General features: G+C 66.0%; 54 protein-coding genes and 2 pseudogenes. 33 read left to right on the top strand and 23 right to left on the bottom strand.

Features of this window, described 5'->3' with window-relative positions; all coding sequences use genetic code 11:
* The 5 genes and pseudogenes from QOJ24_RS10155 to QOJ24_RS10135 form a co-directional block, all read left to right on the top strand.
* Positions 1 to 179 (top strand): annotated as a pseudogene (locus QOJ24_RS10155) (sugar ABC transporter substrate-binding protein); the annotation flags it as partial.
* Positions 179 to 1,153, top strand: a complete 975-nt coding sequence (locus QOJ24_RS10150) for a carbohydrate ABC transporter permease (RefSeq protein ID WP_526260863.1) — start codon at positions 179 to 181, stop codon at positions 1,151 to 1,153. The pseudogene QOJ24_RS10155 and the gene QOJ24_RS10150, both read left to right, overlap by 1 nt.
* The gene (locus tag QOJ24_RS10145) at positions 1,153 to 2,022 is read left to right on the top strand and encodes a carbohydrate ABC transporter permease (protein ID WP_526260862.1); all 870 of its coding nucleotides are present in this window, start codon (positions 1,153 to 1,155) and stop codon (positions 2,020 to 2,022) included. The genes QOJ24_RS10150 and QOJ24_RS10145 overlap by 1 nt, the downstream gene beginning before the upstream one ends.
* A gap of 32 nt (positions 2,023 to 2,054) precedes the next feature.
* Complete coding sequence (locus QOJ24_RS10140) at positions 2,055 to 3,134, top strand: ABC transporter ATP-binding protein (protein WP_526260861.1); 1,080 nt, start codon at positions 2,055 to 2,057, stop codon at positions 3,132 to 3,134.
* Between the two features lie 6 nt (positions 3,135 to 3,140).
* Positions 3,141 to 4,409 carry a DUF4032 domain-containing protein gene (locus QOJ24_RS10135; protein WP_526260860.1) on the top strand — a complete coding sequence of 423 codons (1,269 nt, stop codon included), beginning with the start codon at positions 3,141 to 3,143 and terminating at the stop codon, positions 4,407 to 4,409.
* A gap of 77 nt (positions 4,410 to 4,486) precedes the next feature.
* On the opposite strand, the gene QOJ24_RS10130 is transcribed toward QOJ24_RS10135, so the two are convergent.
* Positions 4,487 to 4,714 carry a hypothetical protein gene (locus QOJ24_RS10130; RefSeq protein ID WP_526260859.1) on the bottom strand — a complete coding sequence of 76 codons (228 nt, stop codon included), beginning with the start codon at positions 4,712 to 4,714 and terminating at the stop codon, positions 4,487 to 4,489.
* 31 nt (positions 4,715 to 4,745) lie between these two features.
* On the opposite strand from QOJ24_RS10130, the gene QOJ24_RS10125 reads away from it, so the two are divergent.
* From QOJ24_RS10125 to QOJ24_RS10115, 3 genes are all read left to right on the top strand, one after another.
* The gene (locus tag QOJ24_RS10125; protein WP_526260858.1) at positions 4,746 to 7,037 is read left to right on the top strand and encodes an ATP-dependent DNA ligase; all 2,292 of its coding nucleotides are present in this window, start codon (positions 4,746 to 4,748) and stop codon (positions 7,035 to 7,037) included.
* 199 nt (positions 7,038 to 7,236) lie between these two features.
* Positions 7,237 to 8,550 (top strand): diiron oxygenase, encoded by a 1,314-nt coding sequence (locus tag QOJ24_RS10120; protein ID WP_526260857.1) that lies wholly within the window; start codon positions 7,237 to 7,239, stop codon positions 8,548 to 8,550.
* Between the two features lie 95 nt (positions 8,551 to 8,645).
* Positions 8,646 to 9,479 (top strand): class I SAM-dependent methyltransferase, encoded by an 834-nt coding sequence (locus QOJ24_RS10115; RefSeq protein ID WP_526260856.1) that lies wholly within the window; start codon positions 8,646 to 8,648, stop codon positions 9,477 to 9,479.
* Positions 9,480 to 9,561: 82 nt separating this feature from the next.
* Here QOJ24_RS10115 and rnhA read toward each other — a convergent pair whose 3' ends face one another.
* The 6 genes from rnhA to QOJ24_RS10085 are packed head-to-tail and all read right to left on the bottom strand — an operon-like array spanning position 9,562 to position 14,703.
* Positions 9,562 to 10,017, bottom strand: a complete 456-nt coding sequence (gene rnhA, locus QOJ24_RS10110) for a ribonuclease HI (RefSeq protein WP_526260855.1) — start codon at positions 10,015 to 10,017, stop codon at positions 9,562 to 9,564.
* 35 nt (positions 10,018 to 10,052) lie between these two features.
* A complete protein-coding gene (locus tag QOJ24_RS10105) occupies positions 10,053 to 10,583 on the bottom strand; it encodes a glyoxalase (RefSeq protein WP_526260854.1) in 531 nt (176 codons plus the stop codon).
* 16 nt (positions 10,584 to 10,599) lie between these two features.
* Positions 10,600 to 11,682, bottom strand: a complete 1,083-nt coding sequence (locus QOJ24_RS10100; RefSeq protein WP_526260853.1) for an alcohol dehydrogenase catalytic domain-containing protein — start codon at positions 11,680 to 11,682, stop codon at positions 10,600 to 10,602.
* Positions 11,679 to 12,620: a 1-phosphofructokinase gene (gene pfkB, locus QOJ24_RS10095; protein WP_526260852.1), complete on the bottom strand. Its 942-nt coding sequence runs from the start codon at positions 12,618 to 12,620 to the stop codon at positions 11,679 to 11,681. The genes QOJ24_RS10100 and pfkB overlap by 4 nt, the downstream gene beginning before the upstream one ends.
* Positions 12,617 to 13,402 (bottom strand): DeoR/GlpR family DNA-binding transcription regulator, encoded by a 786-nt coding sequence (locus tag QOJ24_RS10090; RefSeq protein ID WP_526260851.1) that lies wholly within the window; start codon positions 13,400 to 13,402, stop codon positions 12,617 to 12,619. The genes pfkB and QOJ24_RS10090 overlap by 4 nt, the downstream gene beginning before the upstream one ends.
* Positions 13,399 to 14,703, bottom strand: coding sequence for an FGGY-family carbohydrate kinase (locus QOJ24_RS10085; protein WP_526260850.1), 1,305 nt, complete (start codon positions 14,701 to 14,703; stop codon positions 13,399 to 13,401). Before QOJ24_RS10085 ends, QOJ24_RS10090 begins: the two co-directional genes overlap by 4 nt.
* Positions 14,704 to 14,797: 94 nt before the next feature.
* On the opposite strand from QOJ24_RS10085, the gene QOJ24_RS10080 reads away from it, so the two are divergent.
* Positions 14,798 to 15,631, top strand: coding sequence for a class II fructose-bisphosphate aldolase (locus QOJ24_RS10080; RefSeq protein ID WP_526260849.1), 834 nt, complete (start codon positions 14,798 to 14,800; stop codon positions 15,629 to 15,631).
* Between the two features lie 30 nt (positions 15,632 to 15,661).
* Complete coding sequence (locus QOJ24_RS10075; protein ID WP_526260848.1) at positions 15,662 to 16,501, top strand: SDR family NAD(P)-dependent oxidoreductase; 840 nt, start codon at positions 15,662 to 15,664, stop codon at positions 16,499 to 16,501.
* Between the two features lie 3 nt (positions 16,502 to 16,504).
* Here QOJ24_RS10075 and QOJ24_RS10070 read toward each other — a convergent pair whose 3' ends face one another.
* Together QOJ24_RS10070 and QOJ24_RS10065 are read right to left on the bottom strand one after the other, a co-directional pair.
* Positions 16,505 to 16,963, bottom strand: a complete 459-nt coding sequence (locus QOJ24_RS10070) for a DUF2834 domain-containing protein (protein ID WP_526260847.1) — start codon at positions 16,961 to 16,963, stop codon at positions 16,505 to 16,507.
* Positions 16,960 to 18,195 (bottom strand): MFS transporter, encoded by a 1,236-nt coding sequence (locus tag QOJ24_RS10065; protein WP_526260846.1) that lies wholly within the window; start codon positions 18,193 to 18,195, stop codon positions 16,960 to 16,962. Before QOJ24_RS10065 ends, QOJ24_RS10070 begins: the two co-directional genes overlap by 4 nt.
* A gap of 144 nt (positions 18,196 to 18,339) precedes the next feature.
* Between QOJ24_RS10065 and QOJ24_RS10060 the strand changes: the two genes are divergently transcribed.
* Positions 18,340 to 19,554: an ROK family protein gene (locus QOJ24_RS10060; RefSeq protein WP_526260845.1), complete on the top strand. Its 1,215-nt coding sequence runs from the start codon at positions 18,340 to 18,342 to the stop codon at positions 19,552 to 19,554.
* Here the strand turns inward: QOJ24_RS10060 and QOJ24_RS10055 are convergent.
* Entirely contained in the window at positions 19,529 to 20,524 is a 996-nt protein-coding gene (locus tag QOJ24_RS10055) for a cytochrome d ubiquinol oxidase subunit II (RefSeq protein ID WP_526260844.1), read from the bottom strand. The genes QOJ24_RS10060 and QOJ24_RS10055 overlap by 26 nt on opposite strands.
* Positions 20,521 to 21,909, bottom strand: coding sequence for a cytochrome ubiquinol oxidase subunit I (locus QOJ24_RS10050; RefSeq protein ID WP_526260843.1), 1,389 nt, complete (start codon positions 21,907 to 21,909; stop codon positions 20,521 to 20,523). Before QOJ24_RS10050 ends, QOJ24_RS10055 begins: the two co-directional genes overlap by 4 nt.
* 156 nt (positions 21,910 to 22,065) lie before the next feature.
* Here QOJ24_RS10050 and QOJ24_RS10045 point away from each other — a divergent pair, with 156 nt between their 5' ends.
* Together QOJ24_RS10045 and QOJ24_RS10040 are read left to right on the top strand one after the other, a co-directional pair.
* Positions 22,066 to 23,055 carry a helix-turn-helix transcriptional regulator gene (locus tag QOJ24_RS10045; protein WP_526260842.1) on the top strand — a complete coding sequence of 330 codons (990 nt, stop codon included), beginning with the start codon at positions 22,066 to 22,068 and terminating at the stop codon, positions 23,053 to 23,055.
* A gap of 65 nt (positions 23,056 to 23,120) precedes the next feature.
* Positions 23,121 to 23,507 (top strand): hypothetical protein, encoded by a 387-nt coding sequence (locus QOJ24_RS10040; protein ID WP_526260841.1) that lies wholly within the window; start codon positions 23,121 to 23,123, stop codon positions 23,505 to 23,507.
* Here QOJ24_RS10040 and QOJ24_RS10035 read toward each other — a convergent pair.
* The 4 genes from QOJ24_RS10035 to QOJ24_RS10020 form a co-directional block, all read right to left on the bottom strand.
* The gene (locus tag QOJ24_RS10035) at positions 23,504 to 25,345 is read right to left on the bottom strand and encodes a CheR family methyltransferase (protein ID WP_526260840.1); all 1,842 of its coding nucleotides are present in this window, start codon (positions 25,343 to 25,345) and stop codon (positions 23,504 to 23,506) included. The two genes, QOJ24_RS10040 and QOJ24_RS10035, sit on opposite strands and share 4 nt — an antisense overlap.
* Positions 25,346 to 25,396: 51 nt before the next feature.
* On the bottom strand, positions 25,397 to 26,158 hold the full coding sequence (locus QOJ24_RS10030; RefSeq protein ID WP_526260839.1) for an STAS domain-containing protein: 762 nt from the start codon (positions 26,156 to 26,158) through the stop codon (positions 25,397 to 25,399).
* Positions 26,148 to 27,173: a chemotaxis protein CheB gene (locus QOJ24_RS10025; RefSeq protein WP_526260838.1), complete on the bottom strand. Its 1,026-nt coding sequence runs from the start codon at positions 27,171 to 27,173 to the stop codon at positions 26,148 to 26,150. Before QOJ24_RS10025 ends, QOJ24_RS10030 begins: the two co-directional genes overlap by 11 nt.
* 70 nt (positions 27,174 to 27,243) lie before the next feature.
* Positions 27,244 to 28,110 (bottom strand): TIGR03619 family F420-dependent LLM class oxidoreductase, encoded by an 867-nt coding sequence (locus tag QOJ24_RS10020; protein WP_526260837.1) that lies wholly within the window; start codon positions 28,108 to 28,110, stop codon positions 27,244 to 27,246.
* Positions 28,111 to 28,184: 74 nt separating this feature from the next.
* Here QOJ24_RS10020 and QOJ24_RS10015 point away from each other — a divergent pair, with 74 nt between their 5' ends.
* Together QOJ24_RS10015 and QOJ24_RS10010 are read left to right on the top strand one after the other, a co-directional pair.
* Positions 28,185 to 28,451, top strand: coding sequence for a DUF4235 domain-containing protein (locus tag QOJ24_RS10015; protein WP_526260836.1), 267 nt, complete (start codon positions 28,185 to 28,187; stop codon positions 28,449 to 28,451).
* Positions 28,452 to 28,471: 20 nt separating this feature from the next.
* Positions 28,472 to 29,659: an MFS transporter gene (locus QOJ24_RS10010; RefSeq protein WP_526260835.1), complete on the top strand. Its 1,188-nt coding sequence runs from the start codon at positions 28,472 to 28,474 to the stop codon at positions 29,657 to 29,659.
* Here the strand turns inward: QOJ24_RS10010 and QOJ24_RS10005 are convergent.
* Positions 29,617 to 30,405, bottom strand: a complete 789-nt coding sequence (locus tag QOJ24_RS10005; protein ID WP_526260834.1) for a DUF4873 domain-containing protein — start codon at positions 30,403 to 30,405, stop codon at positions 29,617 to 29,619. The two genes, QOJ24_RS10010 and QOJ24_RS10005, sit on opposite strands and share 43 nt — an antisense overlap.
* Positions 30,402 to 31,313: a diiron oxygenase gene (locus QOJ24_RS10000; RefSeq protein ID WP_526260833.1), complete on the bottom strand. Its 912-nt coding sequence runs from the start codon at positions 31,311 to 31,313 to the stop codon at positions 30,402 to 30,404. The genes QOJ24_RS10005 and QOJ24_RS10000 overlap by 4 nt, the downstream gene beginning before the upstream one ends.
* Positions 31,314 to 31,442: 129 nt before the next feature.
* Between QOJ24_RS10000 and QOJ24_RS09995 the strand changes: the two genes are divergently transcribed.
* The 6 genes and pseudogenes from QOJ24_RS09995 to QOJ24_RS09970 all read left to right on the top strand — a co-directional run bounded on the left by QOJ24_RS09995 (position 31,443) and on the right by QOJ24_RS09970 (position 36,203).
* Positions 31,443 to 32,492, top strand: a complete 1,050-nt coding sequence (locus QOJ24_RS09995) for a YhjD/YihY/BrkB family envelope integrity protein (RefSeq protein ID WP_526260832.1) — start codon at positions 31,443 to 31,445, stop codon at positions 32,490 to 32,492.
* Positions 32,493 to 32,507: 15 nt separating this feature from the next.
* A complete protein-coding gene (gene cobF / locus QOJ24_RS09990) occupies positions 32,508 to 33,248 on the top strand; it encodes a precorrin-6A synthase (deacetylating) (protein ID WP_526260831.1) in 741 nt (246 codons plus the stop codon).
* 9 nt (positions 33,249 to 33,257) lie between these two features.
* Positions 33,258 to 33,644 (top strand): phage holin family protein, encoded by a 387-nt coding sequence (locus QOJ24_RS09985; protein ID WP_526260830.1) that lies wholly within the window; start codon positions 33,258 to 33,260, stop codon positions 33,642 to 33,644.
* Between the two features lie 27 nt (positions 33,645 to 33,671).
* A pseudogene (locus tag QOJ24_RS09980) lies at positions 33,672 to 33,914 on the top strand (DNA-formamidopyrimidine glycosylase family protein); the annotation flags it as partial.
* A 162-nt stretch (positions 33,915 to 34,076) separates the two neighbouring features.
* The gene (locus tag QOJ24_RS09975) at positions 34,077 to 34,565 is read left to right on the top strand and encodes a zinc finger domain-containing protein (RefSeq protein WP_526260865.1); all 489 of its coding nucleotides are present in this window, start codon (positions 34,077 to 34,079) and stop codon (positions 34,563 to 34,565) included.
* A gap of 63 nt (positions 34,566 to 34,628) precedes the next feature.
* Entirely contained in the window at positions 34,629 to 36,203 is a 1,575-nt protein-coding gene (locus QOJ24_RS09970) for a succinic semialdehyde dehydrogenase (protein ID WP_526260829.1), read from the top strand.
* Between the two features lie 6 nt (positions 36,204 to 36,209).
* Here QOJ24_RS09970 and QOJ24_RS09965 read toward each other — a convergent pair whose 3' ends face one another.
* Entirely contained in the window at positions 36,210 to 36,779 is a 570-nt protein-coding gene (locus QOJ24_RS09965; RefSeq protein ID WP_526260828.1) for a chorismate mutase, read from the bottom strand.
* 26 nt (positions 36,780 to 36,805) lie between these two features.
* Between QOJ24_RS09965 and QOJ24_RS09960 the strand changes: the two genes are divergently transcribed.
* From QOJ24_RS09960 to QOJ24_RS09945, 4 genes are all read left to right on the top strand, one after another.
* Positions 36,806 to 37,555, top strand: a complete 750-nt coding sequence (locus QOJ24_RS09960) for an SDR family oxidoreductase (protein ID WP_526260827.1) — start codon at positions 36,806 to 36,808, stop codon at positions 37,553 to 37,555.
* Positions 37,556 to 37,601: 46 nt separating this feature from the next.
* Positions 37,602 to 38,330, top strand: a complete 729-nt coding sequence (locus QOJ24_RS09955) for a hypothetical protein (RefSeq protein ID WP_526260826.1) — start codon at positions 37,602 to 37,604, stop codon at positions 38,328 to 38,330.
* 113 nt (positions 38,331 to 38,443) lie between these two features.
* Positions 38,444 to 38,734 (top strand): helix-turn-helix transcriptional regulator, encoded by a 291-nt coding sequence (locus tag QOJ24_RS09950; protein WP_526260825.1) that lies wholly within the window; start codon positions 38,444 to 38,446, stop codon positions 38,732 to 38,734.
* Positions 38,727 to 39,314 carry a hypothetical protein gene (locus tag QOJ24_RS09945; RefSeq protein ID WP_526260824.1) on the top strand — a complete coding sequence of 196 codons (588 nt, stop codon included), beginning with the start codon at positions 38,727 to 38,729 and terminating at the stop codon, positions 39,312 to 39,314. The genes QOJ24_RS09950 and QOJ24_RS09945 overlap by 8 nt, the downstream gene beginning before the upstream one ends.
* On the opposite strand, the gene pgi is transcribed toward QOJ24_RS09945, so the two are convergent.
* The gene (pgi, locus tag QOJ24_RS09940) at positions 39,284 to 40,951 is read right to left on the bottom strand and encodes a glucose-6-phosphate isomerase (protein ID WP_526260823.1); all 1,668 of its coding nucleotides are present in this window, start codon (positions 40,949 to 40,951) and stop codon (positions 39,284 to 39,286) included. The genes QOJ24_RS09945 and pgi overlap by 31 nt on opposite strands.
* Before the next feature lie 48 nt (positions 40,952 to 40,999).
* Between pgi and QOJ24_RS09935 the strand changes: the two genes are divergently transcribed.
* Positions 41,000 to 42,448, top strand: coding sequence for an NAD-dependent succinate-semialdehyde dehydrogenase (locus tag QOJ24_RS09935; protein WP_526260822.1), 1,449 nt, complete (start codon positions 41,000 to 41,002; stop codon positions 42,446 to 42,448).
* 85 nt (positions 42,449 to 42,533) lie between these two features.
* Positions 42,534 to 44,588, top strand: a complete 2,055-nt coding sequence (locus QOJ24_RS09930) for an SGNH/GDSL hydrolase family protein (protein WP_526260864.1) — start codon at positions 42,534 to 42,536, stop codon at positions 44,586 to 44,588.
* 1 nt (position 44,589) lies between these two features.
* Here the strand turns inward: QOJ24_RS09930 and QOJ24_RS09925 are convergent, their stop codons facing one another.
* Positions 44,590 to 44,889, bottom strand: a complete 300-nt coding sequence (locus QOJ24_RS09925) for a chorismate mutase (RefSeq protein ID WP_526260821.1) — start codon at positions 44,887 to 44,889, stop codon at positions 44,590 to 44,592.
* 201 nt (positions 44,890 to 45,090) lie between these two features.
* On the opposite strand from QOJ24_RS09925, the gene pcrA reads away from it, so the two are divergent.
* Entirely contained in the window at positions 45,091 to 47,397 is a 2,307-nt protein-coding gene (pcrA, locus tag QOJ24_RS09920) for a DNA helicase PcrA (RefSeq protein WP_526260820.1), read from the top strand.
* A 127-nt stretch (positions 47,398 to 47,524) separates the two neighbouring features.
* Here pcrA and QOJ24_RS09915 read toward each other — a convergent pair whose 3' ends face one another.
* Positions 47,525 to 48,052 carry a hypothetical protein gene (locus QOJ24_RS09915; protein ID WP_526260819.1) on the bottom strand — a complete coding sequence of 176 codons (528 nt, stop codon included), beginning with the start codon at positions 48,050 to 48,052 and terminating at the stop codon, positions 47,525 to 47,527.
* Positions 48,053 to 48,114: 62 nt separating this feature from the next.
* Complete coding sequence (locus QOJ24_RS09910) at positions 48,115 to 49,212, bottom strand: M23 family metallopeptidase (protein ID WP_526260818.1); 1,098 nt, start codon at positions 49,210 to 49,212, stop codon at positions 48,115 to 48,117.
* Positions 49,213 to 49,469: 257 nt separating this feature from the next.
* On the opposite strand from QOJ24_RS09910, the gene sucC reads away from it, so the two are divergent.
* From sucC to QOJ24_RS09885, 5 genes are all read left to right on the top strand, one after another.
* The gene (gene sucC, locus QOJ24_RS09905) at positions 49,470 to 50,633 is read left to right on the top strand and encodes an ADP-forming succinate--CoA ligase subunit beta (protein ID WP_526260817.1); all 1,164 of its coding nucleotides are present in this window, start codon (positions 49,470 to 49,472) and stop codon (positions 50,631 to 50,633) included.
* A 12-nt stretch (positions 50,634 to 50,645) separates the two neighbouring features.
* On the top strand, positions 50,646 to 51,548 hold the full coding sequence (sucD, locus tag QOJ24_RS09900) for a succinate--CoA ligase subunit alpha (protein WP_526260816.1): 903 nt from the start codon (positions 50,646 to 50,648) through the stop codon (positions 51,546 to 51,548).
* A gap of 109 nt (positions 51,549 to 51,657) precedes the next feature.
* Positions 51,658 to 53,184 (top strand): acetyl-CoA acetyltransferase, encoded by a 1,527-nt coding sequence (locus QOJ24_RS09895; RefSeq protein ID WP_526260815.1) that lies wholly within the window; start codon positions 51,658 to 51,660, stop codon positions 53,182 to 53,184.
* 334 nt (positions 53,185 to 53,518) lie between these two features.
* Positions 53,519 to 53,953: an SRPBCC family protein gene (locus QOJ24_RS09890; protein ID WP_526260814.1), complete on the top strand. Its 435-nt coding sequence runs from the start codon at positions 53,519 to 53,521 to the stop codon at positions 53,951 to 53,953.
* The gene (locus tag QOJ24_RS09885; RefSeq protein WP_526260813.1) at positions 53,937 to 54,518 is read left to right on the top strand and encodes a TetR family transcriptional regulator; all 582 of its coding nucleotides are present in this window, start codon (positions 53,937 to 53,939) and stop codon (positions 54,516 to 54,518) included. The genes QOJ24_RS09890 and QOJ24_RS09885 overlap by 17 nt, the downstream gene beginning before the upstream one ends.
* Here QOJ24_RS09885 and QOJ24_RS09880 read toward each other — a convergent pair.
* A partial coding sequence (locus tag QOJ24_RS09880; RefSeq protein ID WP_526260812.1) for an LLM class flavin-dependent oxidoreductase occupies positions 54,476 to 54,963 on the bottom strand: 488 nt, incomplete at its 5' end. The genes QOJ24_RS09885 and QOJ24_RS09880 overlap by 43 nt on opposite strands.

The following is a 54,963-nucleotide window of genomic DNA, read 5'->3' as shown; positions in this document are numbered from 1 at the left end:
TTCAGCCGGTGCCGTACACCGGTGTGCAGTTCGTCGGGATTCCCGAGTTCCAGGATCTGGGGACGCGGGTGAGCCAGCAGATCAGTGCGGCGATCGCCGGGCAGAAGTCCGTCGACGCCGCGATGGAACAAGCACAGTTGTATGCCGAGGTCGTCGGCAAGAGCTACCAGGAGAAGTGATGACCTTAACCGCTGACACCACGGCCAAAGCCGATGAGAATGCCGTCGCCGAACGGGTTCGCAAAATCAAGGAGTCTCAAGACGTCGGCGTGAGTCGCGCCGAAGGGTGGCGACGGCGCGGGCCGCTGCTGCCCGCGCTGATCTTCATGATCGCGGTGACACAGGTGCCGTTCCTGTTCACCCTGTACTACTCGACGTTGTCGTGGAACCTGGTGCGTCCCGGCTCGCGGCAATTCGTCGGGCTGAACAACTACATCGCGGTGGTTCAGGACAGTCAGTTCTGGTCGGTGGCGGGCAACACCGTCATCCTGATCGTCGGGGTCGTGCTGATCTCGGCGCTGCTCGGCTTGCTCATCGCGCTGCTACTGGATCGCGCATTTCTCGGCCGGGGTGTGGTGCGAACGCTGCTGATCACACCGTTCCTCATCACACCCGTTGCGGGAGCGCTGATCTGGAAGACGACGATCCTCGACCCGAACAACGGCATCCTCAACTGGGTGCTGTCGCTCGTCGGCATCGGCCCTGTCGACTGGATCGGTCAGTTCCCATTGACCATGGTGATGGTCGAGTTGATCTGGCAGTGGACGCCGTTCATGATGCTGCTGATCCTCGCTGGCCTGACGTCCATGCCCCGTGACCAACTCGAGGCGGGGCGGGTGGACGGCGCGACCGCGTTCCAACTCTTCCGCGAGTTGACGCTGCCGCACTTGCGTCGCTTCATCGAACTGGGCGTCGTGCTCGGCGCCGTCTACCTGGTCAACACCTTCGACGCGATCTTCATGATGACGCAGGGCGGACCCGGTGTCGCCAGCGCGAACCTGCCGTTCTACATCTATCAACGCGCGTTCCTCGGGTTCGACATGGGCCAGGCCGCGGCGATGGGCGTGGTGGTCGTGATCTTCACGATGATCATCGCCAGCTTCGCGCTTCGATTGATCTTCAAATCATTCTCCGGCAAGGAAGAGGCAGCCTGATGACTACAACTGTCGAAAGAACCACGGCGACAGACGATGCCGCCCCGGTGCGCAAGAAGAAGTCCAGGAAGTTCAGCCCGTGGGGAATAGTGGCCTGGCTCGTCGGCCTCGGCTTCTTCTTCCCGGTGCTCTGGATGGTGCTGACAGCGTTCAAGCAGGAGAGCGACGCGGCGACCAACCCGCCGACGTTCTTCTTCACGCCGACGCTGGATCAGTTCGCAGCGGTGTTCGACCAGGGCATCGGGCCTGCGATGCTGAACTCGGTGTTCGCCACCGCCATGTCGACGATCCTGGTGTTGCTGCTCGGCGTGCCCGCGGCGTTCGCCCTGTCGCTGCGGCCCGTCCGCAAGACCTCGGATGCGTTGTTCTTCTTTATGAGCACCAAGATGCTGCCCGTGGTGGCTGCGATCCTGCCGCTGTACGTGATCGTGTCCAATCTGGGTCTGCTGGACAACATCTGGGCTCTGGTCGTCCTCTACACGTCGATGAACCTGCCGATCGCCGTCTGGATGATGCGGTCGTTCTTCCTCGAGGTACCGGGCGAACTGCTCGAGGCCGCCAGCCTCGACGGCGCCAGCCTGTGGCGCTCGGTGCGTGAGGTGATCCTGCCGTTGGTCTCGCCAGGCATCGCCGCCACCGCACTGATCTGCGTCATCTTCGCCTGGAACGAATTCTTCCTCGCGGTGAACCTCACCGCGGTGAACGCTCAGACCATGCCGGTTTACCTCGTCGGCTTCATCGCCGGTGAGGGTCAGTACTGGGCCGTGTTGTCGGCGGCGGCAACCATGGCGGCGCTGCCCGTGATCCTCTGCGGGTGGCTCGCTCAGAACAAGCTGGTGCGCGGGCTCTCGTTCGGCGCGATCAAGTAACTCTTCACTTTCACAAGAGAACGGAAACAACCATGGCTGCAATCACGTACAAGAACGCCACCTGCATCTACGAGGGGTCGGACAAGCTCGCGGTCGACTCTCTCAACCTCGACATCTCCGACGGTGAGTTCGTCGTGCTGGTCGGGCCGTCGGGCTCGGGCAAGAGCACCGCGCTTCGCATGCTCGCCGGGCTCGAGGACATCGACGAGGGCGCCATCGAGATCGGCGGAAAGGACATGACGGGCGTGCCGTCGAAGGACCGTGATATCGCGATGGTCTTTCAGAACTACGCGCTGTACCCCAACAAGACGGTCGCCGAGAACATGGGCTTCGCACTGAAGTTGCGTGGTGTGTCGGCCGCGGAGCGGCGCAAGAAGGTCGAGGACGCCGCCAAGATCCTCGACCTGACCGAGCACTTGGATCGAAAGCCGGCCAAGCTCTCCGGCGGTCAGCGGCAGCGCGTGGCGATGGGCCGCGCGATCGTCCGCGAGCCGCAGGTGTTCTGCATGGACGAGCCCCTGTCCAACCTCGACGCCAAGCTTCGCGTGCAGACGCGTACCCAGATCGCCGCTTTGCAAAGGCGGCTCGGCACCACCACCGTGTACGTCACGCACGATCAGGTCGAGGCCATGACGATGGGCGATCGGGTGGCCGTGCTGCGCTTCGGAAAGCTGCAGCAGTTCGCCGCGCCCAACGAGCTTTACGATCGCCCGGCGAATGCGTTCGTCGCGGGCTTCATCGGTTCGCCCGCCATGAACCTGGTGGACCTGCCCGTCAGCGACAGCGGTGTGAAGATCGGCGACTCCGTGCTGGAATTGGAGCGCGACGACGTCGCGAAGGTCAGCGAGGCGGGTCTGTCGGAGGTCACCTTCGGCATCCGGCCCGAGCAGCTCGAGATCTCCGACGATGGCGGGGTTGACGTCGTTGTCGACCTGGTCGAGGACCTCGGCAGCGAGGCGTACGTGTACACCCACGCGGGTTCGGGGGTCGAACTCGTCGCTCGGTGCAACCCGCGTACCGCGCCGAAGCTGGCCGACACGGTGCGGCTGCGCAAGAACCCCGAAGGTGCGGTACACCTGTTCAACCCGAAGACCGGCGAACGCCTGAATTGACCTGACGTGAATGCACCGGAGTTTCGGCTCCGGGCGCCGACTCCGGGGCTGCTCGCGCTGCCATGGGACCGGCCGTTGTCGCAGTGGAACGTCCCCGATGTTCCACTGCGCGACATCGCCGTCGGACCCAGCCGTCACCTGGTGAAGTTCGTCGAGGCCGACGATGCCCTCTGGGCGGTCAAGGACATGCCCGCCCGGATCGCGGCCAAGGAATACGACGTGCTGCGCAGGCTCGAGGAGATGGAGCTGCCCGCTGTGCGGCCGGCCGGTCTGGTGCTTCAGCCGGAGTTCGACACCGCGATCCTGGTCACCCGCTACCTCGAGGGGTCCTGGCAGTACCGCCGGCTGTTCATGCGGTTGCCGCCGGACCAACCCAAACACCGGGCGCGGCTGCTGGACGGGATGGCCGGCCTGCTGGTGGAACTGCACCGGCACGGCGTGTTCTGGGGGGACTGCTCGCTGGCCAATACGCTGTTCTCCCGTGATGGGCAGCTGCTGGCGGCCTGGCTCGTCGACGCCGAAACATCCGAGGTGCACCCAAGCCTGAGCAACGGGCAACGCCAGCACGATCTCGACATCACGGTGGAGAACGTGGCGATGGGCATGGTCGATCTGGCGGAGCGGCTCGGCACGCCGGAGTCGTTGCAGGACCAGCTGATCGCCGAGGCCGAGCAGGTGCGGGTTCGCTACGAGACGCTGTGGGACCTGCTGCACGCCGAACCGGTATTCGGCTTCACCGACCGTTACCGCGTCGAGGGCACCATCAGGCGCCTGAACGATTTGGGCTTCGCCGTCGACGAGATATCGCTGCAACCCGTCAGCGATGATCCGAGCCGGCTCAAAGTTCATGTCGCCGTGGGTGATCGGCGCTATCACGCGCAACGGCTGCGCGAGCTCACCGGCCTCGACGTCGGCGAGGGACAGGCGCGCATACTGCTCGGCGACCTGCGCGCCTATCAAGCGCAGCTGTGTCAGGAGGCGGGACATGACGTCGACGAGTCGACCGCCGCCCGGTTATGGGTGATCGAGGTCGTGACGCCCTACGAACGGGTGGCTCACGACGTCGTCGGGGGAAAGGGCACCGCGATCCAGGCCTACTGCGATCTGCTCGAAATCCGGTGGCTGCTCAGCGAGCAGGCCGGCCACGATGTCGGCACGAACAAAGCCCTTGCGGCGCTAGCCCGCGACGTCATCCCGACCGACTCGGCCGCCAAGATGGCGATCGCCGAGGTGCCGACAGCGCCGATGCCCGTCATAGAAATCGGCGGCGACTAGTTCTGAGCGTTGACTCTGCGCGTAGGGCGGGATTCAGCCCGATTTTCCGCCCTCACTGCAGACTCAACGAGTAGTTCCTAGGTGACGGGTTCGACGCCCGGATTGGTGCCGAGGCCCACCTGCGGGTTCGCGCCCTCGGCGTCGTGTGTGAACACCTGGTGCGCCATCTCCCGGCAGTTGTTGTCCATCGGGGTCTGATCGCCCGAGCAGTAGGGCACCAGATCGGCGGGATCGGCGGCGGCGATTGGCGCCCCGCCTACCAGAGCAGCGGCCGCCATCAGGGAGGCAGCGACAATTCGCCTCATCACCCAACGGTACAGCGGGTATTACCTTGGCGTGGTGGATCGAATCGGCCGGGTGAAGCTGACCAACCCGGACAAGGTGCTGTACCCGGCGACGGGTACGACCAAGGCCGAGGTGTTCGACTACTACGTCAGCATCGCCGAGGCGATGATCCCGCACATCGCGGGCCGAGCCGTCACCCGCAAGCGTTGGCCCAATGGCGTCGACGAGCCGGCCTTCTTCGAGAAGCAGCTCGCCAGTTCCGCACCGGACTGGCTGGACCGGGCGTCCATCACTCACAGGTCCGGCACGACGACCTATCCGGTCATCGACAGCGTCGACGGCTTGGCGTGGATCGCCCAGCAGGCGTCACTGGAAGTGCATGTGCCGCAGTGGCGGTTCATCGACTCGTGGAGTCGCGAACGAGGAGCCGAGAAGGTACCCGGGCCCGCCACCCGAATCGTGTTCGACCTGGATCCCGGCGACGACGTCACGTTCCGTCAGCTGTGCGAGGTGGCACACGAAGTACGAGATTTCATCACCGACATCGGGCTGACGACGTATCCGTTGACCAGCGGCAGCAAGGGCCTGCACCTCTACGTGCCACTGGCCGAGCCGGTGAGTTCCCGTGGCGCGTCGGTGCTGGCGAAGCGCATCGCCCAGCAGCTGGAAAAGACGATGCCCAAACAGGTGACCGCGACGATGACCAAGAGCCTGCGTGCAGGCAAGGTGTTCCTCGACTGGAGCCAGAACAGTGCGGCGAAGACGACGATCGCGCCGTATTCGATGCGCGGACGCGAGGAACCCACGGTCGCCGCGCCGCGCAGCTGGGAGGAGATCGAAGACCCCGACCTTCGCCACCTCCGCTTCGACGAGGTACTCGAACGCGTCGAGCGGGACGGCGATCTGCTCGAGGGGCTCGACGAACCCGTACCCGAGTCGGACAGGCTGACGACGTACCGCAGCATGCGCGACGCGGCGAAAACCCCTGAGCCGGTTCCGAAGAAGGCGCCCGCGACGGGTAACGACGACACCTTCGTCATCCAGGAGCATCACGCGCGACGGCTGCACTACGACTTCCGGCTCGAGCGTGACGGCGTGCTGGTGTCGTGGGCGGTGCCGAAGAACCTGCCGGAGACCCCGGCGGTCAACCACCTCGCCGTGCACACCGAGGACCACCCACTCGAATACGGGACGTTCGAAGGGTCGATTCCCAAGGGCGAGTACGGCGGCGGCAAGGTCATCATTTGGGACTCCGGCAACTATGAGACCGAGAAGTTCAACGACAACGGCCCCGACGGACCGGCGAAGGGCGGCGAGGTGATCGTCACCCTGCACGGCGACCGGATCGATGGCCGCTATGCATTGATCCAGACCGACGGCAAGAACTGGCTTGCGCATCGGATGAAGGAGCAGAAGCGGCCCACCTCAGGGGATCTCGCACCGATGCTCTCCACCGAAGGCTCCGTGCAGAAGCTCAAGAAGACGCAGTGGGCATTCGAAGGCAAGTGGGACGGCTATCGCGTTCTGGTCGACGCCGACCACGGCAAGCTCACTGTGCGTTCACGGCGCGGCCGCGATGTCACCGCCGAGTATCCGCAATTCGAGGCGCTGGCCGCCGATCTCGCCGACCACCACGTGATCCTCGACGGCGAGGCGGTGGCGCTCGATGCGGCGGGTGTGCCCAGCTTCGGCGAGATGCAGAACCGTGCCCGATCAACTCGCGTCGAGTTCTGGGCGTTCGACATCCTGCATCTGGACGGTCGATCGCTGTTGCGGGCCAAGTACTCCGACCGCAGGCAACTGCTGGAAACGCTCGGGGACGCTGGGGGAGTGATCGTGCCGCCCGCACTGCCCGGCGACGGGCCGCAAGCGCTCGAGCATGCGCGCGAACAGCGGTGGGAAGGTGTCATCGCCAAGAAGCGCGACTCCACCTACCAACCCGGTCGACGGTCGTCGTCGTGGATCAAAGACAAGATCTGGAACACCCAGGAAGTGGTCATCGGAGGCTGGCGGCAGGGCGAGGGCGGCCGGTCCAGCGGTATCGGGGCGCTGATGCTCGGGATACCCGCCGACGGTGGCCTGCAGTTCGTCGGCCGCGTCGGCACGGGCTTCACCGACAAGGCACTCAAGAGTTTGAAGTCCGCGCTCAAGCCGCTCGAGACCAACGAATCACCCTTCAATGCACGACTTTCCACCCAGGATGCCAAGGGCGTCACCTTCGTCAGGCCGGAGTTGGTCGGCGAAGTCCGTTACAGCGAACGCACGTCCGACGACCGGCTTCGCCAGCCGAGCTGGCGGGGACTGCGGCCGGACAAGACGCCCGACGAAGTCGTCTGGGAGTAGCGTTTCCGCATTCGTTTCGCCATTGCGCGGCAGGGCCCATGCCGTCGGCGATATCGAAAGGTGCCGTCTGCGTTACCAAACCGACGCGCGACACGCGCGTTGCCTGCACGCCAACAGGCCGGTGCCGGTGCGAGCATTTCATCGCCATGAAAACACCGCCACTGTTCGTTCTTGCCGTGCATAACTTGTGGATGGAGAAATGACAGCCGTCAGCGACGGGGATGACATGACAGACGACCCGTTCGTCGAAAGGGTGGAAACACTCTCTCGTGCGACGACCCGTCTGAGTTTCGATCCGTTCGTTGACATCGACTGGGACGCACCCGAGAACGCCTTTGACGGAAACGATCCTCGTTGGCAGCTGGAGCCGGATACCGCTCCGCTCGCGGCCACGGATTGGTACGCCCAACAGCCCTTGAAGCAACGCATTGAGATGGGCCGCTGGATCACCGCGAATACGTTCAAAGTCGGAATTCAATTCGAGATGATACTAATCCGCGGCGTCGCGCATCACGCTGGAAGGCTGCGAAATTCCGATCCAATGTTCCGGTATCTGCTGCATGAGGTCACCGATGAATGCAACCACATCCAAATGTTCCAGGAGTTCATCAATCGCAATGACCAAGATGTACCTGGCATGCGGCGGATATCGCGGTTTTTGGGTCCCATCGTGGGTTTCCTCAGCGGATACCTGAGCATCATGCTCTTCATAGGGGTCCTTTGTGGCGAACAGCCAGTTCACTATCAACAGACACTGATTCAACGGAGGGGGCCACAGATACCTCCATTGCTGAACAAGGTCACCTATATCCATCTGGCTGAAGAAGCCCGCCACATTACATTCGCTGACGACTACCTGACCGAGCATATACAGCATTCGGGGCGCTTTAAACGTGTGGCATATGCGATTCTGTTTCCACTTTTTCTTCGCTGGCTGATGGGCGAGATATTCACTCCACCGCGGTCATTTGCGCGACAGTTCGGTATCCCGCGCCGGACTTTCAAGTCCGCCTACTGGCGAAGTGGACATTCGCGTCGAATGATGGCGGAGTCGGCCGCCGATGCCCGGCGGGTGGCAGACCATCTTGGTCTTCGGACCGTCTGGTCGCGTTGGATCTGGCGGCTGTTGGGCATTGATGGCCGCGTCCCGCGCTACCGCGGCGAACCGAATCGGCTGTTCGAGGGCTCAACTGTGCCGCAGCTTGTTGAGATGCGGGCGACGATGTGGGCTCGCCTTGCGGCCGTAGCGATCATGGCGAGCGTCGCCCTGGCGGCGACGCCGGACGGATTGCGGATCATCGCGGTTGCCGCCGCCGGAGCGGGTGCATGGGCGATCTACCACACGTTCCGGGAATGGCGTGGCGGTGTGATGGGGAATCAGCCGTTCGAATGGCTGAGGCTGCTCGTCTGGGTGACGGTGTGCGTGATGATGATTCCCGCCGGCGGGTTGATCGGGCTCGCCTTGGTGGTGTTCATGATCCTCGCGCTCGCCGAATTCATGCCCACCCTGTGACCCCGGCCCGAGATACCTTCGCGGCCTTCAACTTTTACGCCTCTGACCGGCGCTGCTTACCTGGAAGCGAGCCCAGATCATGATAATTTCCGCAGATGACTGACCTGCCCTACTTCGACTTGCTCATCGACGAGCGCCAGGACGGCGGCGAGACCGGCCAGATGTTCGAGCACCAGGTGCACTGGGGGTATTGGGAGGATCCCAAGGCTGCCGCAGGCACGCGGGCCGACTACATCGCCGCCATGGAGCAGATGAACGCCGTCCTGTTCGAGGCCGGAAAGGTCGCTGACGGTCAGAAGCTGCTCGATGTCGGCTGTGGGTTCGGCGGAACCATCCAACAGATCAATGCCGCACATTCCGACATGGATCTGACCGGCCTGAACATCGACCCGCGCCAGCTCGCAGCAGCCGATGCTCAGACCAGGCCCACCAACGGAAACATGATCGACTGGGTCGAAGCCGACGCGTGTGCGCTGCCGTTCGAAGACAACTCCTTCGACCGCGTCCTGGCCGTCGAATGCATCTTCCACTTCCCGTCGCGTGAGAAGTTCCTCGCCGAGGCCGCCCGGGTGCTGAAGCCGGGCGGCTACCTGGCGGTGTCCGACTTCGTTCCGACCATGTCGTTCTTCGGCAAGACCCCGATCTGGACGGCGGTCCGGGCCCAGATCGCGAAGTCCTACGGAACGCTCGGCAACGTGCCTCTCCGGTCCTACAGGTCGATGGGCAAACGTGCGGGGCTGCAACTCGACGCCAATCGCAACATCCGGAAGAACACGTTGCCGACGTATCCGTTCCTGATCAAGTTCTTTCGCGAGCAGGGGTCAGCGGACGCTCAGAAGACGATGATCGTGGGCACGCGGTGGATGAAATGGCTGTCGAAGCTCGGCCTTGTCCAGTACAAGGTCTACACGTTCCACAAACCTGCCTGACCCTCGGAGCCGCGCTGGCGGCGACATCAGACTAGGAGCCGCGCTGGCGGCGACATCAGACTCGGCGGGCCGGCCTCGACGATTACCCGGAAGCGTCGATGGCTTCCAACAGACCGCGCGTCGCCAGCTCGTCGGCCAACTCGTTGTCGGCGACGCCCGAATGTCCCTTCACCCAGAACCATTCGACCTGGTGGCGCGCACAGGCCGCTTGCAGCCGCTGCCAGAGGTCGACGTTTTTCACCGGCTGCTTGGCGGCGGTCGTCCAGCCGCTGCGTTCCCAGCCGAGCACCCACTTGGTGATGCCGTTGCGGACATAGGTGCTGTCGGTGTAGAGGTGCACCACCACGGGCCTGGTGAGCGCCTCGAGTGCCATGATCGGCGCGGTCAACTCCATCCGGTTGTTGCTCGTCTCGCCGGGGTCACCTCCGCACATCTCGCGAACGTGCTCACGCAATCGCAGCACAGCGCCCCAGCCGCCGGGACCGGGGTTGGGACGGCACCCGCCGTCGGTGTGGATGACCACGACGTTTCCGGTCATGCGCCGAGGATAGGCAACAGCGTCGAGCAGTCGGCTCAGCGACGCGCCGAGATCATCGCCGACCGGACCGACATCCCGAGCTCGTGATGGCGCAGCGTGGTGATCCGGCGCCCGGGCTGCACCGCGTCCTTGACCGGTGTCGTGTTCTCTGCGAAGAACGACGCGGTCGTGTCGATGTCGGCGACGACGTAGGTGATCCCCCAGAGCGTCGACGGACCCTCGCTTGCCGCACCCGGCGAACCGACGGCCTCGATGATCACGTCCCCGAACCGGAAGAAGATCTGTCGGATCGGCCGACCGCCGAGTTCGCCTTCGCGTTCGCGGCGCGGTTCCACACCGACCGCGCTCGATCGCGTCGTCGGGATGCCGTCGAGGTCATCGAACGCGCCGCCCGACGGCAGCCCGCGCAACGACCACCCGGCTACGCCCGTTTGGGCGTCGCGGCCGACCAGTCGGATCCGTACTCCGCCGACCCGACAGACGGCGTCGGAATCGACGCTGAACCCCGCCGCTGTCCAGGCGTCCGCCGGATCAGCGACCACGAGCTCGTCGACGGTGACGGTCATTGACTCTTCCTGGTGGTCATTCTGCGCCCGGCAGCAGGCTCACCTTGACGGAGGCATCGCCGCGGCCGACGAGGTCGATTCCGGCACGGAAGTCATTCAGCGGAAGCTGGTGGCTGCAAATCCGATCCAGCGGCAGGACTTTCGCCTCGATCATCGAGATCGCCGTCGGCCAGCAGTAGGGGCCGAGGTGGGCGCCGAGTACGTCGAGTTCCTTGACGTCACTGATGATTGTCCAGTCGACGGTGACCGGCGAGCCGAACACGCCGTATTCGACATAGCGGCCCAACTTGCGCAACAGGTTCAGGCCCTGCGGGACAGCGGAGGGATGCCCCGTGGCATCGAGGTAGACGTCGGCGCCGTAGCCCTCGGTCAAGTCACGCACCACTGACTCGGCGTTGTCGGTGCCGACATTCAGGGTGATGTCGGCTCCACATTCGGCAGCCAGGTCGAGCTTCTCCGGTATGTGATCCAAGGCGATCACATGGGCCGGGCTCTTGGCTCGTGCGCCTGCGATCATGCCGAGTCCGATCGGACCGCAGCCGGCGACCACGACAACATCGCCGAAACAGATGGATGCGCGTTCGACAGCGTGCAGTGCGCAGGAGAGCGGTTCGGCGAACGCCGCATGCGCGGCCGGTATGTCGCGTGACACCTTGTGCACGATGGCGTCCGCGGGATAGATCATGTACTCCGCCATCGCCCCGTTCACGCTGCGGCGAAAGCCGAAGATGTTGTGCGGCGCGCACATCCAGTACTGGCCGCGCCGACAGAACCGGCACTTCCAGCACGGAACGATCTGTTCGGCCACGACGCGATCACCGGTGTCCACACCCCACCGCTGTCGGCCGAGGTCGTCGACGGTGACGATCTCGCCGACGAACTCGTGACCCGGCGTGACGAGCAGGTCGACGTTGGGCGGTATGGGCCCGTCGCCCCAGTACATGGGCGCGCCGTGAAAGCATTTGAGGTCGCTGGCGCAGATTCCGACGGCCTGTACCTTGACGAGTGCCTCGCCGGGACCGGGCTCCGGCACTGGAATCCGCTCGAGCCGGTAGTCCTCGCGGCCGTGAATGACCACGGCCTCCATGGTTGAGCTCATTCGACGCTCCTCGTCAGCTGTCGGTTGGGATCGATCGTGGTGCTGATCGTCACTGCGGTATTGATTGCGTTGGCCGAGAACAGAGTTCCTTCGTTCTGAACTGCAGCGGCGCCCCACTGCAAGGCGGTGGCCAACGCGTCGCTACGGTCGTGCGGGCAGCTGAGAAAGCCAGCGAGCATGGCGTCACCGGCGCCGACGGTGCTGATCACCCTGTGCACCGGTGCGCGACCCCATACGGCGCCGGTGGCGTCGACGAGGATCGCGCCATCTGCGCCGAGGCTGGCCAACACGGTGCGGGCACCGCGACGGCATACCTCCTGAGCGGATTCGACGACCTCGCCGAGAGTCCGTGGCACCCGGCCGGTCAGGTCGGCGAGTTCGTGCACGTTCGGCTTCACCAGATCGGGTTCCGCGGAGAGGGTTTCGGCCAGTGCCCGCCCCGACGTGTCAACGGCTACCCGGACGCCGCTGCGGTGTCCGAGTTCGACGAGTTCGCCGTACCAGCCTGCGGGTAGGCCTGCGGGCAGGCTGCCGCCGCAGACCAGCCACTCTGCGTCGCAGATGGTTTCGGTGACGGCGCGGAGCAGTTGGTCGGCCTCGTCCTTGCTGAGGCGGGGACCCGGCTCGTTGATCTTGGTGACGGAACCGTTCGGCTGGGTGAGGCTGATGTTGCTCCGGATCTCGGCGCCGATCGGAACGACGGCGGTATCCAGCCCTGCGGCACCGAGCATCTGCTGCAACTGCGCGCCGGCGCAACCGCCTGCTGTCACAACGGCTCGGACAGGTACCTCGCGGGCGTGCAGCGCCAGGGCGACGTTGACGCCCTTGCCGCTGGGTTCGGTCCAGCTGCGTCGGCCGCGATTGACCGAACCGAGCACGATGTCGTCGATGAGCACGGTCCGGTCCACGCTCGGGTTCGGCGTAACGGTGACGATCATGCGCGCTCCACTTCGATTCCGGCGCTGAGCAATCGCGTGTAGTGGTCGTCGGCGAGGCCGGTATCGCTGATCAGGACGTCGATGTCACTCAGGTTGCCGTGATTAGTGCCCTTCACCTCCCCGAACTTGCTGTGGTCGGCCATCAGGACTCGTTTGGCGGCACAGCCCAGCATCAGCCGCTTGACGGCCGCCTCGGCGGGGTCGGGAGTGGTCAGTCCCCGTTCGACGGAGATTCCGTTGGTGCCGAGGAATGCGACGTCGACATTGATCTCGGCCAGCGCTCGCGCAGCCCAGTCACCCACCTCGGCGAAGGTGACGCTGCGCAGCCGGCCCCCGAGGGTGAAGACGGTGAGCCGCGGCCGAGTCAGCAGCGACATCGCCAGGGGAACGGTGTTGGTGTACACCGTCAGGTCGCGGTCGCCGGGAAAGATCTCGACCAATTTGGCCGTCGTGGATCCGGCGTCGATGAGCACCGACCCCTGTGCAGGCAGATGGTTCAGCGCCGCCTCTGCGATGCGGAGCTTCTCCGACGCCAACTGCGTTCGAGTCTCGACCGACGGCTCGAAAGCCAGCGATTGGACGGGCACTGCGCCGCCGTGCACGCGGCGCAGCAGACCCTGGCGCTCCAGCGAAATGAGATCCTTGCGTATCGTCTCGCCGGTTACGCCAAGGGATTCGGCGATGTGCACCGCGTCGATGCGGCCGCTGCTGCGGAGGCGGTCGATGATGTGGTTCTTCCGCTGGTCGGCGTAGGGGGCGCGGGCGTCGAGGTTGTCGGTCACGCGGCAGCCGCCTTAGCCGCAAGTAGCGCAGCGCCGCGCGCGCCGGCCTCGTCGACGTCGGACAGTACGAAGTCGCCGAACCGGCGCCGCTTGACGGCGACGAGCCCGGCGCTGCGTGACCAGCCACCGGTGACCACCAACGTCCGGTGTGCACCGCTGACGGCACTCATTGCGTCATGGATCTCGGCAGCCTGGTCGGTGACAGCTTCGAGGGCGGCGCGCCACAGTCGAGCGGGGTTGGCGTCGTCGGTAATGCCAAGGATGTCTAGACTGCCGAATGCCGGTGCTGACAGGCGCATTTCGGGCATGGGCAACGCGATTGCATCGCAATCCAGCGCCGGAAGGTCGGTGCTGTCCTTCCCGAGCAGCGCGAGGATGCGTTGCAGCGCAAGCCCGCCCTGCGTTGCGCCGAGCAGGCACCAATGGTCGGCGACTGCGTGCCAACCGGTGGTGATGCCCGCTTCGGCGAGGTCGGCGACGACGTCGGGGTGCAGGCCCGGCGCGATGGTCCGGACCAGCGCTTCGGCGGTACCGCACGAGTCCAGCTCGTCGCCGGGTCCGTCGGCGCCTGCTCCGACGACGGCAGCCTGGTGATCGTGGCCCGCGACGGTGAGAACCGCTCCTGCCAACCTTGGTAGCCCCGCATCGGCTCCTACCCGGCCCAACGGCGTCCCCGCCGTCACCAGCGGTGGCATCAACGACCGGCCGGCTCCTGACCACTCCAACGTGTCCGGCCACCAGTCGCGTTGCGCCAGACGCAGCCATCCGGTTCGGGAAGCGAGTGACTGTTCTGTGGCCTCGTCGCCTCCGAGCCCACGCACAATCCATTCCGCGACGTTGAGTCGGCGTACCGCGGTGCGCGCGGCAGGGACGTTGTCGATCAGCCACCGGTGCTTGGTCAGCGACCACTGCTGCCGAAGCGGCAGGCCGGTGGTGGCCGAGAAGGTCTGCGCGCCAACGGTTTCAGTCAATCCCGTCAGCTCTGCATGATCGCGAGTGTCGTGCCACGCGATGACGGGAGCCACGGGGTCGCCGTGTTGGTCGAGCAGGACGCCGGACTCGGCGAGGCTTGCTACTCCGAGCCCGCCTATCGCTGCGGCAGGACAGTCGGCCAAGGCTTCTGCCACCGCGGATTTCGCCGCGTCGAGCAAGGCGTTCGCATCGAGTTCCGCGCCCGAGGTCGTCACCGTCCACGGAGTAGTGGCGCGCCCGGACGCAACCGGCTCGCCGTCAACGGTGAAGACGACGGCCTTGCTGGTGCTGGTCCCGACGTCCAGGCCGACGAACAAGTTGCCGCGCATGTCGCCGCTCGACCAACCCTTCTTGTCGTATTGGAATGTGATGGATATAGTTGCGTTTCGTTGGAGCCATGTCAAGCGATCATGAAGGACTCCCATGCCACTCGCTCGGACCGCCGACCTGGTCGCCGCCGCCTATCGCGCCGGCACGGGCGTGCTGGCCTTCAACGTCATCACGCTGGAGTACGCGGAGGCGATCGTCGCAGGCGCCGAAGAGGCCAATCGGCCGGTGATCCTGCAGTTGAGCGAGAACGCGGTGAAATTCCACCACGGTCGGCTGGCGCCGATAGCCGCCGCAACCACAGCGGTCGCCGCGGCGGCAGGCGTCCCTGCATCGGTTCACCTGGACCACGTCGAGGACGTGGCGCTGCTGCACGCCGGTGCCGAAAACGGCGTCAGCTCAGCAATGTTCGACGCCGCCAAACTCGCCTACGACGCCAATGTCGAGGCAACAAGGGCGGCCGCGGACTGGGCACACGACCGGGGCATCTTCCTCGAAGCCGAGTTGGGCGAGGTAGGCGGAAAGGACGGCGCGCACGCGCCAGGGGTGCGCACCGACCCCGCAGAGGCGGCCGCATTCGTAACCGGCACGGGAGTCGACGCGCTGGCGGTCGCGGTCGGCAGCTCCCACGCGATGTCGGAGCGGACCGCATCGTTGGAGTTTGACCTCATTGCCCAGCTGCGGTCGGCGGTGCCCGTTCCGCTTGTGCTGCATGGCTCTTCGGGGGTGGCGGACGAGGATCTTCGCAGGGCCGTGAGTGCAGGCATCACCAAGATCAATGTCGGAACCTTGCTCAATGTCCGGTTCACCGCCGCCGTGCGCGAACACCTCGCGTCCGACGAGTCGGTGACCGACCCGCGAAAGTACCTCGCTCCGGCGCGCACCGCCATCGCCGATGCGGTGGCGGGGGTGCTCGACGCGATCGACTGACCGAATCCGGCGCCCGGCTAGGCTCCCGCCATGACTTCAGTTTCGGTGATCACCGGTGGTGCGGGCGGAATGGGCCTTGCGACGGCGAAGGTCGTCGGGCGGGACCACACCCTTGTCCTCTGCGACGTCCGGCAGGACCGTCTCGACGAGGCGGCGAAAACGCTGGACGGCCTCGGCATCACCGTCACCGCCGTCAACTGCGACGTCACCGACCGCAGGGCGGTCGACGGATTGCTGGACACCGCGTCCACGCTCGGCGCGATCGCCTCGGTGATCCATGCCGCCGGTGTCAGCCCCAGCATGGGCTCGGCCGAATACGTCATGCGGACCAACGCGGTCGGCACGGTCAACGTGAACGAGGCCTTCTTCGCCGCCGCGGGCGAGGGCGGCGCGATCGTCAACGTGGCCTCGATGGCGGCACATATGTTGCCGGAGAACATGATTCCCACAGCGCGATTCCCGCAGGCGCTGCAGGACGCGGATGCCTTCATGGCCGACATGCTGGCGGCGTGCAGCGTCGTTCCCGAGGAGATGCAGTCCGGAATCGCCTATGCGGTGAGCAAGAGCTTCGTCCGGTGGTACTCCGTTGCGCAGTGCGAACGGTTCAACGGCAAGGGCCTGCGCATCCTGTCCGTCTCGCCCGGATCGGTCGACACCGAAATGGGTCTATTGGAGGCGGAAGCCGGCGCTGGCGCCATGGTCGCCGACGCGGCGGTGCCGCGTTGGGGTAAGCCGGAGGAGATGGCCGCCCTGCTGGCGTTCTGCGCGAGCGACAAGGCCGGCTACCTCACCGGTACCGACATCCTGAACGACGGCGGCGTGATCGCCTCGATGACCGAGCGTGCCAGGGTCGCCGCCCACAGCGGTTAGTGATCAGACCACGTCGACCCAGATGGTGAACGCCAGCGTGAAGCCGGCGAGCGCGGCAAGCAGGACCGAGTCGACGTTTCGAAGCTCGGTCGCATCCGACTTCTCCAAGCGCAGTTCACGGGCCAGCAGGAACAACGGGAACGTCACGCTGATCGCAATCAAGAACCCGCCGATGATGTAGGCCCACACGAATTTCACGCCGAGCCTGCGCGCCTCGATCACCATCAGGATCGCCACCGCGAGCAACAGCAGCGCGATGTCGACGGTGATCGACCGGGTCGCGTGATTGGCCTTGGTGGCTTCCCAGAAACCCAAGAAGCTCCCGCCGCCGCCGAAGAAGAGGATGTTCTGGCTCCAGGTGGCCACTAGTGCGACGAGAGCGATCGCGGCGTAGGCGGCGCATAACAGTTTCCGGGACATGAGCATTCGCTCACGGTAGAAGGCGTCGCCCGTCACGATCACCGATTCGATCCTTTTGCTGCGTCGGTCCGTCGCTGCAGCGCGAACGAGCCGGTGAGAATCAGGATCCCCGCCGCGGAGAGCAGCGCGCCCGCGGTCGCCGGGGCGGTATAGCCGTAACCCGCGGCGATGACCAGCCCGCCGACCAGGGCGCCGATCGCGTTGGCCATGTTCAGCGCCGAGTGGTTGAGGCAGGCGGCCAGCGTGCGCGCGTCGTGTCCGACGTCCATCAGCCGGATCTGCAGTGCAGGCCCCATCGCCGAGCCGGCCGTGCCGATCGCGAACAACACCAGCAACGCCGTCCACGGGTTGTGGGAAGCCACCACGAACACCGTCAGCGCGAGGCCGAGGGCCGTCATCGACAGGTACAGACCGCGAACGACCGAAACATCTGCCATTTTGCCGCCGACCAGGTTGCCCACCACCATGCCGAAGCCGAAGACCATGAGCGCCAACGGAACAAGCGCACGGGGCATGCCTGCGACATCGGTCATCGTCGTGCTGATGTAGGTGTACACGGCGAACATTCCGCCGAATCCGATCATGCCCACCAGCATCGCCAACCACACCTGCACGCGTTTGAGCGCGCCCAGCTCGGTCAGCGGGCTTGTCACGTGCATCGACCGCAGCGGAGGGAGCCAGAATGCGATCGCGGTCAGCGTCATCACGCCGACCGCCACCACCAGACCGAATGCGCTGCGCCAGCCGAGGGCCTGGCCCAGCCAGGAAGCCATCGGCACGCCGACGACGGTCGCGACGGTCAACCCGGTCATCACGTGCGCCACCGCCTTGGCCCGATTGCGCGGTCCCATCAGGAAGGAGGCCACCATCGCGGCGACACCGAAGAACGCCCCATGCGGCAGGCCGGCAACGAAACGCGCGGCGATCAGCACCTCGTACGACGGGGCGAACATGCTGGCCAGGTTGCTCAGCGTGAAGACCGCCATCAGCCCCAACAGCACCGTCTTTCGCGGCATCCGTGCGGTCAGTGCGGCGAACAGCGGCGCTCCGACCACCACACCGAGCGCATACGCGGAGATGACGTGGCCTGCGGTCGGTTCGGAGATGGCGAAGCTGGAGGCGATATCAGGAAGCAACCCCATCGCGACGAACTCGGTGGTTCCGATGCCGAAGCCGCCGATGGCGAGAGCCAGCACCGCAAGCCACCGCACCGAGGGTGCAGGAGCGACAACGGAGACCGGGGTCGTCGAGGGCCGGTCAAGGGAGATGGTCAAGAACGTGGACCTTCCTGTGGTTGGACCTTGGCCACGCTAACCAGACTTACGGCTGTCGGCAAACTGACTTACGCATTTTGACGGTAAAAGTGAGGCAGGTTACGATTGGAATCGACCGCGAATCAACCTCTGTGAATCGATGACATGGCCTTTTCCCGAAGTTCGACGGCCGCCACGGCCGGCGATATCTATGGCCTGATCCGCGCCGCGGGTGCGACGACCCGTACGGAAATCGGTGACCAGACTGGGTTGTCCCGCACCGCTGTGGCCGCACGCGTCGCGGCACTCGCAGATCAGGGTCTGATCGTTGAGCGTGAACAAGCGCCGTCCACGGGCGGCCGTCCCGCCGCGCTGCTGACGTTCAACGCCGACGCCGGAGTCGTGCTCGCCGCCGCGATCGGGCGCAGCAGAACCCGGCTCGCGGTGTGCAACCTCGCCGGCGAGATCTTGGCTGCAGGTGACATCGACCAGGAGATCGGCATCGGTCCCGACGAGCTGATGCCCGACGTGGTCAAGAGGCTCGACGTCCTCCTCGACGGGCATCGGGATGTCCGCATTCACGGCGTGGGGTTGTGCCTGCCCGGAACCGTCGATCAGCAGCGTGGCTGCAGCCTCGACTCGCCGATCATGAGCGGCTGGGACGGGGTGCCGCTGGCGCCGTATTTCGCCGAGTTGACCGATGCGCCCGTCATTCTCGACAACGACGTCAACGTCATTGCGCTGGCGGAACGACGGGGCGACCGTCAAGCCGTCGACGATGTGCTGGTCATCAAGGCCTCGACAGGTCTCGGCGCAGGCATCATCGCCGGCGGTTCGCTACAGCGCGGCGCCGTGCAGGCTGCCGGGGAGTTCGGTCACAACAAGACGCCAGCGGCCGACGGGGTGCCGTGCCGATGCGGCGACACCGGCTGCCTGGAAGCGATCGCGGGCGGTTGGGCACTGGTGCTGGCGCTGACACAGCAGGGCCGCGCGGTCGGCCATATCCGCGACGTCGTGGAGTTGGCCAACGGCGGTGACGCCGAAGCGCGCAGGTTGATCCGCGACAGCGGGCGACATGTCGGCGAGGTCCTCGCTGCTGCGGTGAATCTACTGAACCCCGCGCTGCTGGTTGTCGCGGGCGATATGGCAAGGGCGTACGACATCTTCGTGGCAGGCCTGCGGGAAACGTTGTACGGCAACGCGACCGCGCTGGCGACCCGCGTGCTGCACGTGGTGCCGACCACCTACGGGGACCGGTCCGGTGTCGTCGGCAGCGCCACCATGGTGCTCGACCACGTGCTGAGTCCGCGCCTCATCGATGCGGCGCTCGGTGCCGACGCAGGGAGGCGAAAGTTCAGGCGCGGTTCCACTGCTGGGTGAGCCGGAAGAGGTAGGTCAATGCGGGCAGCACGATCACACCCGCGAGCCCGACGACGATCAGCAGCCCGACCAGTGTGGAGTCGGCGCCCGCGGCGTCGTCGATGGTGACCTGATCGACCAGCAGCCACGGATACTGACCGACTCCCCATCCGGTGACCACCGAGCCGACGGCGACGACCGCGGAAATCCTTGCCGGAGAGTACTTTCGGCGATACAGCAGGGCGAGGGTCGCCGCACCCGCCACCGCCGCCAGTGCCAGTAACGGTGACGCGACCGTGCGCAACCCGTGGCTCAACGTGGGAGCGTCGTGAGCAACGGGATAGAGTCCCGCGAACACGACGACGCCGGTGGCAACGCCGACCGCGAGTGTGCGGATACGCAGTCGCTCGGCCAGTGCCGTGCTGCCTGCGCGGGCCGCGTCGGCGGTGAGGAACACCCCGGCGAGGAAGACACATGTGGTGGCGGCCAGACACCCGCCGACCATCGAGGTGGGGTTTATCCACGATCCGACGAGGTCGCCATATCCGTCGGCGGGTACCCGACCCGACGCGATCGCGCCTGCCGCGGCGCCGAGGAAGAACGGCGTGATCACCGACGACGCCGCGAAGATCGCGCCGAAGAGGCGGGCCTGCGCGAAGGTCTCCGAATACTTGCGGAACGCAAACGTCGCTCCGCGCAACACGATCCCCGCAAGCGCCAGAAGGAGCGGGATAAAGAGGGTGGTGGTCGCGGCGGCGAATGTGGTTGGGAAGCCCGTCCACCACATCACCAGGATGTAGATGAGCCAGACGTGGTTGGCTTCCCACACCGGCCCGATGCTGGTGTCGACGAGAGTGCGGATTTCACTGCCACGTTCGTCGAATCCGGCGGTGAGGTCGTAGAAGCCCGAGCCGAAGTCGGCCCCCGCGAACAATGCGTACACAACGACGCCGACGAACATCGCCATCGCCACCACCGACGCCAGCGTCACGACGCCGTCTCCTCCCGCGGGGGCCCGTACGGGCTCGGCAGGTCGGTCTCACCGGTACGCCACCGCTTCGCCATGGAACGCAACACGACGTACGCCCCGACCGTCATGCCCAGATAGATGACGAGGACGCCGAGGTAGCTCCACCAGAGGCCGGCGTTCGTGCTGGCGGCATCGGTGGTGCGAAGTACCTGCCACACCGTCCACGGTTGGCGGCCGACTTCGGTGGCAACCCAGCCGAGTTCGACCGCAAGAATGGCCAGTGGTCCTGCGATCACCGAAAACCGAAGGAACCAACGGTTGTTCAATAGATCGATACCGCGCCAACGGAGTAACCAGTACATGACGACGCCTGCCGCCAGCAGCGTGCCGATGACCACCATCGACTGGAAGGACAGGTGGGTGATGTTCACCGGCGGCCAGTCGGACTCGGGAGCCGTGTCCAAACCGGGCACCGGTCTGTCGAACGAGTTGCGCGCGATTATCGAGCCGAGTCGCGGTATCTCCAACGCCCAGCGCACCTCGCCGTCGATCAGCAGGCCGCCCAACCGAAACGGCGCAGGCCCCTCAGTCGTCTCGGCAAGCTCGAACGCCGCCAGCTTCGCCGGCTGTGTGTCGGCGATCCGCATGCCGAGTATGTGACCGACGATCGGCTGGGCGATGGCGGCCACCGTTCCGAACACGAACGGCACCGTGAAGCCGAGGCGATGGTGCGCGTCGGTCCGCCCGCGCAGTAGGCCGGCCGCATACACGCCCGACACGACAAGGCCGACCACCATGAACGCCGCCAGCCACATGTGCAGAAACTGAAACCAGACACCGTCGTTGAACATCGCCCGCCACGGGTTGATGTCGGTCACGACGCCGTCGCGTACCGCGAACCCCGTGGGATGGTTCATCCAGGCATTGACCGACACCACGCAGAACGTGCCCACGATGCCGGCCACACCCATCGGGATCAGCATCGCCAAATGCCGCCGCGGCGGCATGCGGTCCCAGCCGTACAGGTAGATGCCGAGGAATATCGCCTCGACGAAGAACGACAAGCCCTCGAACGCGAACGGCAGGCCGAGCACATCGCCGAAACGCCCCATCAGGCCCGGCCACAGTAGACCCATCTCGAAGCTCAGCACCGTGCCGGACACCGCGCCGATGGCGAACAGGACCGCCGACACCTTGCCCCACCGCTTGGCGAGGCCGAGTGCGACCGGATCGTCGCGCACGATGCCGCGCCGGTGCATTACGTAGATGACGGTCGGAAAGGCGACACCGAAACACGCGAGGATAATGTGCCAACCCAGGGATACCGCCATCTGCTGGCGCGCAGGAAACAGTCCGGGCGGCCCCGCCTCGGATGTCAGCGCCAGAAATGTGTCGCCGAGCCCCACCCCAGCGAGCCTAATCTGCAGCGGGCGATCGCTGACCAAACTGTGACCTCACTGACTGCGGCCTCACTGGCGGCCGACCCTGGCACCCGATGCCGCGTATCGTGTCGGCCATAGGGGGTCGAGCCTTGCGCCCTGAGGGACCTGTCACCTCAAGAGGTGATCATCATCAACATCGGCCATGCCAAGGTGCACCCGCCCGTGCGATCGCGGGCGGAGTTGTTCGACGCGGCAGAGATTGCGAAGTATTTGGACTCCGCCTACGGCGTCCGGATGCGACTCGAGGAGAGTGCGCCGCACAACGCGTCGCTCACCCACGCCCGCGTCGACATCGGGGCGGTGGCCGTCGACGACATCGAGCTGCCTGGCGAGTTGCACGCCGAGCCTGACCCGCTCAACAAAGTCGTCACCGTTTGGGCCCGCAACGGCAAGGTGTCCAGTCAATGCGGCGGGCTCTCCGGCGAAGCCGTCGAAGGCGAGGTCACGGTGCTGGCCCAGCCGGATCTGCCTTACTCCGCGCACTTCGTGGACATCAACTCCACGACGATGTTGCTGGATGCTGATCTTGTCGCCGACGTCGCGGGCGCCACGACGGACGGTCATGCGCCGGTGATCCGTTTTTCGAGTTTCCGCCCTGCCGACGAGACGGTGGCCCGACTCTGGACGGACACGGTCTCCTACGTCAAAGACTGCGTGCTGGCCGATGACAATGCGGCCACACCGCTGGTGCTCGGACACTGCAGCCGACTACTGGCAACGGTCACCTTGTCCACTTTCCCGAACACGATCATCCCCGAACCGCGTTCCTATGATCGCACTGATTCCGGTCCTGCGCTGCTCCGTCGCGCGCTCTCCTATATCGAGGCCAATGCCGCGAACGACATTGCGCTGGCCGATATCGCGCGGGCCGTTCACGTGACACCTCGCGCCGTGCAATACATGTTCCGCCGTCATCTTGACTGCACGCCGCTGCAATATCTGCGCAATGTGCGGCTGGATCTGGCCCATCGAGACCTGCTGGCCGCGCAACGCCCGGAGCAGACCGTGGCCCAGATCGCCGCGCGCTGGGGATTCATGCACACCGGACGGTTCGCGGTGCTGTACCGGCAGACCTTCGGGCAAAGCCCGCACGAGACCCTGCGAACGTGACCGCGTCGAATCGGTGGGTCAGCGTACCGTCAGCAGATAACTACCACGGCACACAAGGTGCGACCATGGCCACTGAGCCCTTGCCCGACTTCGCCGCCCGCGGCGACCGGGCCCGGGCGCGCGCCAAGGAGTTGGAGCAACGACGCGCCGAGCTGGCCGACGGTCTGCCGGTGACCGAGCAGACCGTGAAACACGCGCATCAACGGGCCGGCGAAGCGCTGAAGCGCGCCGAGGAGGCGCACCATGCCTCCGCGCAACGCCATATAGACGCCAGCCACGCTCATCGCAGAGCAGCGGCCGCTCACGAGCAGGCCGCGATGCTGGCCGGGGACGGCTCCGGCGAGGTCCACCAGGACGCCGCCGAACATCACCGCGACGAGGCGACGCGCCACGATCGAGCGGCAGTCGACGAGGCGGCCGCGGGAGAGGCCGACGCGCGTCGGCAGGACTAGCGCTGCACCTCCATCAGAAGCAACGCGCCGCCGATGGCCTCCGATGACCGGAACGGCGTGCACGTCACGCGGACACTAGCGTGTCGGCCGCGACGGGTGACCGCGTCGACGACGGTCTCTCCGACGCTGTCCGAGTCGACGAGGGCGTGGCCGATCATCGGCTTGATCTCGTCCAGGGGCAGTCCCATGTCGAGGGACGTGAGAACGGTGCCTACGGTCTCTGCCGCTCGCAGCCCCCACAGTTCTTCGCAGGCCTGGTTCCACACCATCACGCGCATTTCCCGATCGATCACCACCAGCCCCGAATGAACCGAGTTGGCAACGGAATTGAGAAAGCTTCTGGCTTCGTTCAGCTCGACGCTGCGGTCGCGCAGGGTGTCGTTGATGGTGTGCAGCTCGTCGTTCGTCGACTGCAACTCCTCGTTCAACGTCTCGAGTTCTTCGTTCGTCGACTGCAACTCCTCGTTGGTGGTCTCGAGCTCTTCCACCGTCGACTGCAGTTCCTCGTTTGTGGTTTCCAGTTCTTCGTTGGTCGACTGCAACTCCTCGTAGGCCGCCTCGAGCTGGTGGTTGGTCTGCAAGACCTTGTCCAGCAGTGCCCGGTTCGCGGTCACGTCGAAAAATACGATGGAGACGCCGAGCAGCCCGTGCTCCGGGGCGACCAATGGATTGATGTGGACCTCGAACCATGCCGTGTCGCGCCCCGGCCGCGTCAACTTGACGTCTTGAACCCGGGCCGACCTGCGCTCGACCTTCGCCTGCTCGATATAGGTACGAAGTTCGAGCGGCCGGTAGGACACTTCCAGATCGCGCAGCAGCCGTCCGATGTCGCGCGTCGACAGGCCGAACATGGCTTCGGCCTGGTGGTTGATCATCGCCACGGTGTCCTCGCCGGTGACCACGATCTCGGGGACCGGACTGACGCGAAACGCCAACTCGCGGATCGGGTCCAGGGTGGACAGGTCGCCATGGCGGACGGTCGGCGCCGACAAGTCGAAATGCGTGGCGCCTGTGTGCGTACCCAGTGCCTTGCGGAAGATGCGGTTGCCCAAGTCGACGGGGGGGAATCGGTCGCCATGACTCAACAACATCTCGGCATGGCCCAGGAACAGCAAGCCTCGCGGCGCAAGGGCGAAGTGCAACCGGTTCAACACGTTTCGCTGTGTCTCCCCGTTCATGTACATCAGCGTGTTGCGGCAGGACAGCAGATCGACCCTGGAGATCGGCGCGTCCTTCACCAGGTCGTTGCGGCCGAAGATGACGGCACGCCGAACGTCTTTGTTGACCGCGAAACTCCCGTTGCTCCGATCGAAGTAGCGTTCCCGCAGATCCTCGGGCACCGAGTCGACCTGCTTGGCGTCGTAGACCGCGGCTCGCGCTTGAGCGAGAGCATCCTCGTCGATGTCGGTGGCGTAGATCTTGACGCGCTGGCGGTACGCGTCGGGGCCGAGCGCCTCGGCGAGCAGCATCGCCAGGCTGTACGGCTCCTGACCCGACGCACAGCCGGCACTCCACAGGCGGATCGGGTCGGCGGGACCGCGTGCGGCCAGTATCGCCGGTATGACATCCGCGCGGATGTATTCCCACGCGTCCGAGTCACGGAAAAACGAGGTGACGTTGATCAGGATGGTGTTGAACAGGGCGACGAACTCGTCAGGGCTGGTCTGGAGCGTGTCGAGGTATTCGTCGAACGTCGTGTGGCCCGCTTGGTTCATCCGGTGCCGCACTCGCCGCATCAGCGAGGCGCGCTTGTAGCCGGTGAAATCGAAGCCCCGTTGATCCCTCAGGTATCGCAGCAGAGCCTCGAACTTGTCGTCTGTCTGGCCATCCTCGTCCACCCCTGGCCCCTGTCCGCGGAGGTTGTACCGCGAGGTCGAACATACTCGCGCCTACAGCCGGTTCTCGGGGCCGATGACAGCCCACACCGTCTTACCCGTCGGGGTCGGCGAATTGCCCCACATCCGGCACATTGCGTTGAGGATGTTCAGCCCCGACGGCCTACCCGTGGCTTGCGACCACTCGGAAACGTTGGCCTGCGAGTGGCTGCAGTCCTCCACTGCCACCATCACGGTTTCGCCGTCAGTCTCCAGTCGAAGCCGGGGGTCGCAGGTGGTGTGTGCAAGGACGTTCTCGACAAAGGTCGTCACGATTATCTTTGACACCGCGATCCAGTCCGGCATCGACCACGCCTGCAGCCATTCCGCGACGAACTCCCTGGACCGCCGCAGGCTGGTGGCGTGAGCAGGCAGGTCGATGCGTACACGTTGGCGGCCCAGCCGCGATCCGGCGAAAGCGCACGCACTACAAGCAGATTCGACGCTCGGATAAACGGGGACATAGCGGGTGATCCCGTTGCGGGTCAGGGCGTCGCGCCCCGAACCGCGGTCACAGGCCAACAGAATCGGTACCTCGGGCCAACGCTCGACGTGCCAACGGGCACTGGTGAAGACCGCCAGGGCGGATTCTCGCGGAACGAGTAATCCGCTGACGTCGACGACGACCGCTCGAGGATCGTCCAGAGCGGCCTTGATGATGTTGTCGCGCAGGTAAAGATAGGTCGTTGCGTCGAGCACACCATCGGGGGTCAACACGATGATTCGGCCGACGGTGTCCGACCCGACGACCAGTTTGGACGCTGAGCTACTCGTCACCGCGTTCACCCGCCGAACGGGTAATCCCCGACAGGCGGCTGCCAATGATCGACATTGCGTTCTCGGCCTCGTCGGCCGACTCCGAGTATCGCCGGTGCAACACGCCTGTGCCGACGTGGTCCGCCATCTTGCGCGCCAATCGTGCCTTCTCCTGCAGGCTGCGGAGGGCGACCCAGATCGCCTGTTCGACCTCCTGCTCGCGCGCCTGCAGAAGCGCTTCTCCGGTCCATGCGTGTCCGACTCGACATCGGAAACCGTTCTGGGCCGTGACCATCAGCGAGCCACCGCAATCCGGACAGATGTTCCCCGAGTGCGGTCCCAATGATTCGCCGTCGAACTCGAGCGAGAACTTGCTTCCCATCGCGATCCGGTTTTCCAGTTCCAGCCTGGCGTCGGGTTCCATGGCCCGCTCCTCAAATTCGCGATCGGCCAGCTGCGCGAGCAGGGGGCCGATCTCGGTGGCGGCAGCTTGATAATCGATAACGCCTGCGTTGATCGCGTTCTGCGGCATCGCCGGGAAGACGGCGTCGGCGGGCCGTTGTGCGACGGTGATGCCGCCTCTGGCTTTGATGGCCGCCGCCCCGGCGACACCATCGTCCAGCATGCCCGACAGCACGACCGCGATGGATGTGTGGCCCGAACTGAGAGCCACCGATCGGAAAAGGGCATTGATCGCGGGGCGGTGGCCGTTCTCCGCAGGCCCCTCCGTCAGCACCACCCGATGGTCATTGGTCAGAATATGCCGGTCGGGGACCGCCACGATGATTTTTCCAGCCTCCAACTTGTCACCGTCGGTGGCTGAAACGGCAGGCAACGGCCCGCTTCGGTCGATGATGCTGGCCAGCACACTCGGCGCGGTAGGCGGGATATGCAAAGCGATGAGAACCGCGTACGGCAAATCGGCAGGCAGACCGGACGCGAAGTCGGTGAGCGCCTCCACCCCGCCCGCGGAAGCGCCCACTGCCACGACCCCACGTAGTTCGTCGCCCGAAAGACCGCTATTAGGAAGCATCATTTATTCGGGTACCCATAGCTGTGCCGGGCAACCGTCTTCCCAGCGGAATGACCCGCCGCTTTCGCAACCGTCAGACGTTGGCCATCACCTTCTCGGCGAACGTTTCGAGGCTGCGGACCTTGGCGTCCAACGGCTCGATGTCGCTGCCCATCACGTAGGGGTTACGGAAGCCCACGATGGCGTCGGTGACGCCCTTGTCCTCAAGCCGCTTGATCCCGTCTGTGGTGTATGCGTCGGCGGACATGACGTGGATCTCGAACGGGCCGGTGCGGCCCTGCTCCGCACGGATCTCGTTCAGCCTGCCGATGAGTCGGTCGAGTTCCTTGCGACCGCTGCCGCCGTGCATCCATCCGTCGCAACGGACCGCACGGCGCAGAGCGGCTTCCGCGTGCCCGCCTATGAGGATCGGAATCGGTTCGGACGGAGCGGGGGTCATCTTCGTTTTCGGGATGTCGTAGAACTCGCCGTGGAACTCGAAGTACTCACCCGATGTCAGACCCCTGATGATGTCGATGCATTCGTCCATCCGCCTGCCGCGATTGGCGAAAGGAACGCCCAGCAGTTCGTAGTCTTCGGGCCACGGGCTGGTGCCGACGCCGAGCCCCAGCCGGTTGCCGAAGATCGCCGCAAGCGAACCGGCCTGCTTGGCCACCAGCGCAGGGGGCCGGATCGGCAGCTTGAGCACGAAGAAGTTGAATTTGAGCCTTGTCGTCACCGCGCACAACGCACCCGCGAGGACGAACGCTTCGACAAACGCCTTGCCATCGAGGAATTCGCGGTTGCCGTCGGGGGTGTAGGGATAGGGCGAGTTCGACTCGAAAGGGTAAGCGATGCTGTCCGCGATCGTCATCGCGTGATAGCCGGCGTCCTCGGCGGCCTTGGCCAGCGGTATGTAATAGATCGGGTCGGTCATCGCTTCCGCGTAGGTGAACCGCATGCCCGCATACTAGAACGCGTTCTAATTGACGCTGCCGTGTTTCGGCGCCTCCCTCCGGGGGAACGTCGTTGGCCATGAGCACGTCGAAAGCGTTGTACAAGCCTCTCTCGATCGGCATGAGCGTCCTCGGCGGGCTGATCGCCGGCAAGATCTTCACCGAGATCTGGCAGCGGGTGAACCCGGACGACGAGGAGCCCGATCCCAAGGACCTGAGTCGCTCGGCGCGTGAGGTGTTCATCGCCGCTGCGGTACAGGGCGTCATCGTCGGCCTCGTGCGGGCGGTGCTGGCGCGTGGCCAGGCCAAGGGCTTCGCGGCGCTGACCGACGAAGACCTCAGCTAGCCTTCGGGCATCATGTAGCAGTGCCCAGCTGGCTGACCCGCAACGTGCGGGTGCTGTCCGCCGTCTCCTTTCTGCAGGACACCGCAAGCGAACTGCTCTATCCGCTGCTGCCGATCTACCTGACCTCGGTACTCGGCGCGCCCCCGGCAGTCGTAGGCGCGGTGGAAGGCGTCGCTGAGGGCGCGGCATCGCTGACCAAGTTGGCAGCGGGACCCTTGGGTGACCGCTATGCCCGCAGGCCGTTGATCGCGACCGGGTACGGCATGGCGGCGCTGGGCAAGGTGATCGTCGCGGCGGCCACCGGATGGCCCGGTGTGCTGGCTGGCCGGGTGGTCGACCGGCTCGGCAAGGGTATTCGCGGAGCACCCCGCGACGCTCTGCTTGTCGACGGTATCGACCACGCCGCCCGGGGGCGGGTGTTCGGATTCCACCGCGCCATGGACACCTTCGGTGCGGTCGTCGGCCCGCTACTGGGGCTGGCCGGCTACCAGCTTCTCGACCATCAGATCGCGCCGCTGCTGTGGGTCGCGGTGATTCCCGGCGTATTGAGCGTCGCCCTGGTCTTTTTGGTGCGCGAGACGCGGCGGGCGGTGCCTGCACAACACAAAGCGATCTTCGCGCGGGTGGGGGAGCTGCCTCACGGGTACTGGCGGGTCACCGGGCTGTTGGTCGCCTTCGGCATCGTCAACTTCCCGGATGCGCTACTGCTGTTGCGGCTCAACGAGATCGGCTTCTCCGTCGTCGAGGTGATCCTGGCCTACGTCGGCTACAACCTGGTCTACGCCCTGTCGAGCTATCCGGCCGGTTTGCTCGCCGACCGCATCCCGCGCCCTGCGGTGTTCGGAATCGGTCTGACTTTTTTCGCCGTCGGCTACATCGGCCTCGGGCTGACCACCGACACCGTTGTGGCGTGGGTGCTGATCGCCGTCTACGGCCTCTTCACCGGATGTACCGATGGCGTTGCGAAGGCGTGGATTTCGTCGCTCGTCGGACCCGACCTGCAGGGCAGCGCGCAAGGAATTTTCCAGGGCGCCAGCGGTTTTGCGATCTTGATCGCAGGTATATGGGCGGGTCTGCTTTGGGGGACGGACGGCAGGCTGCCGCTTCTCGTCTCCGGCGTCGTCGGAGCGGTGTTCGCGGTCGTGCTTCTCGTCGTCGCGCCGCGCTACCGGCTCGGCACGACGACCTCGACATCGTCGAGGGCATAGGGCGGCGTCCCGACACCGACAACCGAGTACCTGCCCTGCGGTGTTCGTTCGGTGACCCGGCACTGCGCGCTGCGATCGCCGATCGTCAACGTCACCGGCTTCGGCCCGGTCAGCACCTCGTCGGATAGCTCATCGAAAACCGTTCCCTGCCAATGATATCGGCCATCGATGGGATCGAGGCGACCGGACAGCCGCACCCGCACCCGGCGTGGGTCATCGGCGAGGAGGAGTGTTGCTGCCCCGTCGTAGATCTCGTCGACGACGCCGACGTCTGAGCTCATGTCGAACGCGCTCGGCGCCGCCTTCGCCATCCGCCGCCAGTACGACGCGTCCGCGCGGTCGGATTTGTCGGCTCCGCGCAAGTCGAAGGTGCGTTGGGTGCTGAACAGCACCTCGATGCGGGTGCTGCCCGTGCGGTGCATCAGCCGCAGACACTCGGCGATGTAGTCCAGTCGTGCGTCGGCGACGGCGTCGACACCGGTGACCATGAAATAGTTCGGCACACCGTGCACGGCGACGCCGAGGTAGGGGGCGAGATCCTCGCGCCCCGACCGGGTTTGGTCGGTGACGACGACCCTGGCCCGGCACGTCGACAGCGTCCAGGTGTGGGTGGCCTCGTCGAAGGAGGCGCCGTCGAGCTCGTCTGCGTCGATGACCGCGCTGCCGGTGATGCCTGCCTTGGTGAGTCGTTTCTCGGCGCGGTCCACCCCGACGACGACGACGTCGTGGCAGCGACCTTCCGTCATTGCGGCAGGAAACCGGTGCGTCGCCACAACCGGCGCGCAATCGGTCCCATTAGACCGACCTCATCGAGAAACGCCGCCAGCGGAGCGAAACCCGCAACCTGAACCTCCTGGCGGTGCGGGCTGGTTCTGGCGAGCTGCCGGGCCAGGTCTGCGTCGAGCCCGACGCGCAGGTACGGGACCCTGCTGGTGAACAGGTAACGGAAGAAGTATCCGCCAAGGCCGTTGATGTTGGACACCCACATCCTGACGGGACGGCCCATGGTCGGCGTGCGCTTGCGCAGCCCGTCGCGGGCGAACTGGATGTGCCGGGCTTCCTCGGTCACGTGAATTCGCATGAGCCGCTGAACCATCGGCTGCAACTCGGGGTCGTCCATCATCCGCCGCTGGATGGAGTCGAAGATCTCCTCGCCGATCAACGCGGCGACCCACAGCACGGAACCCTTGAAACCCAGCGGCAGAGCATTGATGACGACACGGTGCCACCAGCGCGGCTGCACCGGCTTCGCGCCGACGTGCTCGATCGCCTTGCCGAACATCACCATGTGCCGGGTCTCGTCGCCGAGCTCGGTCAACTCGTAATGCGTGGATCGCGACGTCGGATCCTGGTGCATGATCTTGCGCAGCAGTGCCTGATTCAGGATGTTCTCGAACCAGATGCCGGCCGACAGGGTGTTGACGAATTCCTGGCGGGACAGCTCGATCTGCTGCTCACGGGTCATCGCGTCCCACATCGGGGTGCCGTAGAGGGAGACACTCTTCGGCGGCAGGAAGAACTTGTCTGGATCGAGTGGCGCATCCCAGTCGATGTCGACCACCGGCGCGTAAGACTTCTTCACCGAGCCCTTGAGCAGACGCTCGGCGAACTCTTGGCGGGTGGCTGCTGGCTGCTGCCTCATCGAGGCGGTCATCCGCATCTCCCTCGTTATGGGTGTTGTGGCTCAACGGTAGGGACGCCGGACAAAAGATGTCAATACCCGCGGTACCGGATACTTCGATTTGTGATCGTTTGACGCGACTGTCAGCGGGTACCGGCCCGTATGGCCCTTGACGTGAATGAAAGCAGCCGCCCACCCGAACCCGACGATCCGCGCAAACCCGAATCGCCGACAGATCTCACCAAGCCCTCGCTGTTCTACGTCCTTCGCAAGACCGCGCGGGAATTCCAGCAGGACCAGTGCACCGACCTCGCCGCGGCGCTGACGTACTACGCGGTGCTGTCACTGTTTCCAGCGCTGTTGGTGTTGGTCTCGCTGCTTGGCGTTGTCGGACAGGGCCGCCGAACCGTCGACGCGGTGCTGGAGATGGCCGCAGGCGTGGTGCCCGGCGACGCGATGAACCTGCTGCGTCCGACCATCGAGCAGCTGGTGGCTTCGCCGTCGGCGGGCGTCGCGCTGATCACCGGCGCGCTGGCGGCGCTGTGGTCGGCGTCTGGTTATGTCGGCGCATTCGGACGTGCGATGAACCGGATCTACGAGATCGACGAGGGCCGCCCCGTCTGGAAGCTGCGGCCGCTGCAGCTCGTTCTCACCTTGGCAGGCTTGCTACTGGCGACCGCTGTCGCGGTGATGCTGGTGATCAGCGGGCCGGTAGCCGAAACCGTCGGCAATGCGATCGGAGCGGGATCGGTCGCCGTGACGATATGGAACATCGCCAAGTGGCCGGTGATTCTGGTGTGCGTCGTTCTAGCCGTGGCCGTGCTGTACTACGCCACCCCGAACGTGAAGCAGCCGAAGTTCCGCTGGATGAGCATCGGGGCGGGGTTCGCAATCTTCATGTGGATCACGGCGTCGGTGTTGTTCGGCTTCTACGTTGCGAACTTCGGCAGCTACAACAAGACCTACGGCGCGCTCGCCGGGGTGATCGTCTTCCTGTTGTGGCTGTGGATCACGAACCTGGCCTTGCTGTTCGGCGCCGAACTGGACGCCGAACTCGAACGCGGCCGTCAGCTGCAGGCGGGGCTGCCCGCCGAGCGCGACATTCAGTTGCCGCCGCGCGACACCCGCGTTCTCGACAAGAACGAGAAAGCCGAAGAGAAGGACATTGAGCGTGCGGAGGAACTCCGGCGCACCAGGGGCGGAGAGCATTAGCGCATACTCACGGGCGTGACCCGTCGGATCCACGTCATCGGCATTGGGGCGGGCGACCCCGATTACGTGACGGCCGAAGCTGTCCGCGCACTCAACGACACGGCTGTCTTCTTCGCGATGGACAAAGGGGAAGCGAAGGACGATCTGGTGGCCTTGCGTCGGCAGATCTGCGAGCGGTTCATCGTGGATCCGTGCTACCGGTTCGTCGAACTCGCCGACCCGCAGCGAGCCAAGGACACCGACTACCGGCAGGCCGTCGCGCAGTGGCATTCGGCGCGGGCCGCCGTCTGGGCGGACGCGATCGAGCGTGAACTCGCACTTGAGGGCGTCGGCGCCTTTCTGGCTTGGGGCGACCCGTCGCTGTACGACAGCACGCTGCGGATCCTGGAAAAGGTCGCGGAGCGCGTGGAGATCACCTACGACGTCATTCCGGGGATTACCGCGATCCAGGCGCTGACGGCCCGACATCGCATCCCGCTCAACGACATCGGTGAACCCGTGTTGATCACCACCGGCAGGCGGCTGGCCGCCGACGGGTTGGCGGGCAGCGTCGTGGTGATGCTCGACGGCGAGTGCGCGTTCCGGTCGTGTCCGCCGCAGACCCGCATCTGGTGGGGCGCCTACCTCGGCACGCCCGACGAATTGCTGGTGTCGGGCGCCGTCGGCGAGGTCGGCGAGAAGATCGCCGAGCTGCGCGCCGAGGCACGGGCGGCCCACGGCTGGATCATGGACACGTATCTGCTGCGGCCAGCATAGGATCGGCGGATGGCATTTCTGCTGCGTGCGGCGTTGACCGGATTCGCTTTGTGGATAGTTACGCTCGTCGTTTCAGGCATCGACTTCGTCGGCGGCGACACCACTCTGCAGAGAGTCGGGATCATCCTGGTCGTCGCAGTCGTCTTCGGGCTCGTCAACGCGATCATCAAACCGATTGTGCAGCTCATCTCGATCCCGCTCTACATCCTCACGCTCGGCCTGTTCCACGTGGTGATCAACGCGTTGATGCTCTGGATCACCTCCTTGATCACCGAGAACACGACGCACTGGGGCCTTTACATCGACGACTTCTGGTGGACGGCGATCTGGGCGGCGATCGTGCTGTCGTTCGTCAGCTGGGCGCTGTCGCTGATCGTGCGAACCCCCAGCGCGTGACCCGAGCCTGACAGGCACACTGGGTTCATGCCCGAACTGCCCGAGGTCGAGGCGCTGGCTGACCACCTCCGTCGGCACGCCGTCGGCCTGACCGTCGGACGCGTCGACGTGTCCGCTCTTTCCGTGCTCAAGACGTTCGATCCGCCGACGACGGCCCTACACGGCCGCGACGTCACCGGCGCCAACCGGTGGGGCAAGTACCTCGGACTCGAGGTCGGCGACCTTCACCTGATCACCCACCTGTCCCGGGCGGGCTGGCTGCGCTGGTCCGACCAGCTGGCCGCGGCGCCGCTGAAACCGGGTAAGGGTCCGATCGCGCTGCGGGTGCATTTGGGAACACCTGGCGCGGCACCGGGGTTAAATGTCGCCGGCGGACCGGCCCCGGGATTCGATCTCACCGAGGCAGGCACGCAGAAGCGGTTGGCGGTCTGGCTGGTCGACGACCCCTCGACGGTCCCCCAGATCGCGGCGTTGGGGCCGGATGCGCTGGAGTTGTCGCGCGACGGCCTGACTGCGGTGCTGGCGGCTCAGGGCGGCCGGGTGAAGACCGTCATCACCGACCAGAAGGTGATCGCAGGCATCGGCAACGCGTACAGCGACGAGATCCTGCACGTCGCCAAGCTGTCGCCGTTCGCAACGGCGAACAAGCTGACCGATGCACAGCTTGCGGCGCTGCACGACGCGATGATCTCGGTGCTCAGCGACGCGGTGTCGCGGTCGGTCGGCCAGCAGGCGGCCACGTTGAAGGGGGAGAAGCGGTCAGGCCTGCGGGTGCACGCCCGTACCGGTCTGCCGTGCCCGGTGTGCGGTGACACGGTCCGGGAAGTGTCGTTCGCCGACAAGTCTTTTCAGTACTGCCCGACGTGCCAGACCGGCGGCAAGGTACTCGCCGACCGGCGGCTGTCGCGGCTGCTCAAGTGAGCCGCCCGTCCCTCCGTCCCGGGATGGCTGCTTAGGGCAGGGGGAATCGGGCAATCCGCAGTCATGACGACTCTGCAGGCTCGCGATGGCAACGCCCGGCTCGAACCGCTGCTCGGCGACTTGGCGCAGCGGGTGCAGGCCGCCGACCCGTCGCGGCGGCGTGAGGTCACCGACGCCATGACGGGCAGGCCGCTCGGACACGTGCCGCACTGCACCGCTGACGACGTGGTCGCGGCGGCGCACCGGGCCCGCGAAGTGCAGGCGCACTGGGCGGCCAGGCCGGTGGCCGAACGCGCCGAAGTGCTGCTGCGCCTGCACGACCTCGTGCTGGCACATCAAGACGAGGTGCTCGACTTGATCCAGCTGGAGAATGGAAAAGCGCGGAGGCACGCGTTCGAAGAAGTCATCGACGTCGCCCTGACGTCGCGGTACTACGCGCACACCGCCGAGGAGTACCTGCGGCCCAAGCGTCGGCAGGGTGTGCAGCTGATGCTCACCGAGGTGTGGGAACACCTGCACCCGAAGGGCCTCGTCGGTGTCATTTCGCCGTGGAACTATCCGCTCACCCTCGGGATCAGCGACGCGCTGCCCGCGATCGTGGCGGGCAACGCTGTGTTGGCCAAACCCGATGACCGGACGCCGTTCTCGCATCTATGGGCTGTGCACATGCTCGAGCGGGCAGGGATGCCGCCGGGGCTGGTGCAGACGGTCACCGGACCCGGATCGGAGCTTGGCACACCGATCATCGAGCAGTCCGACTATTTGATGTTCACCGGCTCGACCGGCACCGGCCGGACCGTCGCCAAGCAGGCCGCGGAGCGGTTGATCGATTACTCCATGGAGCTCGGCGGGAAGAACGCTCTGCTTGTGCTGGACGACGCCGACGTCGGCAAGGCCGCCAGGGGTGCGGTGCGGGCCGCCTTCTCCAACTCCGGGCAGCTGTGCATCTCGATCGAGCGCATCTACGTGCCGACGGCGATGTGGGACGACTTCGTCGACCGTTTCGTCGCTGCGACCAATGCCATGAAACTGACTGCCGGGCTTGATTATTCGGCCGACATGGGGTCGCTGATCAACGCGACGCAACTCGAGACCGTCACACAGCACGTCGACGATGCGGTCGGCAAGGGGGCGACGGTGCTCGCCGGCGGACGCGGCCGGCCGGACATCGGGCCGTACTTCTACGAGCCGACGATTCTGTCCGGGGTGCGCGAGGGGATGGATGCCTACGAAGACGAAACGTTCGGGCCGGTGGTGTCGCTCTATCCCGTCGATTCCGAGGAGGAGGCGATCACGAAGGCCAACGACAGCCGGTTCGGGCTGAACTTCAGTGTGTGGACCTCGGATCCAGAGCGCGGCCGACGAGTCGCCGCACGTTTGCAGGCGGGCACCGTCAACGTCAACGAGGCCTACGCCGCGGCATGGGCGTCCATCGACGCCCCGATGGGCGGCATGAAGGAATCCGGTGTGGGACGCCGCCACGGCGAGCACGGGATCGTGAAATACACCGAATTCCAGACGATCGCGACCGAGCGGGTGCTGCCCGTCGGCGTACCGCCGTGGATCCGCGCCGACCGGTACGCCCGCGTGATGACGGTGGGCTTGCGGGCGCTGCGGCGTATCCCTGGTGTCAAGTAGCGCTGCTCAAGCAGTCGGGCAGTACGACCGCGTTGCCGACGACAACGCCTGCCGGTACAGCGGGTCGAGCCCACGGTCGGTTGCGACGGCTTCGGTCGCGCCAGCCAGCTCGGCCGAGCACGCGGGAGCGTGCAGTGAATTCCATTGCAGGGCAATCTCGTCGACCATCGTCTTGTTGTAGCCGTCGATCGCGGCCCGGGAGTCGGCGAGGTCGGGAGCGGCCGTCGGCGCCGTCGACTCGTCGAACTTCCACTGGCCGAACAAGGCGTATTCGATGCCTTCGGTGGCGTTGATCTGGTCGGTGAAGACGGTCCGCACGTACTGCGGGTCCACGCCGTGAGCCGTCGCGTCGGCGGTAACGGCGTCAAGCACCTGGTTCGCGCGCTGCACATCGGTGATGGGCCCGCCGGTGATCCACTTGGATGCCGCGACGGGATCGGCGGTCGCCAGTCGCTGGGCCGCGGTGTCCACGAGCCGGTACAGCGGGTCCGCCGGTTGGGCGTCGGCGGTTGCGGGAAATGCGCCTACCAGCAGTGACCCGGCTACCAGCAGCGAAGCGGTTCGATTACGGCTCATCGCTCCATCATGCTTACGCTGTCCGGGTGACTCGCCAGAAGATCTTGATCACGGGTGCCAGCTCCGGCCTCGGCGCGGGTATGGCCAGGGCATTCGCCGCCAAGGGCCGCGACCTTGCGCTTTGCGCGCGACGCCTGGACCGGCTCGACGAGCTGAAGGCCGAGCTGACCGAGCGGCACCCGGGGATCACCGTCGCCGTAGCGGCGCTCGACGTCAACGACCACGAACAGGTGCCGAAGGTGTTCGCCGAGCTGGAAGACCAGCTGGGCGGTATCGACCGCGTCATCGTCAACGCAGGTATCGGCAAGGGCGCGCCGCTGGGATCGGGCAAGCTGTGGGCCAACAAGCAGACCATCGAAACGAACCTGGTCGCGGCGCTCGTCCAGATCGAAACGGCCATCGAGATGTTCAAGAACGCCGACGGCGGGCACCTGGTGCTCATCTCATCGGTCCTCGGCAACAAGGGTGTGCCCGGCGTCAAGGCCGCCTACGCCGCGAGCAAGGCCGGGGTGTCGTCGCTTGGCGAGTCGCTGCGCGCCGAGTATCCGAGCGGCCCGATCGCGGTGACCGTGCTGGAACCCGGCTACATCGAGTCGGAGATGACAGCCAAGTCGGGCTCGACGATGTTGATGGTCGACAACGAGTCGGGCACCAAGGCGATGGTCAACGCCATCGAGCGCGAGACTGGCCGGGCAGCCGTGCCGTTCTGGCCATGGGGGCCGTTGGTCGCGCTGCTCAAGGTGCTGCCGCCGCGGCTGACCAAGCCATTTGCTTAGTCGCGCTGCTGGTTTAAGCCTTTCGCGGCCGTGGTAGCCAAGTGCCATGAACGCGAAATTGACGAACCTGACGCCGATGTTCTTCGCGGGCGCCGCGGCAGCCGCGATCGCGCTCGCTCCAGCTGCCTTCGCTGACCCGCTGCCCTGTGTGAACGACGACGGCACGGCTTGCGTGACCACTCCCGAAGGCGGCGTGGCCGCCGCCGGACCGGAGGGCGCTTCGGGCGCTATACCAGGCGGGCCTGCTGGTTTTGCGGGTCCCGAGGGTGTGACAGCGGGTACGCCGGGCGGACCGGAAGGTGCTGCCGGACCTGAGGGTGTGACCGCGGGAACGCCTGGCGGTCCTGAGGGTGTGGCTGGGCCTGAGGGTGCGTCGGCCGAGGTCCCCGGTGGACCTGCCGGCACGGTTGGACCTGAGGGTGTGACTGCTGGAACGCCTGGCGGCCCGGAGGGTGTGGCTGGGCCTGAGGGTGCGTCGGCCGCGGTCCCCGGTGGACCCGCCGGCTCGGTTGGACCCGAGGGTGTGACCGCGGGAACGCCTGGCGGTCCTGAGGGTGTGGCTGGGCCTGAGGGTGCGTCGGCCGAGGTCCCCGGTGGACCCGCCGGCACGGTTGGACCCGAGGGTGTGACCGCGGGAACGCCTGGCGGTCCTGAGGGTGTGGCTAGCCCGGACGGAGCCACTGCCACCATTCCCGGCGCCGGCAGCGGAACTGCTGGGCCTGAGGGCGGCAACGGCTGTCTGTTCGGCTACTGCGCCGTCATTCCTGGTGCCTGACAAGTAATTACGAGGCAGTCGAGGCGCGCGGTCATCCGACCGTGCGCCTCGCGTTGTTTCCTGGTCTGCCGGTTTACTTGACAGATCGTTGGGTTTTCCAAATAATATGTTGTATGAGTCCGGTCAGACGGGAAGGTCTTCCGATTCACAACCGCATCGGCGTGTTGCGCGCCGAGCGGCGCATGAGTCGGGCCGACCTCGCCGCGTCGATCAACGTCAACCCGCAGACGGTTGGGGCACTGGAGCGAGGCGATCACTACCCGAGCCTGGATCTGGCGTTCCGGATCTGCGAGGTCTTCGGACTACCCGTCGAGGCAGTGTTCTCGCGCAGTGCATTCGAGCCGCTGTCCACCGAGCTCTATCGAAACAAGGCTCGAACGCAAGGAAGTGATGACGATGGCTGAGGCGACACACCCCGAAACGCTGCTCGATCGCTATCAGGACTACCGCACCCGGCGGTTCCTCAAACACGAACGCAAGCATGTCAATTCGCTGCCGAGATGGCGCAACCAGCGTCGCAGGCGCATGTTGGTCGTCGGCCTCAGCGTGACGTTCGCGTTCATGTTCGCCGTGTCCATCCTGTGCGCCTTCAGCTTGTGGTGGGCGCCGCTGCTGTGGCTGCCCGCATGCGCGGCGTTCTTCCCGATGTGGATAGCGCTGCAGGTTGTGTCGGGGCGGCGCGGCGATGCGCCGGAGGCTGCGCTGGACGAGTACGAGGTCCAACAGCGCAACAGCGCCCGCTCGATTGGGCTGACCATTACGCAGTACCTGATGCTGGTTCCGATCTTCTACCTGATCGTCGGATCCGCCATCACCGGTGGCGCCGACACCGACATGGCCTACGCCGGCGGCCTGATGGCGACCGCGGTGCTGGTGATCGGTGGCTGCGCGCCCACCATGATCCTCGGCTGGACCAATCGCGATCCCGATCCAGAGGACGCGCCCGCGGCGGCTCAGGCCGATCTGCCGCGCTCGGCTCGGTAGTGCCGCACCAGGGCGTCGGTTGAGCTGTCCGACTGCTTCGGCGGCGATGCGTCGCCGGTCAGCACCGGCAGCAGCGCCTTGGCCTGGGTCTTGCCCAGCTCGACACCCCACTGGTCGAACGAGTCGATACCCCAGATGACGCCCTCGGTGAACACCTGGTGTTCGTAGAGCGCGATCAGCTGGCCGATGATCGACGGCGTCAGCTGGGTGCCGAGGATCGATGTCGACGGTCGATTGCCCGGCATCACCTTGTGCGGCACCACCTCTGGAGGAGTGCCCTCCCCGGCGATCTCCTCGGCGGTCTTGCCGAACGCCAGCACCTGCGTCTGCGCGAAGAAGTTGCTCATCAGCAGGTCGTGCATGCTGCCGGTGCCGTCGGCGGTGGGCAAGTCGTCGGTCGGCTGGCTGAACCCGATGAAGTCGGCGGGAATCAGCCGGGTGCCCTGATGCAGCAGTTGGTAGAACGCGTGCTGCCCGTTGGTACCCGGCTCGCCCCAGAAGATCTCGCCGGTGTCGGTGGTGACAGGCGACCCGTCGGCGCGCACCGACTTGCCGTTGGACTCCATCGTCAGCTGCTGAAGGTAGGCGGCGAAGCGGGACATGTCGTTCGAGTAGGGCAGGACCGCGCGCGACTGGGCGCCGAAGAAGTTGTTGTACCAGAGGCCGATAAGGCCAAGCAGCGCAGGCGCATTCGCCTCCAGCGGTGCGGTCGAGAAGTGTTCGTCGACGATGTGGAAGCCTGCGAGGAACTCGGCGAACCGCTCCTTGCCGATGGCCGCCATCACCGACAGCCCGATCGCCGAGTCCACCGAGTAGCGGCCGCCGACCCAGTCCCAGAAGCCGAACATGTTGTCGGTGTTGATGCCGAAGTCGTCGACGAGCTTTTTGTTCGTCGACACCGCGACGAAGTGCTTGGACACCGCGGCGTCGCCGAGCGAATCGGTCAGCCACCGCCGCGCCGCCGTCGCATTGGTCAGCGTCTCGAGTGTCGAGAACGTCTTGGACGCGACGACGAACAGCGTTGTCGCAGGCTCGAGTCCGTCGAGCTTCGCCACCAGGTCGGCCGGGTCGACGTTCGACACGAACCGGCACGAGATGCCCGCGTCGGCGTAGTGCCGCAGGGCGTTGTAGACCATCACCGGGCCGAGGTCGGAACCGCCGATGCCGATGTTGACGACGGTGGTGATGCGCTCGCCCGTCGCGCCTGTCCACTCGCCGCTGCGCAGCCGGTCGGTGAACTCGCCCATCCGGTCGAGCACCTCGTGTACGTCGGACACGACGTCCTGGCCGTCGACGCTCAGCTGGGCGCCGCGCGGCTGCCTCAGCGCTGTATGCAGCACGGCGCGGTCCTCGGAGGTGTTGATGTGTGTACCGGAATACATGGCGTCGCGGCGCTGTTCCAGATGTGCGGCTCGCGCCAGATCGATGAGCAGCTTCAGCGTTTCCCGGGTGATCCGGTGCTTGCTGTAGTCGATGTAAAGGTCGCCGACCGTCAGCGTCAGCTCGGTACCCCGGGCCGGATCGTCGTCGAAGAGTTCGCGGATGTGTTTGTCGCGAATCTGATCATGATGTCGCGCCAGGGCCTGCCATGCTGGGGTGGCCGAGATGTCCGGGATGTGCTGCTCTTCGGCGGTCATACTTCCGACCCTAGTGCGGCTATTTGACCAAAGGTGTAAGAGGGAGTCATGGATACGAACGCTCTGCTGAAGTCAGTTCCCACCGGCCTCTGGATCGGCGGTGAGGAGCGTGAGGCGTCGTCGACGTTCGACGTGCTCGACCCCTCCGACGACTCTGTTTTGATCTCCGTCGGCAACGCCACCTCCGACGACGCGATCGCCGCGCTCGATGCCGCGGCCGCCGCGCAGGCCGAGTGGGCCGCCACCGCGCCTCGCAAACGGGGCGAGGTGCTACGCGCGGTGTTCGAGAAGATCACCGAGCGCGCCGAAGACCTCGCCACGCTGATGACCCTGGAGATGGGCAAGGTGTTGCGGGAGAGCATGGGCGAGGTCACCTACGGCGCGGAGTTCTTCCGCTGGTTCGCCGAGGAAGCCGTGCGCATCCACGGCCGGTACACCCCGAGCCCCGCAGGCAGCGGCCGCATCATCGTCACCAAGCAGCCAGTCGGGCCGTGCTACGCGATCACGCCGTGGAACTTCCCGCTGGCGATGGGCACCCGCAAGATCGGCCCAGCGGTCGCGGCAGGCTGCACGATGATCGTCAAGCCGGCGCAGGAGACGCCGCTGACGATGCTGATGCTGGCCAAGCTGATGGACGAGGCGGGCCTGCCCAAGGGCGTGCTGTCGGTGCTGCCGACCAACAACCCTCGCGAGGTCACCACCGCGCTGATCGACGACGGCCGGCTTCGCAAGCTGACCTTCACCGGCTCCACCGGAGTGGGCAAGGCGTTGGTCAAGCAGGCGTCCGATGCGCTGTTGCGGACGTCGATGGAGCTGGGCGGCAACGCCCCGTTCGTGGTGTTCGACGACGCCGACGTCGACGCCGCCGTCGAGGGCGCGGTCCTGGCCAAGATGCGCAACGGCGGGGAGGCCTGCACGGCGGCCAACCGCTTCCACGTTGCGAACTCGGTGCGCGAGGAGTTCACCGAGAAGCTGGTCAAGCGGATGAGTGAATTCCAGCTGGGTAAGGGCATCGACGACTCGTCGACGCTGGGCCCGCTGATCAACGCCAAGCAGGTGGCCACCGTCGCCGACCTGGTGTCCGACGCGGTGTCGAAGGGCGCCTCGGTGGCCGTCGGCGGCGTCGCTCCCGGCGGCCCTGGCCATTTCTACCCGGCCACCGTGCTCGCTGACGTGCCCGCGGACGCCCGCATCCTCAAGGAGGAGGTGTTCGGGCCCGTCGCGCCGATCACCGGCTTCGACACCGAGGAGGAGGGGGTGGCGGCCGCCAACGACACCGAATATGGTCTTGCCGCCTACATCTACACCCGCGACCTGGACAGGGCGCTGCGGGTGGCCGAGGGCGTCGAGTCCGGCATGGTCGGCGTCAACCGCGGGGTGATCTCCGACGCCGCTGCGCCGTTCGGCGGCGTCAAGGAGTCCGGCTTCGGCAGGGAAGGCGGCTTCGAGGGCATCGAGGAGTACCTCGACACGAAGTACATCGCCCTGACCAAGTAACTCGCTTGCCTCTTTGGCGAGTACACGCAAAAGGTCCCCGGCGCTCGGCGTGTCGGGGACTTTTGCGTCTGGTCGCGCGGGAAAGATTCCATCGGTGAGTGGCCACCGGTGGGTCGCGCCGCCCGAGCGCGCCGTCGATCGGGGCGCCCCGAGGGCGTCTCCTCGGCCTCGGCGTGGCACCGGCGGTTCGGCGGGCATCCCGGCGCTGGACGGAATCCGCGCTTTGGCGGTCGCGCTGGTGCTCGCCGATCACGGTGGAATCCCAGGTGTCGCAGGCGGATTCATCGGCGTCGACGTGTTCTTCGTGCTGAGCGGATTCCTGATCACCTCGCTGCTACTCGAGGAGCTGGGCCGAACCGGCGGGATAGACCTGCCCGGGTTCTGGGTGCGCCGGGCCAGGCGGCTGCTGCCGGCGCTGATCGTCGTGGTGATGGCGGTCGTCGTGCTGCGCGAGCTATTCCCGTCCGAGGCGGTGGCCGCCGTGCGCGACGACGCCGTCGCCGCCTTCTTCTGGGTGGCCAACTGGGTCTTCGTGTTCCGCCGCACCGACTACTTCACCCAGGGCGACCCGCCGTCGCCGCTGCAGCACACCTGGTCGCTGGCGGTCGAGGAGCAGTACTACGCGCTGTGGCCGCTGGTGCTGGTGGCCGTGGCCGTCGTGCTCGCGTTGCTCACCAGGCACCGCGACAGCAGGCCGACGCTGCGCACCGTCCGGATGGTCGTCGTCGGCGTCGCCGTCGCGGGGGCGGCGGCATCGGCGGTCGCGGCGTGCCTGATGGTCTCCGAGAACTCGCTCAACCGCGTCTACTTCGGCACCGACACCCGTGTGCAGGCGCTGCTCGTCGGCGCCGCGGCCGCCGCGCTGTTGGTGCGGGACTGGTCGGCGCTGGCGCGCTACGGCAGGCAGATCCGGTCGCGGTGGGGCCGCTGGGTCGCGCAGATACTTCCCGTCATCGGGCTGACGATGCTCGGCGTCGTCGCGCACTTCGCGACGGGCAGTGCCCCGGAATTCCGGCGTGGACTGCTGACCGTGGTGGCCGTGGCCGCGGTCTTCATCGTCGCGCCGGTAGCGCTGGAGCAGCGCGGGCTCGTCGCGCGGGCGCTCGCGCTTCCGCCGCTGGTCTGGCTCGGCATGATCTCCTACGGCGTCTACCTGTGGCACTGGCCTGTCTTCCTCGCGCTGAACGGCGAGCGCACCGGCCTGACGGGCATGGCGCTGTTCGCGATCCGGGCGCTCGCGACGGTGACGCTGTCTGCGATGTCGTGGTGGCTGATCGAGCAGCCGATCAAGCGCTGGCGCCCCGCGCACGTTCCGCAGCTGCGGCTCGCGGCGGCGACGCTGGCGACGGCGGCGGTCGCGACGATGGTCGTGGTGCCCGTCGGCATCAAGGCGCCCGGCGAAAGCCGTCAGGGCCCCGACGTGCTTGCCGCCGCCGTCCAGCCGGAAGTGCCTGTCGAGATCGGCGGAACCGCCCGGCTGGCGCCAGGTACCCGCACTGTCGCCGTCTTCGGGGACTCGATGGCATGGACGATGATGCGCTATCTGCCGCCGACGCCGGGCTTCAAGTTCATCGACTACACCACCATCGGCTGCGGCATCGCCCGCGGCGGACCGTACCGGTCAACCGGCGAGACGCTCACCCAGAAGCCCGAATGCGAGACGTGGCCTGCTCGCTGGGCACAGCGGATCGGCCACGCCAAGCCCGACGTCGTGCTGTTGATCATCGGCCGCTGGGAGACCGTCGACCGCGTCAACGAAGGGCACTGGACGCACGTCGGCGATACCGGCTTCGACGGGTACATCGCGGGCGAACTGCGCCGCGCGCTCGACATCCTGGGCTCCACCGGCGCTCACGTCGTCGTGGCGACCACGCCGTACAACCGGCGCGGCGAACAGCCGGACGGGTCGCTGTACCCGGAGGACGAGCCGGACCGCGTCGACGAATGGAACGACCTGCTGCGCCGCGTCGTCGGGCAGCGCAAGTACGCGTCCGTCCTCGACCTCAACGAGAAGCTCTGTCCCAACGGCGTTTACACAAACAAGATCGACGGCATCAAGATGCGTATGGACGGGCTGCACCCGACGCCGGAAGCGGTGAACTGGCTGACGCCGTGGCTCGAGGACGCGCTCCGCAAATAGCTCAGTGGCCGAGGCGGCCGCGGCCGAGGCGCAGCAGCAGCATCGCGAGATCCTTGCCCTCGGGCCCGAGCTCGCTGTAGCGCTCGATGACCTTCATCTCGCGGCTGTGCACCAGCCGGGTGCCGCCGGACGCCATCCTGGCCTTGCCGATGATCTGTGACACCTCGGTGCGGCGCTTGACCGCAGCGAGGATCTCGGCGTCGAGGCGGTCGATCTCCAGGCGCAGATCGTCGATTTCGGCCACGGGTTCCGTTTCGATAGTCATGTCGGGCTCCTCATTGTGTGGGGGTCGCGGTTGCATCCGATTCCGGGCCTCACACAAGAAACGAGCCCCGGGTCTGGAAAGCGGACCGCGGGGCTCTGGATAGCAGCTAGACCACGGGCACCGCTTGCCGGTACCCGTAGAAAAATCGACGCTGCTGGATGAGCACGAAATTAGTGTGCCATCTCGGCCGCCGCCCGCGCAAAGAATGTCCCATGTCGGCGGTAAGTTAGGAAAGACATGAGTGTGCACGTGACCGATTCCCCGGCTGACCAGCTTCTCGACGGACTCAACCCGCAGCAGCGCCAAGCGGTGCTGCACGAGGGCACGCCGCTGCTCATCGTCGCGGGCGCGGGATCGGGCAAGACCGCCGTGCTCACCCGCCGGATCGCCTATCTGCTGGCCGCCCGCGACGTCGGAGTCGGCCAGGTGCTGGCCATCACGTTCACCAACAAGGCGGCCGCCGAGATGCGTGAACGGGTCGTGTCGCTGGTCGGCCCGCGGGCCAGGTCGATGTGGGTGTCGACGTTCCACTCCACCTGCGTGCGCATCCTCCGCAATCAGGCATCGCTGCTGCCGGGGCTGAACTCGAACTTCTCCATCTATGACGCCGACGACTCCCGCCGCCTGCTGCTGATGATCGGCAAGGACATGGGGCTGGACACCAAGCGGTACTCGCCGCGGCTGCTGGCCAACGGGATCTCGAACCTCAAGAACGAGTTGATCGGCCCCGAGCAGGCCGCAGCCGAGGCGTCGGAGGCCGAAGAGGAGCTCGCCCGCATCATCGCCGAGGTCTTCGGCGAGTACCAGCGCCGGCTGCGCGCTGCCAACGCGCTGGACTTCGATGACCTCATCGGCGAGACAGTCGCTGTGCTGCAGGCCTTTCCGCAGATCGCCCAGTACTACCGGCGGCGCTTCCGGCACATCATGGTCGACGAGTATCAGGACACCAACCACGCGCAGTACGTGCTGGTGCGCGAACTCGTCGGTACCGAGACGACGGTCGACGGGATCACGCCCGCCGAACTGTGCGTAGTGGGTGACGCGGACCAGTCCATCTACGCGTTCCGCGGCGCGACCATCCGCAACATCGAGGACTTCGAACGGGACTACCCGAACGCGACGACCATTCTGCTGGAACAGAACTACCGCTCCACGCAGAACATTTTGAACGCAGCCAACTCCGTCATCGCGCGCAATACCGGCCGTCGCGAGAAGCGGCTGTGGACGGCCGAAGGCGACGGCGAACTCATCGTCGGCTACGTCGCCGACAACGAGCATGACGAGGCGCGGTTCGTCGCAGAGGAAATCGACTCGCTTGCCGACCGCGGCGACATCACCTACAACGACGTCGCGGTCTTCTACCGCACCAACAACTCGTCACGCGCGCTCGAAGAGGTATTCATCCGCGCCGGTATACCGTACAAAGTCGTTGGGGGCGTTCGCTTTTACGAGCGCCGGGAGATCCGCGACATTGTGGCCTACCTGAGGGTGCTTGACAATCCAGGCGACGCGGTCAGCATGCGGCGCATCCTGAACACTCCGCGGCGGGGTATCGGCGACCGGGCCGAGGCGTGCGTCGCGGTCTACGCCGAAAACACCGGCGCCAGCTTTAACGACGCGCTGCAGGCGGCCGCCGACGGCAAGGTGCCGATGCTGAACACGCGCGCCGAGAAGTGCATTGCCGGCTTCGTCGAGATGATGGACGAACTGCGCGGACGTCTGGACGGTGAGCTGGGCGAGCTGGTCGAAGCGGTGCTGGACCGCACCGGATATCGCACTGAGCTGGAGGCGTCAAGCGACCCGCAGGATCTGGCGCGGCTGGACAACCTCAACGAGTTGGTCAGCGTCGCACACGAATTCAGCACCGACCTGGCGAACGCCGAGGCGCTGGGGGCCGATCTGGACGACGAGGACGTGCCCGACACCGGTGTGCTCGCGCAGTTCCTCGAGCGGGTGTCGCTGGTCGCCGACGCCGACGAACTACCCGAGCACGGCGCGGGTGTGGTGACGATGATGACGCTGCACACCGCCAAGGGCCTGGAGTTTCCCGTCGTGTTCGTGACCGGCTGGGAGGACGGCATGTTCCCGCACATGCGGGCGCTCGGCGACCCCACCGAGCTCTCCGAGGAACGTCGACTTGCCTATGTCGGCATCACCCGTGCGCGACAACGGCTTTACGTGAGCCGGGCCAAGGTCCGCTCGTCATGGGGCCAGCCGATGCTCAACCCCGAGTCGCGGTTCCTGCGCGAGATTCCGCAGGAGCTCATCAACTGGCGGCGCGTCGACACAGCGCCGTCATTGTCGGCGCCTGTCAGCGGGGCCGGCAGGTTCGGCACGCCCAGGCCGTCGCCCACCCGTTCCGCGGCAGGCAAGCGCGCGCTGATCGTGCTCGAGGCGGGTGATCGCGTCACTCACGACAAGTACGGCCTCGGCCGCGTCGAGGAGGTCTCCGGGATGGGTGAATCCGCCATGTCGCTGATCGACTTCGGTAGTGCGGGCCGCGTCAAGCTCATGCACAACCACGCTCCGATATCGAAGCTTTAAGGCCTGGCCCACCGCGCGCGCATCCCTTACGTCTCAACGATTCACGTTTTGCAGACATCTACTCGCACTTCTCCTACAAAACGTCAATCGGTGTTACGGGCGTGGCCATTGCGATGCGAACTAGCGACTACGGCCTGGCCCACCGCGCGGTCGCGGGTAGCAGGGCGAGCGCGATCGTGATCAACGGGAGCGCGGGGATCGCGTACACCACAGCCGCCAGCTTCGCGCCCGCGATGAACAGGCTCGCGAAGATCATCAACCCGATCACCGAACCGACGACCACCAGCGTGCGGGCCATCCGGCGCCGAAGCAGAAGCGCGATCAACCCACTGATGAGGGCGCCTGCGGAAACCAGAGTCAGGAACCCGACTGCGACACAGAACAATCGGTCCGACGCCCACCAGCCGGTGATCAGGTCGGTGGCGATGACCGCCGTGGCCCAGCCGCTGACGATCGCGAAGACCGCCGTCGCGGCCGCCATCTTCGGGCGAGCGCCCCGTCGCCCGCGGATCGCCACCGGAGTGGCCCGCGGAAAGTAGGTGGTCGGCTGCTCCGGGTGGCTGCCGGAACCGATGTGGGTGGTATGTGGTTCGTCGAGGATGGGCAGTGACCCCGTCGGCGCACGCCTGATGATGCTGGTCTTGGGCGCAGACAAGCCATCAGACGGTGGAGCCGAATCTGTATCGGACTTCTCGGGAAGGCACGGGTCACTCACACTTACGGAGAGTACGTGCCGGGGCTGAGTCCCCGTTTGGCCAGCCAGCCGGCCGGGTCGATGCGGTCGGTGCCGTTTTGCAGCACCTCGAAGTGCAGGTGCGGCCCGGTGGAGTTGCCGCGGTTGCCGATCGTGGCGATCTGGTCGCCTGCCCAGACCCGCTGGCCGATGCTGACGGTCCACGTGTTGACGTGGCCGTACAGCGTGACGGTGCCGTCGGCATGCCGGAGCTTGACCCAGGCGCCGAAGCCGGCCGTCGGGCCCGCGTCGATCACCACACCGTCGGCGGCGGCGACGATCGGGGTGCCGATCGAGTTGGCGATGTCGATTCCGCCGTGCAGGGCGCCCCACCGGTAGCCGAAGCCAGACGTGTACACGCCCTTGGTCGGCATCACGAACAGCGGGCGCTGCAACCGGGCTTCGCGCTCGGCGCGCTCCTGGGCGAACGCGGCGGCCTTCGTGATCTCCTCGGCGTGCACCGTCGCGACGGTGGCCGCGGCGACGGTCACCACCTGCATGCCGTCGGTGGAACCGGAGACCGCACCGCCCGCGATGGCCGACTGGTCGGCGGCGAGCACGGTGTCGTTGGTCGGGGTCTCGGAGTTGTTCATCACCGAATGCGCGGCGGCGGCGGTGGCGCCCGCGGCCATCGCGGCAATCATCAGCCTGCCCTTGACCGCGCTGGCGGTCTCCTTGCGGTGTTGGGCGGCACGACGGGCGGTCATGTCGATGATGTCGGTGGCCGCGACGCCGCCGCTGACGTCGGTCTTGCTGTCGCGGTACGCGTGAGACGCATTTCGCGCACTGCGCGAGGTGCTCGACCGGCGTTCGTCTCGTGCGTCCGACCGGAACTGGGACGGCACGACGAGGCGCATCGGGATCAGGTCGTCGGTGTCGGCCATGTCGTCGAGCTCGGGCGCATGGATGACCTGGCGTTCGCGATCGAACGCGGACGTGTGATGGAACTCGAGGTCAGACAGCTTGCCGAACTCATTGAAAGGAATGATGTCGGTGATTTCAGTGGCTTCGGGATCGATCCATCTGTGGCGAGCGTTCGGCGCGACTCCGGTAGGAGATTTGAACGAACGATGGCCCGCCAAGCTGAAATATCCTTCTAGTCGTGACCGGAACGTTATCTAGACCGGTAGACGTTAACCAAAGCCCAATGCTCTCGGCAAGCCGAGAGAGTATTCCAACCGGGATTGTGACTTGTATCACCCTCGGGGCCCGGTGAGATCTGCCACATGACCGGTAGGCGGTGCCGACGGGCTCGACTCGTGTCGATAAAGTTCCCCCGAACCCGTCGGGTGCGTACAGAAGTCAAACAGACAGCGTTTTCTCAACAGACAGCGAGCTGATGGATCTTTTCGAGTATCAGGCGAAGGAGCTGTTCGCCAAGCACAACGTGCCCACCACTCCAGGACGGGTGACGACCACCGCCGAAGAGGCGAAGGCGATAGCCGAGGAGATCGGCAAGCCGGTGATGGTGAAGGCACAGGTCAAGGTCGGCGGCCGCGGCAAGGCTGGTGGCGTGAAGTACGCCGCCACCGCCGACGACGCGTTCACGCATGCGCAGAACATCCTCGGTCTGGACATCAAGGGCCACGTCGTGAAGAAGCTGCTGGTCGCCGAGGCCAGCGACATCGCAGAGGAGTACTACATCTCCTTCCTTCTCGACCGTGCCAACCGCACCTATCTGGCCATGTGCTCGGTCGAGGGCGGGATGGAGATCGAAGAGGTCGCCGCGACCAAGCCCGACCGGCTGGCCAAGGTGCCCGTCGATGCGACGAAGGGTGTCGACGAGGCGTTCGCTCGTGAGATCGCGGAGAAGGGCCACCTGCCCGCCGAGGTGCTCGACGCCGCCGCGGTGACCATCGCCAAGCTGTGGGAGGTGTTCGTCGCCGAAGACGCCACGCTGGTCGAGGTCAACCCGCTGGTGCGCACGCCCGACGACCGGATCCTCGCGCTGGACGGCAAGGTCACGCTCGACGCCAACGCCGACTTCCGGCACCCCGAGCACGCAGAGTTCGAGGACCGCGACGCCACAGATCCGTTGGAGCTCAAGGCCAAAGAGCACGACCTCAACTACGTCAAGCTGGACGGCGAGGTCGGCATCATCGGCAACGGCGCGGGCCTGGTCATGTCGACGCTCGACGTCACCGCGTACGCGGGGGAGAAGCACGGCGGAGTGAAGCCGGCCAACTTCCTCGACATCGGTGGCGGCGCGTCTGCGGAGGTGATGGCGGCGGGCCTCGACGTGATCCTGCACGACCCGCAGGTCAAGAGCGTGTTCGTGAACGTGTTCGGTGGCATCACCGCCTGCGACGCGGTGGCCAACGGCATCGTCAACGCGCTGAAGATCCTCGGCGACGAGGCGAACAAGCCGCTGGTGGTCCGGCTCGACGGCAACAACGTCGACGAGGGCCGCCGCATCCTGGCCGAAGCCAATCATCCACTCGTCACCGAGGTGGGCACGATGGACGAAGCCGCCGACAAAGCCGCCGAGCTGGCGAGCAAGTAAGGGAGTCAAGACATGTCGATCTTCCTGAACAAGAACTCCAAGGTCATCGTCCAGGGCATCACCGGCGGCGAGGGCACCAAGCACACCGCGCTGATGCTCAAGGCGGGCACGCAGTTGGTCGGCGGCGTCAACGCCCGCAAAGCCGGAACGACGGTGTCGCACAAGGACAAAGACGGCAACGACGTCGAGCTGCCGGTGTTCGGCACCGTCGCAGAGTCGATCAAGGAAACCGGGGCCGACGTGTCTGTCGTCTTCGTGCCGCCGAAGTTCGCCAAGGACGCGATCATCGAGGCCATCGACGCCGAGATCCCGCTGCTGGTGGTCATCACCGAGGGAATCCCCGTGCAGGACAGCGCATATGCGTGGGCCTACAACGTGGAAAAGGGTCAGAAGACCCGGATCATCGGCCCCAACTGCCCCGGCATCATCACCCCCGGCGAGGCGCTGGCGGGCATCACGCCTGCCAACATCACCGACTCGGGTCCGGTCGGCCTCGTCTCGAAGTCGGGCACGCTCACCTACCAGATGATGTTCGAGTTGCGGGACTTCGGCTTCTCGACAGCCATCGGCATCGGCGGCGACCCGGTCATCGGGACCACCCACATCGACGCCATCGAGGCGTTCGAGAAGGATCCCGAGACCAAGGTCATCGTGATGATCGGTGAGATCGGCGGCGACGCCGAGGAGCGTGCGGCCGACTACATCAAGGCCAACGTCTCCAAGCCCGTCGTCGGCTACGTCGCGGGATTCACTGCGCCCGAAGGCAAGACCATGGGCCACGCGGGAGCAATCGTGTCGGGCTCCTCAGGCACCGCCGCCGCCAAGAAGGAAGCCCTCGAGGCGGCAGGCGTCAAGGTCGGCAAGACGCCGTCGGAGACCGCTCAGCTGGCCCGCGACATCCTGCAGACCCTCTAGCCCGCGAACAGACGCAAAAGGCCCCGCACTCTCGGCGTGTCGGGGCCTTTTGCGTCTGCTCGGCCAATTTGGTTAGTCTCTCGAAGTAACACTTGGTAGGAGGTCTGTAATGGTCGACCCGCGCACCCCAGTCCTCGTCGGCGTCGGGCAGTTCACCGAGAACATCGATGACCCCGGCTACCGGGGCATGTCGGCGGTCGAGCTGGCTACCGAGGCGGCCAAGGCCGCGCTGACCGACGCCGGCACCAACGCAGACGACGTCGCCAAGGCCATCGACGCCGTGGTCGGCCTGCGGCAGTTCGAGATCTCCGGCCCGATGCCCGCGCGGCTGGGGAAGTCGAACAACTATCCGCGGTCGGTCATGCAGCGGCTCGGCGCGCAGCCGGCCCGCTCGGTGATCGAACCCGTCGGCGGCCAGGGCCCGCAGAAGCTCGTCACCGAGTTCGGCACCGCGATCGCCAACGGCGAAGCGGACGTCGTGATGCTGCTCGGCTCCGAGCCGGGGTCGACGGCCCGCTACTTCGCCAAGCGGGACGACAAGCCCGACTTCAGCGAGCACATCGACGGGCAGCTGGAGGACCGCGGCCACCAGATCGGTCAGTACATCACCGAATACACCGTCAAACACGGGCTGACCGGCGCGGCGGTTCAGTACGGACTGCTGGACAACGCGCGCCGCGGCCGGCTCGGCCTCAGCGTCGCCGACTACCGCACGCAGATGGCCGAGCTGTTCGCGCCGCTGTCGAGAATCGCTGCCAAGAACCCGTTTTCGTCGTCACCGGTGGAGCGCTCCGTCGAGGAGATCGTCACCGTCACCGACGACAACCGGATGATCTGCGACCCGTACCCGCGGCTGTTGGTCGCCCGCGACCAGGTGAACCAGGGCGCCGCGGCCGTGATGATGTCGGTGGAGGCCGCACGTCGACTCGGCGTGCCCGAGGAGAAGTGGGTGTATGTGCACGGCCACTCCGACATGGTCGAGCAGGACCTGCTGGAGCGCGCCGATCTCGGCGCCAGCCCCGCGACGGTGCAGGCCGCCGAGGAAGCGCTGCGCGTCGCACAGGTCGGCGTGGACGACATCGCCACCTTCGATCTCTACAGCTGCTTCCCGTTCCCGGTGTTCGTCGCGTGTGAAGCGCTTGGCATCAGTGGCGACGACCCGCGAGGGCTCACCCTGACAGGCGGGCTGCCCTACTTCGGCGGGCCTGGCAACAGCTATTCGCTGCACGCCATCGCCGAGACGGTGGCCGAAATGCGCGAGAAGCCGGGCGGATTCGGCCTTGTTGGCGCCAACGGCGGAACGATGAGCAAGTATTCGGTTGGCATCTACTCGACAACGCCGGTCGATTGGCGGACTGATCGCAGCAAGGCGCTCAACGACGAGATCGCCGCGCTGCCAACGGTCCCGGTAAGCGAAAGCGCTGACGGCCCCGCGACGGTCGAGACTTACTCTGTGCACTACGACTGGCCGGTGCGCACCGGGGTCATCGTCGGCAGGCTGGACGGCGATGGGTCCCGGATCATGGCTCTCACGGAAGACGAGGATCTCGTCGGCCTGATGTCCGACGGCGATCCGCTCGGTATTGCAATCGTCGTGACGTCAACCGAGCACGGCAACCGCGCGCGCCTGGGCTAGTCCCACGCAAGCAGTCGAAAGTCAATCGAGCGTCGCGGGGCCCGCGTCATCGTGACCGACGTCTGGCCACGCGTCCCTTGGACTCGAGACGGGTCCGGTTTGCACGCCTGTTGTGGCGCGCGTTTGCATGCGGATCGTCGAATACGCGGGCGATCAGCGGGCTGATGGAAGGCATGGGATTCCCTCTCGTAGGTGATGCACAAGCTCTGGTGTCCATGACTCTGGCGCCGGTCGCGTTACGGGGCACGCGTAGTCGACTACGCGAGTGTTTGCCGACGCACTACCTCAGGTCGCGGGCTTCACACCACGCGAGCATTCTTGTACCATCTGGTACATGATTACCGACTGTGCCATCGATATCGACGCCTCCGCGCCGCTGGTGTGGGACGTCTTCTCCGATGTGGAGCGCTGGCCCGACTGGACCGCCTCGGTGACCAGCCTGAAGGCGCTCGACGGGCCCGGCCTCGCGATCGGAAGGCGATTCGAGATCAAACAGCCGCGCCTGCCCAAGCTGGTGTGGGAGGTGACCGCGCTCGACGAGGGCAGGTCGTGGACGTGGGAGCAGCGCTCGCCGGGCGGCCGAACCGTCGCCGTTCACGAGGTGCAGTCAGCGGACGGCCGCACAAAGGTCCGGCAGCGACTCGACCAACGGGGTCCGGTCGGCTCGGTGGTCGCCAGGATGATGCGCGGTACGACGCAGCGTTACCTCGAACTCGAGGCGCAGGGGCTCAAGGCGCGCAGCGAGCAGTTGCGTGGCTCGACCTCCTGACGTCGAGCGACGCCGAGAGCTGCTCGACGCTCTCATCGACGCATTCGCTGACGGCGGCATCGGCGACCGGCCGCTGCGTGAGATCGCCGAAGCGGTCGGCACCAGCCACCGAATGCTGTTGCACCACTTCGGGTCACGAGGCGAGCTGCTGGTGACGATCGTCAACGAGATCGAGCGTCGGCAGATGTCGGTCCTGCCCGACGCAGGCACCGAGCCTGCCGATGCGATGGCGGCCATGTGGGCCGACGTCCGCAGGCCCGAGCTGCGGCCGTTCGAGCGGCTCTTCTTCGAGTGCTATGCCCGCGGCGCCCAGGGCGAGCAGCCGTACGCGCGGATGCTGCCCGGAGCGGTCGAGTCCTGGCTGGCCGAGGCGGCCGCGAAGACAGACGGAACCGCCGACCCTGCGTTCGTGCGACTCGGGCTTGCGGTCACGCGCGGCCTGTTGCTCGACTTGATCGCCACGGACGACGGCGACGGCGTCGACGCCGCGGCTATGGCGTTCGTCGAGCTGCTGCGCCTGGCTCAGACCAGCGCGGCCAGCTTGCCCGCGAGCCGCTCGACGTAGCCGGCGACTTCGTTCTCGGTCTTGTCGGGCAGGCCGAAGAGAACCTCGGTGACGCCGAGTTCCTGCCAGTGCGCGAGCTTCTCCGGGTCCGGCTTGAAGTCCAGCGCCACGATCTGCGGTGCGCCGTCGCGGCCCGCCGCTGCCCAGGTGTCCTGAAGCAGCTTCACCGGCTCGTCGATGTCGAAGTCGCGCGGCGTGGTGATCCAGCCATCGGCTGAGCGGGCGATCCACTTGAAATTCTTCTCGGTACCCGCAGCGCCGACCAGCACCGGAATATGGGACTGAACGGGTTTGGGCCATGCCCATGACGGCCCGAATTTGACGAACTCGCCGTCGTATTCGGCTTCCTCCTGGGTCCACAGCGCGCGCATCGCCTCGATGTACTCGCGCAGCATGGTGCGGCGCCGCCCGGGGGGCACTTTGTGGTCAGCGAGTTCGTCGGTGT

The sequence above is a fragment of the Mycobacterium sp. genome (assembly GCF_032159775.1).
Classification (GTDB): domain Bacteria; phylum Actinomycetota; class Actinomycetes; order Mycobacteriales; family Mycobacteriaceae; genus Mycobacterium.
This window is presented reverse-complemented; position numbering and strand designations above follow the sequence as displayed.

Excerpts from the sequence above, each read along its gene's own strand:
- sucD (WP_526260816.1), top strand. The coding sequence starts at position 50,646 with ATGTCGATCTTCCTGAACAAGAACTCCAAGGTCATCGTCCAGGGCATC.
- rnhA (WP_526260855.1), bottom strand. The coding sequence starts at position 10,017 with ATGACCGGAAACGTCGTGGTCATCCACACCGACGGCGGGTGCCGTCCC.
- QOJ24_RS10040 (WP_526260841.1), top strand. The coding sequence starts at position 23,121 with ATGGCCACTGAGCCCTTGCCCGACTTCGCCGCCCGCGGCGACCGGGCC.
- QOJ24_RS09895 (WP_526260815.1), top strand. The coding sequence starts at position 51,658 with ATGGTCGACCCGCGCACCCCAGTCCTCGTCGGCGTCGGGCAGTTCACC.
- QOJ24_RS09925 (WP_526260821.1), bottom strand. The coding sequence starts at position 44,889 with ATGCAACCGCGACCCCCACACAATGAGGAGCCCGACATGACTATCGAA.
- QOJ24_RS09935 (WP_526260822.1), top strand. The coding sequence starts at position 41,000 with ATGGATACGAACGCTCTGCTGAAGTCAGTTCCCACCGGCCTCTGGATC.
- pgi (WP_526260823.1), bottom strand. The coding sequence starts at position 40,951 with ATGACCGCCGAAGAGCAGCACATCCCGGACATCTCGGCCACCCCAGCA.
- QOJ24_RS09970 (WP_526260829.1), top strand. The coding sequence starts at position 34,629 with ATGACGACTCTGCAGGCTCGCGATGGCAACGCCCGGCTCGAACCGCTG.
- QOJ24_RS10025 (WP_526260838.1), bottom strand. The coding sequence starts at position 27,173 with ATGATGCTTCCTAATAGCGGTCTTTCGGGCGACGAACTACGTGGGGTC.
- QOJ24_RS10145 (WP_526260862.1), top strand. The coding sequence starts at position 1,153 with ATGACTACAACTGTCGAAAGAACCACGGCGACAGACGATGCCGCCCCG.
- pfkB (WP_526260852.1), bottom strand. The coding sequence starts at position 12,620 with ATGATCGTCACCGTTACGCCGAACCCGAGCGTGGACCGGACCGTGCTC.
- QOJ24_RS10080 (WP_526260849.1), top strand. The coding sequence starts at position 14,798 with ATGCCACTCGCTCGGACCGCCGACCTGGTCGCCGCCGCCTATCGCGCC.
- QOJ24_RS10060 (WP_526260845.1), top strand. The coding sequence starts at position 18,340 with ATGGCCTTTTCCCGAAGTTCGACGGCCGCCACGGCCGGCGATATCTAT.
- QOJ24_RS10115 (WP_526260856.1), top strand. The coding sequence starts at position 8,646 with ATGACTGACCTGCCCTACTTCGACTTGCTCATCGACGAGCGCCAGGAC.
- QOJ24_RS09945 (WP_526260824.1), top strand. The coding sequence starts at position 38,727 with ATGGCTGAGGCGACACACCCCGAAACGCTGCTCGATCGCTATCAGGAC.
- QOJ24_RS10130 (WP_526260859.1), bottom strand. The coding sequence starts at position 4,714 with ATGAGGCGAATTGTCGCTGCCTCCCTGATGGCGGCCGCTGCTCTGGTA.
- pcrA (WP_526260820.1), top strand. The coding sequence starts at position 45,091 with ATGAGTGTGCACGTGACCGATTCCCCGGCTGACCAGCTTCTCGACGGA.
- QOJ24_RS09955 (WP_526260826.1), top strand. The coding sequence starts at position 37,602 with ATGAACGCGAAATTGACGAACCTGACGCCGATGTTCTTCGCGGGCGCC.
- QOJ24_RS10005 (WP_526260834.1), bottom strand. The coding sequence starts at position 30,405 with ATGACGGAAGGTCGCTGCCACGACGTCGTCGTCGTCGGGGTGGACCGC.
- QOJ24_RS10105 (WP_526260854.1), bottom strand. The coding sequence starts at position 10,583 with ATGACCGTCACCGTCGACGAGCTCGTGGTCGCTGATCCGGCGGACGCC.
- QOJ24_RS10020 (WP_526260837.1), bottom strand. The coding sequence starts at position 28,110 with ATGCGGTTCACCTACGCGGAAGCGATGACCGACCCGATCTATTACATA.
- QOJ24_RS10120 (WP_526260857.1), top strand. The coding sequence starts at position 7,237 with ATGACAGCCGTCAGCGACGGGGATGACATGACAGACGACCCGTTCGTC.
- QOJ24_RS10100 (WP_526260853.1), bottom strand. The coding sequence starts at position 11,682 with ATGAGCTCAACCATGGAGGCCGTGGTCATTCACGGCCGCGAGGACTAC.
- QOJ24_RS09965 (WP_526260828.1), bottom strand. The coding sequence starts at position 36,779 with ATGAGCCGTAATCGAACCGCTTCGCTGCTGGTAGCCGGGTCACTGCTG.
- QOJ24_RS10150 (WP_526260863.1), top strand. The coding sequence starts at position 179 with ATGACCTTAACCGCTGACACCACGGCCAAAGCCGATGAGAATGCCGTC.
- QOJ24_RS10000 (WP_526260833.1), bottom strand. The coding sequence starts at position 31,313 with ATGACCGCCTCGATGAGGCAGCAGCCAGCAGCCACCCGCCAAGAGTTC.
- QOJ24_RS10075 (WP_526260848.1), top strand. The coding sequence starts at position 15,662 with ATGACTTCAGTTTCGGTGATCACCGGTGGTGCGGGCGGAATGGGCCTT.
- QOJ24_RS09985 (WP_526260830.1), top strand. The coding sequence starts at position 33,258 with ATGGCATTTCTGCTGCGTGCGGCGTTGACCGGATTCGCTTTGTGGATA.
- sucC (WP_526260817.1), top strand. The coding sequence starts at position 49,470 with ATGGATCTTTTCGAGTATCAGGCGAAGGAGCTGTTCGCCAAGCACAAC.
- QOJ24_RS10015 (WP_526260836.1), top strand. The coding sequence starts at position 28,185 with ATGAGCACGTCGAAAGCGTTGTACAAGCCTCTCTCGATCGGCATGAGC.
- QOJ24_RS10085 (WP_526260850.1), bottom strand. The coding sequence starts at position 14,703 with ATGCGCGGCAACTTGTTCGTCGGCCTGGACGTCGGGACCAGCACCAGC.
- QOJ24_RS09890 (WP_526260814.1), top strand. The coding sequence starts at position 53,519 with ATGATTACCGACTGTGCCATCGATATCGACGCCTCCGCGCCGCTGGTG.
- QOJ24_RS09995 (WP_526260832.1), top strand. The coding sequence starts at position 31,443 with ATGGCCCTTGACGTGAATGAAAGCAGCCGCCCACCCGAACCCGACGAT.
- QOJ24_RS09950 (WP_526260825.1), top strand. The coding sequence starts at position 38,444 with ATGAGTCCGGTCAGACGGGAAGGTCTTCCGATTCACAACCGCATCGGC.
- QOJ24_RS10140 (WP_526260861.1), top strand. The coding sequence starts at position 2,055 with ATGGCTGCAATCACGTACAAGAACGCCACCTGCATCTACGAGGGGTCG.